The sequence below is a fragment of the Psychrobacillus sp. 05T411 genome, assembly GCF_056396485.1.
In genome coordinates this window covers 1-57671 of record NZ_JBFTLO010000005.1, presented here as the reverse complement: position 1 = coordinate 57671, position 57671 = coordinate 1, and the positions used below count along the sequence as shown (strand labels likewise).

Annotated in this window: 55 protein-coding genes (1 of these 55 running past the window's edge); 28 read left to right on the top strand and 27 right to left on the bottom strand. The window is 37.4% G+C overall.

Features of this window, described 5'->3' with window-relative positions; all coding sequences use genetic code 11:
• The 3 genes from AC1DFT_RS05255 to AC1DFT_RS05245 all read left to right on the top strand — a co-directional run.
• Positions 1–278, top strand: the end of a protein-coding gene (locus tag AC1DFT_RS05255; RefSeq protein ID WP_477918140.1) for a S8 family serine peptidase. The gene continues 4174 nt to the left of window position 1, outside the view; the window shows 278 of its 4452 coding nt (coding positions 4175–4452); its start codon lies off the left edge, out of view; its stop codon occupies positions 276–278.
• Between the two features lie 150 nt (positions 279–428).
• Positions 429–1892: a hypothetical protein gene (locus tag AC1DFT_RS05250; protein ID WP_477918139.1), complete on the top strand. Its 1464-nt coding sequence runs from the start codon at positions 429–431 to the stop codon at positions 1890–1892.
• A 352-nt stretch (positions 1893–2244) separates the two neighbouring features.
• On the top strand, positions 2245–2478 hold the full coding sequence (locus AC1DFT_RS05245) for a hypothetical protein (protein ID WP_477918138.1): 234 nt from the start codon (positions 2245–2247) through the stop codon (positions 2476–2478).
• A gap of 25 nt (positions 2479–2503) precedes the next feature.
• On the opposite strand, the gene qoxD is transcribed toward AC1DFT_RS05245, so the two are convergent.
• From qoxD to AC1DFT_RS05215, 6 genes are all read right to left on the bottom strand, one after another.
• Positions 2504–2785 (bottom strand): cytochrome aa3 quinol oxidase subunit IV, encoded by a 282-nt coding sequence (gene qoxD, locus AC1DFT_RS05240; protein ID WP_477918137.1) that lies wholly within the window; start codon positions 2783–2785, stop codon positions 2504–2506.
• 1 nt (position 2786) lies between these two features.
• On the bottom strand, positions 2787–3383 hold the full coding sequence (gene qoxC / locus AC1DFT_RS05235; protein WP_477918136.1) for a cytochrome aa3 quinol oxidase subunit III: 597 nt from the start codon (positions 3381–3383) through the stop codon (positions 2787–2789).
• Positions 3370–5328 (bottom strand): cytochrome aa3 quinol oxidase subunit I, encoded by a 1959-nt coding sequence (gene qoxB / locus AC1DFT_RS05230; RefSeq protein WP_477918135.1) that lies wholly within the window; start codon positions 5326–5328, stop codon positions 3370–3372. Before qoxB ends, qoxC begins: the two co-directional genes overlap by 14 nt.
• Positions 5329–5384: 56 nt before the next feature.
• Positions 5385–6305 carry a cytochrome aa3 quinol oxidase subunit II gene (gene qoxA / locus AC1DFT_RS05225; protein ID WP_477918301.1) on the bottom strand — a complete coding sequence of 307 codons (921 nt, stop codon included), beginning with the start codon at positions 6303–6305 and terminating at the stop codon, positions 5385–5387.
• Between the two features lie 259 nt (positions 6306–6564).
• Positions 6565–7233 carry a hypothetical protein gene (locus AC1DFT_RS05220; RefSeq protein ID WP_477918134.1) on the bottom strand — a complete coding sequence of 223 codons (669 nt, stop codon included), beginning with the start codon at positions 7231–7233 and terminating at the stop codon, positions 6565–6567.
• 119 nt (positions 7234–7352) lie between these two features.
• Complete coding sequence (locus AC1DFT_RS05215) at positions 7353–7574, bottom strand: small, acid-soluble spore protein tlp (RefSeq protein WP_477918133.1); 222 nt, start codon at positions 7572–7574, stop codon at positions 7353–7355.
• A 159-nt stretch (positions 7575–7733) separates the two neighbouring features.
• Here AC1DFT_RS05215 and AC1DFT_RS05210 point away from each other — a divergent pair, with 159 nt between their 5' ends.
• A complete protein-coding gene (locus AC1DFT_RS05210; protein WP_477918132.1) occupies positions 7734–7994 on the top strand; it encodes a hypothetical protein in 261 nt (86 codons plus the stop codon).
• Positions 7995–8062: 68 nt separating this feature from the next.
• On the opposite strand, the gene AC1DFT_RS05205 is transcribed toward AC1DFT_RS05210, so the two are convergent.
• Complete coding sequence (locus AC1DFT_RS05205; protein WP_477918131.1) at positions 8063–9262, bottom strand: MFS transporter; 1200 nt, start codon at positions 9260–9262, stop codon at positions 8063–8065.
• Positions 9263–9434: 172 nt separating this feature from the next.
• On the opposite strand from AC1DFT_RS05205, the gene AC1DFT_RS05200 reads away from it, so the two are divergent.
• Entirely contained in the window at positions 9435–9719 is a 285-nt protein-coding gene (locus AC1DFT_RS05200; RefSeq protein WP_477918300.1) for a DUF3219 family protein, read from the top strand.
• Positions 9720–9737: 18 nt separating this feature from the next.
• Positions 9738–10733 carry an LLM class flavin-dependent oxidoreductase gene (locus AC1DFT_RS05195; protein ID WP_477918130.1) on the top strand — a complete coding sequence of 332 codons (996 nt, stop codon included), beginning with the start codon at positions 9738–9740 and terminating at the stop codon, positions 10731–10733.
• 5 nt (positions 10734–10738) lie between these two features.
• Here AC1DFT_RS05195 and AC1DFT_RS05190 read toward each other — a convergent pair whose 3' ends face one another.
• The 5 genes from AC1DFT_RS05190 to AC1DFT_RS05170 all read right to left on the bottom strand — a co-directional run bounded on the left by AC1DFT_RS05190 (position 10739) and on the right by AC1DFT_RS05170 (position 15825).
• Positions 10739–11107 (bottom strand): hypothetical protein, encoded by a 369-nt coding sequence (locus AC1DFT_RS05190; protein WP_477918129.1) that lies wholly within the window; start codon positions 11105–11107, stop codon positions 10739–10741.
• Between the two features lie 138 nt (positions 11108–11245).
• A complete protein-coding gene (locus tag AC1DFT_RS05185; protein ID WP_477918128.1) occupies positions 11246–13111 on the bottom strand; it encodes an ABC transporter ATP-binding protein in 1866 nt (621 codons plus the stop codon).
• Positions 13108–14832, bottom strand: a complete 1725-nt coding sequence (locus AC1DFT_RS05180) for an ABC transporter ATP-binding protein (RefSeq protein WP_477918127.1) — start codon at positions 14830–14832, stop codon at positions 13108–13110. The genes AC1DFT_RS05185 and AC1DFT_RS05180 overlap by 4 nt, the downstream gene beginning before the upstream one ends.
• A 1-nt stretch (position 14833) precedes the next feature.
• Positions 14834–15211, bottom strand: a complete 378-nt coding sequence (locus AC1DFT_RS05175) for a MarR family winged helix-turn-helix transcriptional regulator (RefSeq protein WP_477918126.1) — start codon at positions 15209–15211, stop codon at positions 14834–14836.
• 311 nt (positions 15212–15522) lie between these two features.
• On the bottom strand, positions 15523–15825 hold the full coding sequence (locus AC1DFT_RS05170; RefSeq protein ID WP_477918125.1) for a YunC family protein: 303 nt from the start codon (positions 15823–15825) through the stop codon (positions 15523–15525).
• A gap of 123 nt (positions 15826–15948) precedes the next feature.
• Here AC1DFT_RS05170 and cax point away from each other — a divergent pair, with 123 nt between their 5' ends.
• A complete protein-coding gene (cax, locus tag AC1DFT_RS05165) occupies positions 15949–17007 on the top strand; it encodes a calcium/proton exchanger (protein ID WP_477918124.1) in 1059 nt (352 codons plus the stop codon).
• A gap of 82 nt (positions 17008–17089) precedes the next feature.
• A complete protein-coding gene (locus tag AC1DFT_RS05160; RefSeq protein ID WP_477918123.1) occupies positions 17090–18028 on the top strand; it encodes an MBL fold metallo-hydrolase in 939 nt (312 codons plus the stop codon).
• Between the two features lie 132 nt (positions 18029–18160).
• On the opposite strand, the gene AC1DFT_RS05155 is transcribed toward AC1DFT_RS05160, so the two are convergent.
• The gene (locus AC1DFT_RS05155; RefSeq protein ID WP_477918122.1) at positions 18161–18520 is read right to left on the bottom strand and encodes a collagen-like protein; all 360 of its coding nucleotides are present in this window, start codon (positions 18518–18520) and stop codon (positions 18161–18163) included.
• 242 nt (positions 18521–18762) lie between these two features.
• On the opposite strand from AC1DFT_RS05155, the gene AC1DFT_RS05150 reads away from it, so the two are divergent.
• From AC1DFT_RS05150 to AC1DFT_RS05130, 5 genes are all read left to right on the top strand, one after another.
• Positions 18763–19545: a transporter substrate-binding domain-containing protein gene (locus tag AC1DFT_RS05150; protein WP_477918121.1), complete on the top strand. Its 783-nt coding sequence runs from the start codon at positions 18763–18765 to the stop codon at positions 19543–19545.
• A 49-nt stretch (positions 19546–19594) separates the two neighbouring features.
• The gene (locus AC1DFT_RS05145) at positions 19595–20749 is read left to right on the top strand and encodes a saccharopine dehydrogenase family protein (RefSeq protein WP_477918120.1); all 1155 of its coding nucleotides are present in this window, start codon (positions 19595–19597) and stop codon (positions 20747–20749) included.
• 43 nt (positions 20750–20792) lie between these two features.
• Positions 20793–21449: an amino acid ABC transporter permease gene (locus AC1DFT_RS05140; RefSeq protein WP_477918119.1), complete on the top strand. Its 657-nt coding sequence runs from the start codon at positions 20793–20795 to the stop codon at positions 21447–21449.
• 36 nt (positions 21450–21485) lie between these two features.
• Positions 21486–22235 (top strand): amino acid ABC transporter ATP-binding protein, encoded by a 750-nt coding sequence (locus AC1DFT_RS05135; RefSeq protein ID WP_477918118.1) that lies wholly within the window; start codon positions 21486–21488, stop codon positions 22233–22235.
• 204 nt (positions 22236–22439) lie between these two features.
• Positions 22440–24479, top strand: a complete 2040-nt coding sequence (locus AC1DFT_RS05130) for a Na+/H+ antiporter (RefSeq protein WP_477918117.1) — start codon at positions 22440–22442, stop codon at positions 24477–24479.
• A gap of 75 nt (positions 24480–24554) precedes the next feature.
• Here AC1DFT_RS05130 and AC1DFT_RS05125 read toward each other — a convergent pair whose 3' ends face one another.
• Both AC1DFT_RS05125 and AC1DFT_RS05120 read right to left on the bottom strand, forming a co-directional pair.
• Positions 24555–26369, bottom strand: a complete 1815-nt coding sequence (locus tag AC1DFT_RS05125) for a sulfatase family protein (protein ID WP_477918116.1) — start codon at positions 26367–26369, stop codon at positions 24555–24557.
• A 140-nt stretch (positions 26370–26509) separates the two neighbouring features.
• A complete protein-coding gene (locus AC1DFT_RS05120; RefSeq protein WP_477918115.1) occupies positions 26510–28474 on the bottom strand; it encodes a methyl-accepting chemotaxis protein in 1965 nt (654 codons plus the stop codon).
• 233 nt (positions 28475–28707) lie between these two features.
• On the opposite strand from AC1DFT_RS05120, the gene AC1DFT_RS05115 reads away from it, so the two are divergent.
• From AC1DFT_RS05115 to AC1DFT_RS05100, 4 genes are all read left to right on the top strand, one after another.
• Positions 28708–29802, top strand: a complete 1095-nt coding sequence (locus AC1DFT_RS05115; protein WP_477918114.1) for a hypothetical protein — start codon at positions 28708–28710, stop codon at positions 29800–29802.
• 6 nt (positions 29803–29808) lie between these two features.
• Complete coding sequence (locus tag AC1DFT_RS05110) at positions 29809–31026, top strand: amidohydrolase family protein (RefSeq protein WP_477918113.1); 1218 nt, start codon at positions 29809–29811, stop codon at positions 31024–31026.
• Between the two features lie 1160 nt (positions 31027–32186).
• Positions 32187–32981 carry a VLRF1 family aeRF1-type release factor gene (locus tag AC1DFT_RS05105; RefSeq protein ID WP_477918112.1) on the top strand — a complete coding sequence of 265 codons (795 nt, stop codon included), beginning with the start codon at positions 32187–32189 and terminating at the stop codon, positions 32979–32981.
• 127 nt (positions 32982–33108) lie between these two features.
• Complete coding sequence (locus AC1DFT_RS05100; protein ID WP_477918111.1) at positions 33109–33318, top strand: small, acid-soluble spore protein, alpha/beta type; 210 nt, start codon at positions 33109–33111, stop codon at positions 33316–33318.
• A 40-nt stretch (positions 33319–33358) separates the two neighbouring features.
• Here the strand turns inward: AC1DFT_RS05100 and AC1DFT_RS05095 are convergent, their stop codons facing one another.
• The 5 genes from AC1DFT_RS05095 to AC1DFT_RS05075 form a co-directional block, all read right to left on the bottom strand.
• A complete protein-coding gene (locus AC1DFT_RS05095) occupies positions 33359–33649 on the bottom strand; it encodes a YxcD family protein (RefSeq protein ID WP_477918110.1) in 291 nt (96 codons plus the stop codon).
• Positions 33637–34083 carry a hypothetical protein gene (locus AC1DFT_RS05090; protein WP_477918109.1) on the bottom strand — a complete coding sequence of 149 codons (447 nt, stop codon included), beginning with the start codon at positions 34081–34083 and terminating at the stop codon, positions 33637–33639. Before AC1DFT_RS05090 ends, AC1DFT_RS05095 begins: the two co-directional genes overlap by 13 nt.
• A gap of 401 nt (positions 34084–34484) precedes the next feature.
• Positions 34485–34613, bottom strand: a complete 129-nt coding sequence (locus AC1DFT_RS05085; protein WP_477918108.1) for a sporulation histidine kinase inhibitor Sda — start codon at positions 34611–34613, stop codon at positions 34485–34487.
• A gap of 409 nt (positions 34614–35022) precedes the next feature.
• Positions 35023–35265, bottom strand: a complete 243-nt coding sequence (locus AC1DFT_RS05080) for a hypothetical protein (RefSeq protein WP_477918107.1) — start codon at positions 35263–35265, stop codon at positions 35023–35025.
• Positions 35266–35391: 126 nt separating this feature from the next.
• On the bottom strand, positions 35392–35565 hold the full coding sequence (locus AC1DFT_RS05075) for a hypothetical protein (RefSeq protein WP_477918106.1): 174 nt from the start codon (positions 35563–35565) through the stop codon (positions 35392–35394).
• 279 nt (positions 35566–35844) lie between these two features.
• Between AC1DFT_RS05075 and AC1DFT_RS05070 the strand changes: the two genes are divergently transcribed.
• From AC1DFT_RS05070 to AC1DFT_RS05040, 7 genes are all read left to right on the top strand, one after another.
• Positions 35845–36186 (top strand): DUF2294 domain-containing protein, encoded by a 342-nt coding sequence (locus AC1DFT_RS05070; RefSeq protein ID WP_477918299.1) that lies wholly within the window; start codon positions 35845–35847, stop codon positions 36184–36186.
• 176 nt (positions 36187–36362) lie between these two features.
• Positions 36363–37412 (top strand): ABC transporter substrate-binding protein, encoded by a 1050-nt coding sequence (locus AC1DFT_RS05065; RefSeq protein WP_477918105.1) that lies wholly within the window; start codon positions 36363–36365, stop codon positions 37410–37412.
• Between the two features lie 116 nt (positions 37413–37528).
• On the top strand, positions 37529–38458 hold the full coding sequence (locus AC1DFT_RS05060) for a nucleoside hydrolase (protein WP_477918298.1): 930 nt from the start codon (positions 37529–37531) through the stop codon (positions 38456–38458).
• 23 nt (positions 38459–38481) lie between these two features.
• The gene (locus AC1DFT_RS05055) at positions 38482–39303 is read left to right on the top strand and encodes an ABC transporter permease (RefSeq protein ID WP_477918104.1); all 822 of its coding nucleotides are present in this window, start codon (positions 38482–38484) and stop codon (positions 39301–39303) included.
• A 6-nt stretch (positions 39304–39309) separates the two neighbouring features.
• A complete protein-coding gene (locus AC1DFT_RS05050) occupies positions 39310–40098 on the top strand; it encodes an ABC transporter permease (RefSeq protein WP_477918103.1) in 789 nt (262 codons plus the stop codon).
• A gap of 16 nt (positions 40099–40114) precedes the next feature.
• Positions 40115–41179 (top strand): ABC transporter ATP-binding protein, encoded by a 1065-nt coding sequence (locus AC1DFT_RS05045; protein WP_477918297.1) that lies wholly within the window; start codon positions 40115–40117, stop codon positions 41177–41179.
• A 16-nt stretch (positions 41180–41195) separates the two neighbouring features.
• Complete coding sequence (locus tag AC1DFT_RS05040; protein WP_477918102.1) at positions 41196–42908, top strand: adenine deaminase C-terminal domain-containing protein; 1713 nt, start codon at positions 41196–41198, stop codon at positions 42906–42908.
• Positions 42909–42979: 71 nt separating this feature from the next.
• On the opposite strand, the gene hutH is transcribed toward AC1DFT_RS05040, so the two are convergent.
• From hutH to hutU, 3 genes are read right to left on the bottom strand one after another with little or no spacing between them, the layout of a single operon-like run.
• Entirely contained in the window at positions 42980–44494 is a 1515-nt protein-coding gene (gene hutH, locus AC1DFT_RS05035; RefSeq protein WP_477918101.1) for a histidine ammonia-lyase, read from the bottom strand.
• A 32-nt stretch (positions 44495–44526) separates the two neighbouring features.
• On the bottom strand, positions 44527–45786 hold the full coding sequence (hutI, locus tag AC1DFT_RS05030; RefSeq protein ID WP_477918296.1) for an imidazolonepropionase: 1260 nt from the start codon (positions 45784–45786) through the stop codon (positions 44527–44529).
• A 7-nt stretch (positions 45787–45793) separates the two neighbouring features.
• Positions 45794–47461 (bottom strand): urocanate hydratase, encoded by a 1668-nt coding sequence (gene hutU, locus AC1DFT_RS05025; protein WP_477918100.1) that lies wholly within the window; start codon positions 47459–47461, stop codon positions 45794–45796.
• 204 nt (positions 47462–47665) lie between these two features.
• Here hutU and AC1DFT_RS05020 point away from each other — a divergent pair, with 204 nt between their 5' ends.
• The gene (locus AC1DFT_RS05020; protein ID WP_477918099.1) at positions 47666–48553 is read left to right on the top strand and encodes a DUF4349 domain-containing protein; all 888 of its coding nucleotides are present in this window, start codon (positions 47666–47668) and stop codon (positions 48551–48553) included.
• A gap of 60 nt (positions 48554–48613) precedes the next feature.
• On the opposite strand, the gene AC1DFT_RS05015 is transcribed toward AC1DFT_RS05020, so the two are convergent.
• From AC1DFT_RS05015 to AC1DFT_RS05000, 4 genes are all read right to left on the bottom strand, one after another.
• On the bottom strand, positions 48614–49852 hold the full coding sequence (locus tag AC1DFT_RS05015; protein WP_477918098.1) for a right-handed parallel beta-helix repeat-containing protein: 1239 nt from the start codon (positions 49850–49852) through the stop codon (positions 48614–48616).
• Positions 49853–49971: 119 nt separating this feature from the next.
• The gene (locus AC1DFT_RS05010) at positions 49972–50301 is read right to left on the bottom strand and encodes a hypothetical protein (protein ID WP_477918097.1); all 330 of its coding nucleotides are present in this window, start codon (positions 50299–50301) and stop codon (positions 49972–49974) included.
• 169 nt (positions 50302–50470) lie between these two features.
• Positions 50471–51187: a YwaF family protein gene (locus tag AC1DFT_RS05005; RefSeq protein ID WP_477918096.1), complete on the bottom strand. Its 717-nt coding sequence runs from the start codon at positions 51185–51187 to the stop codon at positions 50471–50473.
• 28 nt (positions 51188–51215) lie between these two features.
• On the bottom strand, positions 51216–51551 hold the full coding sequence (locus AC1DFT_RS05000; RefSeq protein ID WP_477918095.1) for a L,D-transpeptidase: 336 nt from the start codon (positions 51549–51551) through the stop codon (positions 51216–51218).
• 874 nt (positions 51552–52425) lie between these two features.
• Here AC1DFT_RS05000 and AC1DFT_RS04995 point away from each other — a divergent pair.
• The 3 genes from AC1DFT_RS04995 to AC1DFT_RS04985 all read left to right on the top strand — a co-directional run bounded on the left by AC1DFT_RS04995 (position 52426) and on the right by AC1DFT_RS04985 (position 57011).
• The gene (locus tag AC1DFT_RS04995) at positions 52426–54321 is read left to right on the top strand and encodes a PrkA family serine protein kinase (RefSeq protein ID WP_477918094.1); all 1896 of its coding nucleotides are present in this window, start codon (positions 52426–52428) and stop codon (positions 54319–54321) included.
• A 109-nt stretch (positions 54322–54430) separates the two neighbouring features.
• Complete coding sequence (gene yhbH, locus AC1DFT_RS04990; protein WP_477918093.1) at positions 54431–55594, top strand: sporulation protein YhbH; 1164 nt, start codon at positions 54431–54433, stop codon at positions 55592–55594.
• Positions 55595–55613: 19 nt separating this feature from the next.
• A complete protein-coding gene (locus AC1DFT_RS04985; RefSeq protein ID WP_477918092.1) occupies positions 55614–57011 on the top strand; it encodes a SpoVR family protein in 1398 nt (465 codons plus the stop codon).
• Positions 57012–57671 lie beyond the last annotated feature (660 nt).

Below are 57671 nucleotides of genomic sequence, written 5' to 3'. Positions count from 1 at the left end.
GTGGTCAAGTTCAAAATGCGACTGAATTACCAATGATGGAACAAGCAGATGGACATTACGTTGGGTATTGGACTGTACCAGCTGAAACCGTAGCGAATGGAGCAGTTCTCGAAGTTAAAGTGGTAGATAGCTTTAATAACGAGACGCGCCAAAAAGCTGCAGGTAAACTGTACATCAATGTAGCTGCACCATCAGAACAACCATCAGTCGAAGAAATTCCGGAAACACCAGAAACATCCGAAAAGTTATCTGTAGAAAAACCTGTAGAATCAAATTAAAGTGAGATGAATTAGATGCTAAAGAGAATATATCTCTTTGGCATCTTTTTTTGTATGGAATGAGCATACAACATAAACTTTATAAAATATGATTAAAACGTACGTTTACCCGCATATGATAGTTAATAATGAATGTAAATGGGGGGTACAATGGGCGATTATATAAATACGCTACAGAACTTTTTGCCGCTTGGGGCTACCATTCTAGAATTGCAACAACCCCAAAAAAGAGCGGCAATACTGCTTGCCGATATTGACGGGGATCAATTGGATGAACTAATTGGCGCATATAGGTACGAAGAACAGAACTATATTGTACTGTTAAAAAAACATGATAATCAGTGGCTACCTTTAAAACATATCGAAGGAAAAGGAACTGGTATTTCCGACTTAAGAGTAGCACCAATTACAGAAAACTGGGTGAATACATTGATTGTCGGTTGGCAGATAGACAACATGCGCGCGCAACTGGACTTATTACAATGGACAAACGGTGGAATTATAAGATTGCCAACAAATAATTTAGTTTACAGTAAATTGGAAGTAGAAGATATGCCTGATCATTACGGAAAAGATGGGCAATACGAACTTGCTATCTGGATACATGATACTGGAGATGCTTATAAAGTAGATGTTTATCGCTTTAGCGAAGGAGAACTAATACAAGCGAAAGATGTTTATCCATATTATTTTAAAAAAGTGGCAGATTACTACGAAAAACTATTGCAAACAAATGACTTTTCCTATTACTGGTATTATTTATCGGATGCACAGCGGAAAGCTGGCAACTTGGAGCAGAATTTGACTTCTATTGATAAAGCTCTATCGTTTCGTTCACCATACCCATCAAAAGAGCAATTATTAGATAAAAAACAGCAAGTCTTAAGTCGTTTAACACATGCTAGAACGAACGGTCAAACGGTTATCGACAAAAAAAGAGGAGATATTACCGGGGATAGTTTTAGAGAAACCGTTTACTTAACTGGCAGTATGACGGAAAGAAGTTCCTATTGGGAAGATATTACGTTAAATATATTAAACAAGAAAGTAGATTTGTATGAAGGATTTTCTTTAAAAGAAACTGTTGGGTATAATCCGCGGTTATTTCTTGGGGATTTCACTGGCAATCAGTTGGATGACATATTAGTTTTGATAGATACCGGTGAAAGTGGAGGCACGATAAAGGCATATTTGTTTTCTTTTTTAGAAGGAGAAATGCGACAGGTTTTTGATTCGGAAGAATATAATGATACAACCGAGTATAAAGTCAATTATCAAAATCAACATAAAGTAACGATTGAAAGCTTTGTTCCGAAAAAGAAGTATACACTAGATTTAATGTATAAAGATAAGGAATATTTAACGGAAATCTATGATGAAAATGATACTTTGAAAGAGCCGATTGAAGGATGGGTAGAACCAATCAGTGGACTTTATCCAACTGATTTTGCAGGTGATGGTATGTATGAACTTGTTGCGTTGCAAGAAATCGCTGGGAGGTACCACGCAGAAGTCTTAGGATATGTGCAAAACATTTTGAAATGGAATGGTAGGGAATTTGTAGCAGAACGACAAAGTGTCATTATCTTTGGAGAAAAGATAGATTCAATGTAAACAAAGAAAAAGAATTGCTACAAAGTCATTCGACAGTGGGGCAGTTCTTTTTCGTACGTAATATTGGGAAAGTGCGTCGTAAGGTGAACACTAGCCTTCGCGCTTGCCGCACCTTGCATGAGCCAACTCGTGTTGCACACGAGCGTGTCTCATACTTCGGCTCACCCGGCGGAAAGCGTTCATCCTGTAACGAAAATCATAGCGAATACTTTAAAACGCATTATCCCTATATTACGAAAGAAAACGCGCGGCTTCCTCACTTATGTCAAGAAAAAATGTGGCAAAAAAACAAAATTTGTTTGACAATATTGTGAACAAGATGAATAATATATATAAAGAGAGGATGAGTGAAATGGAATCAAACATGAAAATGTTCCATGCTACAAAATACGTAGGAGCGACCGTGCTCACTATTGGAATTGCCATTTTCTTATACGGGGTTTTTGTAAGCGAATACAGTACGATGATGGGAATAGGTATTGGAACAGTGATGGGAGCTGTATTTACCTTTTTAATAGGCATGTTTTTAGTAGCTTCTGAAGAAATGATTAATAACTCTAGAAGATGCAAAAAAGAGAGCGCCTAAAAGACGCTCTCTTTAAAACGATTATTTACATATCCCAAACTAGTATTAATAGTGTACCAAAAATGGTGATAAGCGCAATGATTAAACCGTAATATACGTTTGTATAGATAGACTTTTTATCATTGGTCTCACCAGCATGCATGAATACAACTAGTTGAAGACCAGCTTGTATAAATGCAGTAACTAGAAGAATCGTCATCCCTATAGTAAATGACATATCCGTGAAGTAAACCAAAAGTGCCACTGCGGTAAGGATCAACGAAAAGACAAAGCCCATTACTTGTTTAACAGGGAATAATTCTTTCATATTACATCATTCCTTTCAAGTAGATGAAGCTAAAGATGAAGATCCAAATGACATCTAAGAAATGCCAATAAAGCGAAAAGATGAAAGATTTATTGGATGTCTCAGGAGTCAGCCCACGTTTTTTAATTTGGATAAGGATAGCAATTCCCCAAAATAAGCCAAATGTTACGTGCAATCCATGTGTTCCGAGTGTAGTTAACAGAGCGGCAGTAAATGCACTAGTTTGTAGTGTTGCTCCTACATGAATATAGTGAATGAATTCATATATTTCAAAGCCTAAGAATCCAGCACCAAGTAGTAGGGTGATTGAAAAGAAAATCATCATTGCCTTTTTGTTACCTAAACGCATAGCATGAATCCCAAGACCGATAACAAAACTACTTGTCAAAAGTAAAATTGTTTCAACTAATACTGGAGTAATTTCAAAGATTTCGGCACCCGAAGGCCCATTACCAATACGATTCTCTAAAGTGAAATACATAGTGAACAGTGTTGCGAAAAGCATTATTTCAGCGCCTAGGAAGATCCAAAAACCTAAAATTTTCAAGTTATTCTCTTCCGTACTATATTCAAGCGGAAGCGAGTTATCTATCTTCATTTTTTGCACCTCGCAATTTTGCTTCAGTTTCTTTAATTTCTTCAACAGAAATATATCGACCATGATCTTTCTCAAACGAACGGTAAACCAAACAACCTAAAATACCGATTAATGTGACGATAGCAAGTGGCCATATGCTAAATACCATGGCAAATCCAAAGACGAAGAAAATACAACCTAGGATAAATGGCCAACCACTATTATTTGGCATATGAATTTTTTCAATTTTACCTTTAAATAATTCATGCCCATTTTTCTTCGCATCCCAAAATGCTTGAGTTGATGCAACTTGTGGTGTAATAGCAAAGTTATATTCTGGCACTGGCGTATGAGTAGCCCATTCAAGCGAACGTGCATCCCATGGGTCGCTACCAATATCTCTTGAAGCATAACGAATACTATAGTAAATATTGTAGACTAGTAAAGCGAAACTGATTGCCATAATTCCTGCACCGATAAATGCAACCATATTCAACATACTAAAACCAGTGGATTCCGAGTATGTGTACATACGACGTGCTTGACCATCTAATCCAGTAATATACATTGGAATAAAGGCTAAAACGAACCCAACTGACATCAACCATGCCGTCCATTTACCAATTCTCTCATTTAGCATGAAACCAAACATTTTTGGCCAATAGTAAGTAAGACCTGCAATCATAGCGTAAACTACTCCTGGAATAATTACGTTATGGAAGTGAGCAACTAAGAACATCGTATTATGATATTGGTAATCAGCAGCTGACATCGCAAGCATAACTCCAGTAACTCCACCTAATGTAAACAGTGGGATGAAGAGCATGGAATATAACATTGGAGTTGTAAATACGATTTTCCCTTTCCAAAGCGTGAATAGCCAGTTAAATATTTTAACCCCGGTCGGAATAGCTATCGCCATTGTTGTGATAGAGAAAATACTATTTGTGAATGCACCTTGACCCATTGTAAAGAAATGGTGAGTCCATACCAAAAATGAAAATACGGAAATGACTACCATAGAAGCAACCATTGACTTATAACCATAAAGATTACGGCGTGCAAAAGTAGCGATTATTTCACTATAAAGACCGAATGCCGGTAAGATTAAGATATATACTTCAGGATGTCCCCAAACCCAGAACAAGTTAGCCCAAAGCATATCCATACCACCATCACCGGTTGTAAAGAAGTTTGTTCCAAATAATCGATCCATTGTCCCCATTGCAAGAAGTACGGTTAATACAGGGAAAGCAAAAACAACGATTACGTTTGCGATAAATGCAGACCATGTGAACATCGGCATTTTCATTAACTTCATACCAGGTGCTCTCATTTTAAGAATAGTCGTTATAAAGTTAATACCAGATATCATTGTACCTAGACCAGCTATTTGAATAGCAATCATATAATAATTGGTACCAACTGATGGACTGAATTCATTGTTTGCAAGTGGGAAATAAGAAGTCCAACCTGCATCAGGTGATCCACCTATGATAAATGAGATGTTGAATAATCCCATACCCATAAAGAATAACCAAAAACTTAGTGCATTTAAACGAGGAAATGCTACATCACGAGCTCCGATTTGTAACGGAATAAGGTAGTTAAAGAAAAACGTGATGAAAGGCATAGCCATAAATAGGATCATAACAACCCCATGTGTTGAGAAAACTTCATTATAATGTTGCGCATCTAGAAATGTGTTATCAGGCATTGAAAGCTGATAACGCATCATTATTGCATCTACTCCTCCACGGAATAGCATAAGTAAAGCAATTAGTAAATACATAATACCAATTCGTTTATGATCTACTGTAGTGATCCATTCGCGCCAAAGGTATCCCCATTTTTTAAAATAGGTAATACCTAAAACGATTGCAATCATTGTTAGACCAATACCAACCATGGATGCGTATATTAAAAAGCTTGGATGTGGTACTGCAAAACGATCAAAGAAATCCATACTTTTGTAACTCCTTTCGAAAATCTATTGTTTGTTACGATACTTAAACTTTTTTATCAATGATGAGCGTGCTCTGATTCTTCATCAGAATGGTTAGCATCATGATTTTCATGTTCTGAGTGATCTACTTCTTCAGAATCAGTTGAACCATGGTTATGTTCAGGAGCTGGTGAGAATTCTAAATGTGTTCCTGTATAAGTAGAACGACCAAGATGCCCTGGTTCTAATAATTCATCGAACTTTTCTTCTGTAAGAGGTTTAGCTGTTTCGTGAACTTCTTCTACCCATTCGTCGAAATCAGTTTGCGACATCGCTGTAACTTCAAATGTATTTTTAGCAAATCCCGCACCGCTGAAGTTTGCGTTTCTTCCCGCGAATTCACCTGGATTGTCTGCTGCTAAGTGTAAAGTTGTGACCATGTCAGCCATCGCATATTTTTGTCCACCTAGTTGTGGAATCCAAAAACTGGTGATAGGTCCATAAGAATATAGTTTAAATTCAATGGCACGACCTGCAGGGATATACAAGTAATTTACTGTCTCGATATCCTCTTCTGGATAACTAAAATGCCATTTCCAGTTGGATGAAGAAGCATAAACAATTAACGGTTTTGTATCCTCATAACCTGCTGGAGTTGCCTCTACCTCGTAATTACTTTTAACTGAAACGAAAGAAAGGAAAATGACGATAATAACTGGAATACCAATACAGATTGCTTCCACAAGTGCACTTCCTTCAATGTGAGGAGGCTCGTAATCGTCCTTTTGGTTGGAAGCACGATATTTTATTAGCACGAATACTAATATTGCAAGTACGACAATTACAATACCTGACATAAGCATGATGGATAACATAATATCATCCGCTTGCGTTTTTGCTTGAGGGCCTTTCGGATCTAAAACTAATAATGGTTCACAACCAGTTAGCACAGTGGCTATAGTGAAAATCATCGTAAGTAAAGCCCATTTCACTTTCATTTTCATAGTTGTACCCCTTTCAATTATTTGAGTGTAATAAACGTATACGTCTTATCCGTACTCCGTTGCCTCTATCATATTTACAAGCCACGCTAAACACAACCGCAAAAAGTCGGCTTCACAAAACGTTCATTTAGATTTCTATATAAATTCAACATTTGTTAACAAAGTTGTAACGAACGTCAAAAAGTTGTCACGCGTATGGATGAATATGTAAATACAAAAAGAGCTTGGAAACAGTTCCAAGCTCTTTTTGTATTTAAAACATATAAGGGAATTGCATGATGATTGCATGCGAAATCATATCGGACATTTCTAAGGCTTGCGCTTCTATTTGGTCAAATACCTTAATATCCTCTTGATAATTTTTTTGAATCATTAATACCGCTTCTTTTTTTGTTAGATCTAAATGCATATAGAACATCTTTTGTACTTCTGCTTTTGTTAAGTACGGGTTAATACTACTTAGAAAGATTGCGATATCATCTGCATTACGGTACCATTTTTTTTCTTTTTCATCTGCTTTTTTTGAATCGCCTTTAACAGCTGCGGTTACAAGTTCTGCGGCTAGTACTAGATGTTCTCTTATGAGCTCGGCATATCTGTCTGCGAGTCGATCACCATAAAAAGGACGAATACAATTTCCTAAATCGGTCGCGTTTTGCAAAAGTCGTTCTTGCACAGATGGTAGATCGGGTAAATTGAATACAATACTTGTAATGGTCATTCTGGTCCAATTAACATGCTCCAACCAAAGAAGTCGGTTCATGCTTTCAAAGTCAATAGCTGCTTTACTCATATAGTAGCCTTGTGGAAAATTAGATGATTGGCTCAAAATGTATCGAACGGGTGCAGTGTATTGTGAATATGGTGTTTTATTAATAGGATTCTGTGGGGGAGTGGAAAGCTCATTTGAGTAAAAGTGCATGCAAAGGTCACTCCTTTTTTCTTTAGCTTACGTATGTTCTATCATTAGTGTGATTATTTTATTGTATTAAAAAACGAGCCCAATAATCCTAAGATTACTGGGCTCGTTCCTCAATCAGGTTAAATATATCCATTTATACGTGATTTTGCTTCTGCGAGTATTTCAGCACGTAAACCATCAATGCTTTCTTCTCGACGTTCATTTTTCTTTTTAATGGCATTAAGTTCTTCCCCGTCTGCGAACTCCATTGCCATTTCTGCTGCTTCCTTATTGCGTATAGTTTTTTTCAATCTTTCTACGTTCTTAGCTGAATCATTGGGGCCGGGTTCATGTATAGACATTATTTTATCCTCCTTGATTTATATAGTAGCTTTCATCTTTATTGTTCCCTAAAATCTCGATATTATTGAAGGTTTTTAATTCGAAATGAATAATAATGTAGTGGTTTTGCCATAGTAAAGACGTATTGGTTTCTAAGAAAAGTGAAGGAGGAATTTATATTGGAAGATCACACACAGATGAGTTGGAAAGAAGATAATGTCATTGGTCAATTGCATAATTCCGTGGATAATGTCGCATTAGCTGTAGGGCAGGCACTTACGAATCCTTCAGAGCAGTCTATTCAAAACGCACATAATATGATTGAACGTGCGGAGCGTTCGGTCACAATGGCTCTTGAAAGCAGAGGCGAATTAGGACCGATAAATATGCTTCAGGACCAATTGAAACAAGATAAGGAAAAGTTAAATAGAATACAATAACCAAATTCTATTATGGGGCTAGTCCGAAAAGTCATTATTGACTTAGGTACAGCCCCAGTTTTTTATATTCAGGGAGATTGTTCATTTTTAATGTCTAATTTCACCGTTTTCTTACTACCAATTAAATACAACAACAAAATAACAATCATAAAAGCTGCTGAATAACTAAAAGTCATGCCGTATCCAATACTTTTTGCTAAGAAACCAAGTCCTACTGATCCAACTGCCAAGCCAAAATCGATAAAAATAAGAAGCATCGAATTGGCTGTTGCTTTTTTCTCGGGTGGTACCAGGGTTAATGCCCAAGCCTGGATAATTGGATGAATTATGGCAAAAGCAATCCCGAATAATACCCCGGAAACGAGAACCATCCACATACTAGTAGAGAAGCCTAATAAGATCAAACCTATAGCCCCTGATATGGAACCAGGAATAATAAGGATTCTATGACCAAATCGATCGAAAATTTTACCGGAGAAAGCACGAACTAATACCATTGCAATTCCTTGTGCGATAAAAAACTGTGATATCCTTCCACCAACGTGGATCTCTTTTCCAAAAGCACCTATAAAATTAACTGTTCCTGCAATTGCCATATAATTGAACGCTACTAAAATACATGGAAGAAGAACACGCTTATCGAACATGTACTTATAGAAAGGTTCTTTATTTATAGCCTGTGATTTTTCCTCTTCTTTTTTAACGGTATTTTTTGTGAAAAGACTACATACAAATGAAAAAGCCATAAGAACCAGAGTTAAGATCATCATCGATCGGAAAGAATAATTTGCAAGATAAGAAATAGCGATTAGGGGTCCAATTGTCGTCCCAACGCTTGTAGACATAGCGAAAAAAACAATACCCTCACCTAACCGAGATTTAGGAACAATATTACTTGAGATCGTAAAGACTAAAATCGTAAGCATACTAAATCCAATACCTTGTAATGCCCGAATGAATATTAAAAAACCGATGGAGTCGTTCAAAAAAGTGAGACCGATTGTTCCCATAAAATAAATGAGAGAAATAATAAGAAGCAATTTCATATTAACTTTTTGGATAATTACACTGGCAAAGAAGCGCGTAATTAGTGATGCTGTCATTAAGGTAGTCGTCATAATTCCTGCAATCGCAGGATTGTTACTAATAGTTGATACAAAAATAGGGAAACCTGCTGTAATCATATAAAAAGAAGCGAACATTACTAAAGACAATAATATAATGATCAAATATTGGTTTGTCCATAGTTTACCTTTTCCTTTACCCATAGTATATAAAACCTCCTTTCAATACAGTTCTATACTTCCCATATTTTAAAAAAATATTTAGGGTCCTTTATGATAAAAGTAAATAGAAATGAAAATGCATTCCTAAATGGTACACTTAAAAAAAGTATTAGAATTGGGGGGATATAGCATGGACAAAAAATTAGAAGACACGATGATAAAAGAAATTATACTGGACGATACATTCATTAAAGTAAATCATTACGAATCAATAAAAGTAAATGATTTACATCTTATTTCTGTTATTTTTAATGTTACAAGTGAGGATTATCACGATATAGCCGTTTTACTTTATAAAGGTACGTTCGATGTGAAAGTACCTGAGCAAGATTTGGCTTTTAAAGGGAGTATTCATCAATATTCCACTTCGATTACGAATTTATACGAAAAAGGACAAGTCGGAGAGTATAAGCTAAGCTTACTAGAAGTGCAAAACTAAGGAAGGAGACAAGAGGCGATGAAGTTAAGTATATTGGACCAATCCCCGATCTCCTACAATCAAACTGCGAAAGAGGCATTAAATGAGTCGATGGAGTTAGCAAAACTGGGGGAATTGTTAGGTTATGCTCGCTACTGGATTACTKAACATCACGACTTAGCAGGGCTTGCGAGTTCTGCCCCCGAAGTGATGCTAGCATACATTGGAGCGAATACAAATACAATACGTATTGGCTCAGGGGCTGTTTTATTACCTCACTATAAGCCATTCAAAGTAGCGGAAGTTTATAACACACTCGCTACTTTATTTCCTGATCGAGTTGATGTTGGTTTAGGACGTGCACCAGGAGGTTCTGCGGAAGCTACCAATGCTTTGTCGGATAATTTCCTCCAAAATGTATATAAAATGCCTAGTTTGGTAGAAGAGTTTCTTCACTTTTTAAATGGGGATTTTCCTCGTGAGCATGAGTTTTCGAAAGTTTCTGCTTCACCTGTTCCAGAAGTATCACCAGTGCCATGGCTTCTTGGGACTGGTAAAAAGAGTGCTTTACTCGCTGCGGGAAATGGACTTTCCTATGCGTTTGGGCACTTTATGAGTGAGGAGAATGGGACGGCTATAATTCAGCAATATATAGATGCTTTTACACCTAGAAAAAAAGGGCAAAAACCCCAAGTGATTGTAACGGTTTCGGTTATTTGTGTGGAAACGACTGAAAAGGCGAAAGAGCTAGCAAAAAGTACGCTGATTTGGGCATTACAAAGGGCAAAGGGGGAAGGAAAGCAAGGAGTTCCTTCTATTATAGAAGCACAGCAATATATTATAGATGACCAGGAAAAAGAATCGTTAAAAAGTATGGAAAAGAAACTAATAATCGGTAATCCTACTGAAGTAAAAGAGAAGCTAATCGAGCTTCAAACTATCTATAAAGCTGACGAAATTATGTTGAATACGATAACCTATTCCGCGGAAGATCGGTTTAATTCGTATAGACTAATTGCAGCTGAACTATTGTAAAACTGTTAAAGTACTTCCATTTCCTTAAGAACCGTATGGATTTCATTTTCCTCTAGCTTGTCCGTTATTTCGTCTATTAAATGTTGAATGAAAGCTTCTTCGTCGAAGTCTTCTATGTCTATTTCAAATTTATCTAATTCAATTTGCACATCTTCACTAACATCAGTATTTACTTCTACAAGTTCGGTAAAGAAGACCCAAAATCTATTTTCTTCAAATAGTTTTCCGTTAATATGAACGATTGCGGAGGATACTTTAGAAGATGGAACGGAGTAGTTATTTTTAATACGAATGAAAGTTTCATCATTATTTGCTGCAAATATCATTTCTTGATATCCGATATCAAATGCTTTTTTGAAATCTACTTTGTTCAAACCAGTTCCTCCGTTCCAAATATAGTAATCTATATAGATAGTATATAAATGGATGGGGTAGATTATGACGGACCGTAAATAATATTAGAAAAAGAGAGTCAGTAAGAATCTACTGGCTCTCTTTTGTTTATCTAATGTTTAAATTGCCTTTTGAGTTGAAAATTGACTGTTATAAAGGTCAGCGTAGAAGCCGTTTTCTTTGATAAGCTCCTCATGCGAACCTTGTTCAATTACCTTACCTTCATTCATCACCAATATTAAATCGGCATCTCTAATAGTAGAAAGTCGATGGGCGATCACAAAGCTCGTTCTTCCTTCCATTAAGCGATTCATCGCTTGTTGAATAAGTAGTTCAGTACGAGTATCTACACTAGACGTTGCTTCATCCAAAATCATAATAGGTGGATTTGCAAGAACAGCGCGAGCGATTGTTAAAAGTTGTTTTTGCCCTTGCGAAATATTGGAAGCTTCTTCATTTAAAATCGTCTCGTAACCTTCTGGCAAAGTGCGAATAAAATGATCGGCACGCGCTGTTTTAGCCGCTGCGAATATTTCTTCGTCTGTTGCTCCGTCTTTTCCGAATGCGATATTGTCTTTAATGGTCCCGTTAAAAAGCCATGTATCTTGTAGTACCATACCGAATGTTGTGCGAAGGTCCGTTCGTGACATTTTTCTAGTATCATGCCCGTCGATGGTGATTTTCCCATTGTTTAATTCGTAAAATCGCATCAATAAATTAATCAACGTTGTTTTACCAGCTCCAGTTGGTCCTACTATTGCGACCGTTTGACCTGGTAACACATTAATATTCATATCTTCGATTAATAGTTCGTCACCGTAACCAAAATCTACAAGTTCAAATGTAACTGCACCTGTTGCTTTGGATAAACTTTCGGTTGTAACTTCTTTTTCTTCCTCTTCTTCGTCCAGTAATTCAAAAACCCGTTCGGCTGCGGCTATAGTTGATTGAATAATATTAGCGATATTCGCGGTTTGCATAACTGGCTGTGTGAACTGACGAGTATAAGTAATAAAAGCTTGAATATCGCCGATAGAAATGGCGCGTTGTGTAACTAATATTCCACCAACAACGCTTATAACGACATAGCTTAAATTACCGATAAAAGACATCATAGGCATAATAATACCAGATATAAATTGTGCCCTGCGACCAGCATCATATAATTGTTCATTTACTTCATCGAACTCAGCGACCGCTTTTTTCTCATGACCGAATACTTTAACTACTTGGTGTCCTGTATACATTTCTTCAATATGACCATTCAATTGACCAAGTGTTCGTTGTTGATCGGCAAAATGCTTTTGAGATCTTTTTAAAATTGGTTGAATGACAAACATCGACACTGGAAGACTAACAATGGATATTAACGTTAAAATTGGGCTAATCGTTAACATCATTATTATAATCCCTACAATGGTCACTACCGATGTAATAAATTGTGTCAAGCTTTGTTGAAGTGTATTTCCAATCGTATCGATATCATTGGTCACACGGCTTAACGTTTCACCATTTGGTCGACCATCATAATATTTAAGAGGAAGTTTTTCTAGTTTACCGTTTACTTCTTCCCTTAAATCATACACTGTTTTTTGTGCCACACTCGACATAATATATTGCTGAATATAGGTAAACAAGCTGCTAATTAAATACAAAGCTGCTAGTAGGAGAAGAAGTTTCCCAATCGCATCAAAATCAATTGCTGCGCCTGGAACACCAGTCATTTTGGCATATGCACCTTCGAATAGTTCAGTAATTGCGTTCCCCATAATTTTAGGGCCTACTATAGCGAATATAGTACTTAATATAGCGGCGATAAACACAGCGATTAATTGATTGCTGCGAGGTTTTAAGTAGGTTAGAAGGCGTCGTAAAGTACCTTTAAAGTTTTTCGCCTTTTGTCCGCCCATCATCATCATCATATTTCCACCGCCAGGACCCCCTGGATGTCCGCCCCCGGACTGCGATTTTTTTTGCTTACTCATGCGATTTCCTCCTCTCCTAGTTGAGATTCAACAATTTCGCGGTACACATCATTATTTTCTAGAAGCTCTTTATGCGTACCAATTCCTGCAATTTCTCCTTTATCTAATACGATAATTTGATCTGCATCGACTACGGTACTAACCCGTTGTGCAACAATGACAGTAGTTGCTTTTTTCGTCTCATCTTTTAGTGCTTCGCGTAAGTTTGCATCTGTTTTGAAATCAAGTGCCGAAAAGCTATCATCGAAAATATAAATATCCGGTTTTCGAACGAGTGCCCTTGCGATAGAAAGACGTTGCTTTTGTCCTCCAGATACATTCGAACCACCTTGTGAAATAACAGCATCATATCCTTCATCCATTTTACTAATAAAATCTTCTGCTTGAGCAATACGAACAGCATGCTCTATTTCTTCGTCGGTTGCGTCTTCTTTCCCAAAACGAATATTTTCTTTAATCGTCCCGGAAAAGAGAAGTGCTTTTTGGGGGACGAATCCGATTTTTGAACGAACTTCATCTTGAGAAGATTCACGAATATCGATGCCATTTACACGAATCGTTCCACTAGCTACATCATAGAAACGAGGAATCAAATTCACAAGCGTTGACTTACCTGCTCCAGTACCTCCAATAATTGCCGTAATTTCTCCAGACTTAGCTTGAAACGAAATATTAGATAAGGCAGACTCTTCTGCCCCTGGGTAGCTAAAAGATACATGATCAAATTCAAGTGTTCCTTGTTCTTTATTTGCCAATTTCGTTCCTTCGTTTAGGGAAGTAGGTTTCGTGTTCAGTACTTCATTAATACGGTTTGCTGAAACTGCCGCACGAGGTACCATAATGAACATCATGGAAGCCATCACAAGTGCGAACATTATTTGCATAACATACTGGATAAATGCCATTAAATCACCGATCTGCATCGAACCACTATCAATACGCATTCCACCGAACCAAATGATTAATACAACGGTAATGTTCATAACGAGCATCATAACGGGCATTAAAAAGGCCATTACTTTGTTCACTTTAATAGAAACATCGGTCAATTCTTTATTAGCTTTTTGAAGTCGAACTTTTTCTTGTTTTTCCCGATTAAAAGCACGGATAACACGAATACCCGTTAAATTTTCGCGTAATACAAGATTTAACTTGTCTAATCTAGTTTGTACCGTTTTAAAAAGTGGTACACCTTTATACATGATTAATAGTACCGCTCCAACTAAAACAGGCATTGTAAGCACAATGACAAGTGATAGTTTGGCGTCTTTTGATACGGCCATAATAATCCCGCCGACAAACATAATAGGAGCACTCACGACCATTCGCAGCATCATGATGACTACTTGTTGCACTTGCGTTATATCATTTATCGTTCTTGTAATAAGGGATGCTGTGCCAAATTCATCGAAATCTTGCAGGGAAAATTGCTCTACATGCTTGAATACTTTACGCCGAATATCCCTACCGAAGCCCATTGCAGCTTTGGAGGAATAGAAGCTTGCTACTATTGATGCGACAGCTCCAAATGCAGCAACTACTAGCATTAATCCTCCGATTTTCCAAATATAAGCGGTATCTCCCACAACTACACCTTTATCGATAATATCCGCCATAAGTGTTGGTAAATATAGGTCAGCCATCGATTGGATAAAAACTAACCCTAATACGGAGAGAATAATCCATTTATACACCGTTAAGTTTTTCAGGAGTTTAATCATATTAGTTGTTCTCCTTTGTAATAGTTTCATTTTCTAAAAACTCAGCGATATGAAGTAGAGTGGCTTGAAATTCCTCAAATTGTTTTTCGGTTAGTGTGTCCATAACGGATTCGATTGTCCGATGTATACTCCCTTTTTGCTGTCGTATATTTTCAAACAAGTTATTTCCTTTTTGGCTGAGTATTAATTGCATTTCTCGTCGATTGTCGGGAACTGGCTGTCTATGAAGCCATTCGGTTTGTACTAGTCCATCGATTGCTGTGCTTAATGTACTTTTGGGAATTTGTAATACTTCACCTAATTGCTTTTGCGTCATTTCTTTACGCGGGGCAATGGTCATTAGGACAGAATATTGCGGAATAGATAATTCATTTTCCATTGCAGTCTTATGTATAAACCGCATCATATTTCTATTTACACGCCAAAAAGTATGCAAAAATTTTGTTGATCTACTATCAGGGGGATGGTTACAATTCACCATTATCACTCCGTTCTTTTTAGGATAGTTCATTTATGAACAGTTTTGCGTTTTATAAATTTACTCCTTATTTCGGAAGAAGTCAACTAGAAAGGTGAGTGATTAACGTCCCTGGATTAACGTCCCTGTGCAACAAACTATTCTGAATTGTTTGTTGCGCAGGGACAAAAAAAGAGCTAGCCAAAAAAAATGGCTAGCTCTTTAGTTTTCGGTTAAATCATTTTCAAAAGCGCTTCTTTACCAATCATGCCCTTAGTGATTCCACGTTCTTCTGCTTCAAAAGTGATGGATTCCAAAGGTGCATTAAGAAGTTGCTCAATCGTTTTCACGCCTACTGCTCTTCCTGCGAGTACTTTTCGATCTTTTAGTTTCTCGTTTAACAGTGCTACATCTAAAGCGCCGCACATGATATAGCCATTATCATTTGATACAACAAGTAAATTCGTTTTTGGCAACTCGACAGAAATCGATAAAAATGTATGTCCTTCTATATTAATAGGTTCCAAATTGATCATTAGATTTGATCCCTCCTTTTCATCTATCTATAAGTTATGTAAGTGAAAGAAAAAGGGTTTCTTCTTTTCAAATAAAGGGAAAGATAAGCTAGAAATGAATTAAGTTGAAGAGGTGTTTTATCAGTGAATAAATTATTTGCGATTCTTGTCTTTGTAGGTGTTCCATTCGTTCTTATTGGAGCATTTTTAAATTGGTCCTCCATGATTATGTTCTTTCTTTGTTGCGCAAGTATTATTGGGCTTTCCGGATACATTGGAAGGGCAACGGAAAGTTTGGCAATTGTAAGTGGCCCTAGGGTTGGGGGCTTGTTGAATGCAACTTTTGGTAATGCGGTAGAACTTATCATTTCTATCTTCACATTAAAGGCTGGGATGGTCGGAATTGTTTTAGCATCGCTTACTGGATCAGTTCTCGGTAACTTGTTGCTTGTACTTGGCTTATCGTTTTTTGCTGGAGGTATTAAGTTTAAAAGACAAAAGTTCAGTGTTCATAGTGCCAGATACAATTCGGGATTGCTTATTTTTGCTGTTATCGTGGCCTTTGTCATTCCGGAAGTTTTTTCAATGACGATGGATTCTGAGAAAACGTTGAGCTTGAGTATTGGAATTGCCATCATATTAATTGCTTTGTATCTTGCAGGGTTATTTTTCAAGCTAGTTACGCATCGAGGGGTATTCTCATCTTCGGAGGAATCAGAAGCTGAAACAGAAAAAGAAGTACCAGAATGGACGAAAGGGAGATCAATTTTGATTCTTTTGTTGGCGACAGTAGTAGTCGCTTTCGTGTCGGAGCAATTAGTTCATACATTTGAAATGCTCGGGACTAGGTTTGGATGGAGCGAGTTGTTTATAGGTGTCATTATAGTAGCAATTGTTGGAAATGCAGCGGAGCATGTATCCGCTATTACAATGGCTATCAAAAACAAGATGGAAGTATCTGTTGAAATTGCGGTTGGTTCAACGCTACAAGTTGCAATGTTTGTCGCACCGATACTTGTGCTAGTTTCTTTGTTTATGCCTCAGTCGATGGCACTTGTCTTCACTTGGCCAGAGCTTGTCGCAATGATTACTGCTGCACTTTTAGTAATAAATGTTTGCAATGATGGTGAATCGAACTGGTTTGAAGGGCTAACACTGTTTGCTGCTTATTTGATTATGGGAATTGGTTTTTATCTTCTTTAATTTTACAGGATGATAATGGTAAGATAGGAAGTGTATTAACTGAATATTCGATAGATAAAAAAGTGCTTAGGGGGAATATGAATTGCAAAAATCAAAACCAATCCAGTTAAATGAAAGAATTCATCTAATCGATGGGCATGATTTAGGAATAAGAGAGCGGACAGGCATTTATGTCATTCAAGAAGAGGAACTAACAATTGTTGAAACGAGTGCAAGTCCTTCTATTAAATATGTAAAAGAAGGTTTAAATGCCTTAGGTATTTCTTTGGATGAAGTGAAATATATAATTGTTACACATATCCACCTAGATCACGCAGGAGGTGCGGGATTACTAGTTCAGGAATGTCCGAACGCAAAAGTTGTGGTACATCCAAAAGGGGCAAGGCATTTAGCGGATCCCTCTAGACTTATCGCTGGTGCGAAGGCAGTATATGGTGATAAGTTTGCGGGGTTATTTGAACCAATCCTTCCGATAGATGAAGATCGCCTGCTTGTAAAAGGAGAAGGAGATAAATTAAAAATTGGTTCAAACTGTCAATTGGAGTTTTTAGATACACCGGGTCATGCAAATCACCATTTCAGCATTTATGACCCAATTAGCAATGGCATGTTTACGGGGGATACGGTAGGAGTACGCTATGAACAATTAATGCCAGATGGCGTACAGTTATTTCTACCATCTACATCTCCGAATCAGTTTGATCCAGAGGCAATGCTAAGAGCGATGGATCGTATGCAAGAAATGCATCTCGATGCGATTTACTTTGGGCACTATGGGATGACAAACACACCGGATGAAGTATATCGTCAAGTTTCTAGTTGGTTGGAAGTCTATGTAAATGAGGCGAAAAAAGTCTACGCTGAACAAAAAGGGTTTGGAGTACTTGCGGAGCGTTTAGGAAATTTAGTAAGAGAGCATCTAAGAGGACAAGGTATTTCAGATGATCACGAGGTGTATAGCATCCTACAGTTAGATGTAGAAGTGAGTGCCATGGGATTGTTAGACTATTTATCGAAATAAACTGCCTGACTAAAAGAAGACCTGCTACTTATATGCACACAGGAAGTGTGCATATAAGTAGCAGGTCTTTTTATAATTAAAAATTGTTACGGGTGCCAGGCACCAGTAACAATTCTGTAACATTTTTTGTTGTTATGTGCACTGGAAGGATACGATTCTATCTAAGTCTGTTCCCCAGGCAATCCATGTGTAGCCGGTCCATTTGTATCCAGAGGTGGAGTAATAGTCGATGTAGGTTGGATGAAACCAAAATGAAGTTCGGTTAGTAAGTTGTATATACGTATCTCGATTTAGGCACCGACTAAATGCACCTGGTTCCACAGCTAAAAGTCCGGTTTTTAGTTTTGGGACAACGGTTGGTGGAGGGCTATTCGGTGCATTCCCCTGTTGTGCACCAAAAGATTGTCCTTCGTCTTTTGGGAAATGTGGCTGTCCAAAAGGTAGATTTGAATTGTTTGGATTATGGGGAGAAGGAAATGAATGATTCGTCAAAAAATACCTCCTTGTATCTCGTATTCAAACTAGTATATGAAGAACGTGAATTTTGGGAACGGCTATTTCTATTAGGAGTTTATTAATATATTCGATAATAAAAACGAATCTTTCCGAATACACTTTATGAAAGGGGGTAACTTGTCTTATCTGGATATTGGACAAGCATTTAACAGATTCCTTCGCACGCCCATTTATAGGAAATGATGAAGCTATTTTTACAAAACAAAGGAGGACAAGAGTTGAAGAAGTATTTAGTGTTGTTCGTTATAACTTTTTTTGTCATTAGTATTGTGGCAGGTTGTAGTTCTGGAGGGGGAAAAGTGTTAGATCGCATTGAAAAATCCAAAGAGTTGAATGTGGCTTTTGAAGGCACCTACCCTCCATTTAACTACTTAGATGATAATGATGAATTACAAGGTTTTGATGTAGATATTTCGAATGAAATTGCGAAAAGATTAGGGGTTAAGGCTAATTTTATTACTACGAAGTGGGAAGGTTTAATTGGTGGTTTAAAGGCAGATAAATTCGATGTAATTATTGGCCAGATGTCTGTAACAGAGGAACGGAAAAAAAGCGTTGATTTTACGGACCCATATGTTATTACAGGTTCCGTTTTAATAACCCGTACAGAAACAAATGACATAACAAAACTAGAGGATATTAAAGGGAAAAAAGTTGGTGTTGGCGGTGGGACAACTTTTGAAGAAATTGCCAAAACAGTTGATGGTGCAGACGTTAAATTATATAAAGCATTTAGTGATTATTTAGAAGATCTTACGAATGAACGATTAGATGTCATTATTAATGATCAGTTGTTAATGAGTTACAACATTAAAGAAAACAAACTACCTATAAAAGTTGCGAGTGATATTGTTAAAAAAGACGAGATTGCAATGGCGGTTAATAAAGGTAACGAGGATTTTGTGAAGAAGCTAAATACAGCGTTAAGTGACATGAAAGCAGATGGGACATATAAGGAAATTTATAAAAAATGGTTCGGCACTGACCCTATAGAAAACTGATAATATGCGTAGATAATCAAAAAAGAAAAGGATAACAGGAGGAAATAGTTTGCATATCGTTGTATTAGGAACAGGAATGATTGGTACGACAGTAGTTAGTGAAATTGCTAAGTTTAATGAAATTGAAGTAGTTACTGCAGTTGATGTAAGACAACAAAGTATTGATAAATGCTTGGAAATCGCAAATAGTCCTAAAGTAGTTGGACAAGTAGCTTCATTAGAGACGGAAGAAGATATTGCCAAAGTACTTAAAGGGGCAGATGTAGCGGTTGCTTGTCTTCCACATTCGTTAAGCTTCGTTGCAATAAAAGCGGCAATCGCATCCAAATGTCATTTAGTAGATCTTGTCGGATCAAAGTTCAGTGAAAAAATAGCATTGTATAAAGAAGCACAAGATGCAGGTGTACTGATTATACCAGGATGTGGTGTTGCTCCTGGTATAACGAACTTCTTGGCAGCGCAAGGGATTGAAATGTTAGAAGAAGCAGAGGAAGCAGTAATGATTTGCGGGGGAATTCCTCGACATCCTATTCCTCCCCTATGGTATCAAGTCGTCTTCCGTCTTGAGAGCGTGTTGGGTCTTTATACCAAACCGGCAGTTGCGGTTGAAAATGGTGAACTTGTAGAATTACCTCCTTTATCCGGATTAGAAAAAATAACTTTTCCAGATCCAGTAGGTAACTGTGAGGCTGTAATTACGGATGCACATAGTACTGCTTACATTCTAAAAGATAAAGTGAAAAACTTATATGAAAAGACGGTCCGATATCCAGGACACTGGGACAAAATGAATGTTTTAGGGGAACTGGGGTTTCTCGATGACCAACCTACTACAGTAGGTGACATTACGACAACTCCACGAGCATTTGCAGAAAAAATTCTTGCCCCCAAAATGATTGGCGCTTCCGATGAAGATATCACCGTACTTCGGGTGGAAGTAAGTGGTATTAAAGAGGGAGAACCAACAAAACATATTTGGGAAATGGTTGATTTGTACGATCATGAGCGCCACATCACTTCTATGGCTAAGACTACTGCGATTCCGGCAGCGATAACAGCAATGTGGATTGCTACTAAAAAAATTACAGAGACAGGCGTTATTCCTATAGAAAGCATCATTATTAGGGAGCGATTCCAACCATTTGTAGAAGAGTTAAATAGATTAGGAGTAAAAATTGATTATAAAGAAGAAGCTTTAGTGTGAATAGGGTATTGATTATGTAATCTGTCGGAGAGGAGGAGGATATATGGACTTCACCATCATTATTGATTCATTGCCATCCCTACTTAAAGCAACTTTAATGACTATTTCTTTGGCAGGAATCTCCATCATAATCGCGCTTGTAATTGGTTTTTTCACTGCAATTATAAGAATAGTAAAACTAAGAATTTTAAATAGAATTGCTACTTTGTATGTTTCCATTATTCGTGGAACCCCCTTACTAGTACAAATTTTCGTCATTTACTATGGTTTACCTCAAATAGGTATTTCTTTAGATCCGATATCATCAGGAATACTTGCTTTAAGTTTAAATGCAGGGGCGTATCTTTCTGAATCTTTTCGAGCATCAATACTTGCCGTAGATAACGGTCAAATGGAGGCATCTTTATCAATGGGAATGACCTATTCGCAAGCTTTAAGGCGAGTAATTTTACCTCAAAGTCTTCGAATTGCTATTCCTACTTTATCCAACTCATTTATTGTGCTTATTAAAGATACATCGCTAGTATCAGTGATCACCGTAACGGAGTTATTACAAATGTCTAGTTTGATTATCGCTAAAACATTTGAACCACTGACAATCTATTTAATAGCCGCCGCTATATATTGGGTATTGATAACTTTCTTTACAACTATATTAGATAAATTAGAAGTTAGAACCTCCAAATATCTAGTTCGATAAGTACTCTAATCGAAATACGAAAGAAAGGAGTCGCCCGTGAGCATTATTCAGATTAATAATTTAAAAAAGAACTTCGGCCAAAATGAAGTATTAAAAGGAATCGACTTATCCATTGATAAAAGTGAAGTGGTCGTCATAATGGGGCCAAGTGGTTCCGGGAAATCAACTTTATTACGTTGTTTGAATTTTTTAGAGGAGCCATCCGGTGGATTAATTCAAATTGGAGAGTATCAAGTAGATGCCGGCGGGAAAATGGACGGCAAACGAAAAAAAGTAATAAGAGAGTTAAGGAAGATAACAGGTTTTGTCTTTCAATCATTTAATCTATTTCCGCATAAGACAGCTATGGAGAATGTAATGGAAGGGCCAATTATTATTCACGGGACTCAGCTGGATGAGGCCAGACAGATTGCGGAAAACCTTCTTATAAAAGTTGGTCTTGGTGATCGTTGTGATCATTATCCGGCACAATTGTCTGGTGGTCAGCAACAACGAGTAGCCATAGCTAGGTCACTTGCCTTAAATCCAATAGTCATGCTTTATGATGAACCTACTTCTGCACTAGACCCTGAACTTGTAAAAGAAGTGTTACAAGTTATCAAAGATTTAGCTAAAGAGGGAATGACGATGGTTATCGTTACGCACGAGATGAACTTTGCGAAAGAAGTTGCGGATAGGGTTATTTTTATGGATAATGGCGTAATCGTGGAACAAGGTACATCAGAAGAAATTTTTCATAAGCCAAAGGAAGCAAGAACAAGACAATTCTTGTCGATAGTCGAGTAAGCATGATAAAAATGGTTGACGATAAAAGGGGTAATTGTTACAGGTGCCAGGCACCCGTAACAATTACCCCTTTTATTGGAATTTTGAATAAGAAACTCAAAGTTAACACAAGGTTAAGGTACTTGTATGAAAGCCCTCGTATTTGTATTTCGTTAAAAACAGTTTTAAACTTAATGAATAATACATAGAGAAAGGAGATAGGTGATGGAGTTTTTAATGATTATCTTACTTTTGCTTGCCATCATTGGGCTTTCTAATTTTATCAATCATTTTGTGCCATACATACCAGTCCCGCTTATTCAAATCGCACTTGGCGTACTACTCGCGGCATTGCCGTTAGGAATACATATACCGATGGAGCCAGAACTATTTTTCATCCTATTCATTGCTCCATTATTATTTTATGATGGAAAAAACGTTTCCAGACATGAACTTTGGAAGTTAAAGAAGCCTATTTTATTATTAGCGCTCGGACTCGTTTTTTTAACAGTCGTTGTCATTGGCTATTTAATACATTGGCTTATTCCTTCCATTCCACTATCTGCTGCTTTTGCACTCGCCGCGATTTTATCGCCTACAGATGTTGTGGCAGTTGGGGCAATTTCGAGCCGTGTGAAGATGCCAAAAACAATTATGCATGTACTTGAAGGCGAGGGGCTTATGAATGATGCCTCTGGATTAGTTGCGTTTAAGTTTGCAGTTGCAGCAACCGTTACAGGTGTGTTTTCACTTGCTGAAGCAAGTTGGAGTTTTATATTAATTGCACTTGGAGGATTTTTGGGAGGGGCAATACTAGCTTATTTCATTATACGATTGAAAATATTAATCCGTCGTTTAGGTATGGAAGACGTAACGCTACATATGCTTATCCAGTTATTAACTCCGTTTATCATTTTCTATATAATTGAACATTTTCACCTTTCCGGAATTTTATCTGTTGTGGCTGCTGGTATTGTCCATGCGATTTATCGTGATCGGGAGCAGTCCCCGAATGTTCAATTGCAAGTTGTTTCGAAAAGTACATGGACAATTCTTATTTATATTTTGAACGGATTAGTATTTGTGCTATTAGGTTTACAAATTCCGAGTGTTTCTCGAGAAATTTTTGAAAGTCCAATGTTCAATAACTTTGAAGTAATCAAATATATTTTAATCATTACTGCATCACTTTTACTATTACGCTTTTTTTGGATTTTTGCAGGATGGTGGGGAGGATGGTTACTGAAGACGAAAAGTTTACCAAAACCATCCATTCGATATATAAGCATTACGACGATTTCAGGGGTGCGGGGTGCAGTGACACTTGCCGGTGCTTTTACGATTCCGTACTTTTTAGCAAATGGTGATGTGTTTCCTGAGCGTTCCTTAATGATTTTTATAGCGGCAGGAGTTATTTTAGTAACACTAGTTTTAGCAAGTATTTTCCTACCAATCATTGCGAAAACGGAAAAAGGAAGTACGGAAGAGCTAAAAGAAGAAATGGAAAGAACAGCGATGCTTCGTTCGATGGATGCAGCGATTCGAACAATGCGAGAGCTGACGACAGATGAAAATCGAGGAGCGGCTGTTTCGATTATTGCTCATTACAATCAAATTCGAAATCACTATATTAACATAACGGAAGAAGAAAGTGCTCGAAAGAAGGCATTGGAAACCGAAACTCGCTTGAAAGCATTAGAAGTAGAAATAAGTTATATTGAAAAGCTACAAACAAATGAACAGATTGACCGGGAGTCACTGTATTTATTAGAAGAGCATATCCACCGGATGCGCGTTGCGGTGACCAACCGTTTACAATATCGGGGGTTATTCATTTGGACAATTGTCAAACGAGGAATTTTGAATATAGCAAGCTTGTTCAAATCAACGAAATACAACTCCTTGAAAGCTCGCTTTGAAAAAAACAAAAAAGTGGCAAGGATTAAAATGGAAATGGCACAAGAAGCAATTACGTATTTGAAAGAGTCAATGACCCCTGAAAATGAGGGGATTAACGTATTAATCATTGGAGAGTACAATGATATGCTCATGAAATTTAAGTTAGCACGTAAAGGTGCAGACTCAAGTAAGTATATTCGAGAGCAGCGAGAGTTACGAGATAAAGCCTTCCAAGCAGAGCGAGATGAGATTCAAAGCTTATATGAAACAGGGGGAGTTTCCATGGATGTTATGAGGAAAATTCGCCGACAGATTAATATTAGGGAAGCTTATTGGATGGAAGAAAATAGTGTGCAATCCCATTAAAAACGACAAACCGCCATATTTGAATGTATGGCGGTATTTTTATCAATTCTGTTGGTTAACGAATGCATGTTGTTTTTATTTATTTTTACAATTTGGCTGTCCAGGTACTAATCCACTTGAAGGGCGTAGTCTTTTTTGTTTGCACTGTTCCTCCAATAAACTGGTCATGAGTTTTTGAATAAGTTTCGTTTTATCACTTTCATTTGAAGGGTCGGATAAATTCGTTATTTCAAGCGGATCTTTTGTTAAATTGTATAATTCATATTGTTGGGGAACTGGTTGAGATTTGGTTGTAATTTTAGATATAGAAATACTCTGTGTTTCGTCGATAGGAAGTTGGCTCATAATTTCCGTTGTTTGATCTTCTATTCCAGGGTTACTCCAAAACTGTGGATTGTCAAAGTAACGAGAGAATTTCCATATTTCATACGTATTATTATTCCCAGTTGGGAGGCGAGAAATAACCGTTTCGATATGATTCGGTTGTGTCACGGATTGATAAGGCTGACCTGAGAAGCTAACTTGGTTCAAGCCTCTTGTGACATCATCATCCGACATAAAATAAACAGGTTCATGCACTCGCCCGAAGTTATCTTTCTTGAGTATAAAAGGTGTAAGATCACGTCCTACAAGTGGATGTACTTCGGTATGATCTTGTTGAAGTTCATTTGCTATTTTATCCACATCAATATTAGCAAGTCCCAGTAATGTAGGAAGAATATCCACATGGCTTGTTAACATATTCGCAGTTCGACGTTCTGAAAATAACTTTGGACTATGAATGATAAAAGGTACATGAATCGTTTCTTCATAGGCGTTGTACCATTTTTGGAACAATCCTCCGTGTGCTCCTAACAAATCGCCGTGATCCGAAGTGAAAATAACGATTGTATTTTCATAGAACTTAGAATGTCTTAAGGCATGAAAAACTTTGGATATTTCATTATCTACTTGTTTTTGCAAGGAAAAATAAAGTTGTCGGTAAAATAATGTATCCCTTGTTGGCTGAAAGGTTTTTGGATAAGTTTCTTTATAACTCTCTTGAGCAGTTGGTTTGGTAAGTAGCGACTCATCTGCAGTTGGGGCAGGTGGAATGAAGGGAACAGATGGATCTATTTCAAAGTTAAATAAAGGAGAAAACTCCGTTAAGTCCCCATATAGAGCAATATCATGAGGATTTATAAAGGAAGAGACGATTAACCAAGGTTTAGTACCTGCATTTGAATTGGTTTTTTCGAGAGAATGAAGGAGATTTACTACTTCCCTAGCGTATACTTCGTCTCGACCACTCGTACCAATTTGAGCGGAAGAGGCGGAATTCCTTGGATTTGTCCCATGTGGTTCTGGTCCTAGCCAACCAGAAAAACCAAATTCATCAAGGCGATTTGCTTCCAAATATAGTTTTTCTTTTTTAGCATTTGGGACGCCAGTTGCAGGATGAAAACTTGGCATAGCATTTTGTGTACCGGGTATTAGTATATCTTGGTGGGAGGCATGCCATTTCCCTTTCCAAAATGTGTCGTAACCGGCTGTCCGAAAATAGTCCCCGATGGTAGGGACACTGTTGGGATCGAGCCAAAATACATCTGGCTCAGGCGCATTAGCTGCACCTCCAGTCGTTTTCGTCACACCATGTAGAGATGGATATTGCCCTGTATATAATGTTGTTCTACTTGGGGAACAGGCAGTGCTTCCGATATAGTGATTAAGAAATTCCAAGCTGTTATTTCGCAATAATTCTTGCGTCTTCAAATTTTCTTTGCGCCATTTTTTTAATTCATTGTTTTCATAGACGGTCGGAAAGCGTTGTTCGTCTACAAGGATTATTAATATATTCGGTTGTTTATTGTGGGAACTTTTATCTAATGGATTAGAGTCGTCATTTTTCATATTTTATCACCTCCTAAAAAGACGGTTCCTATATTTTACGTTGACATTGAATAATTGTTTGGGAGTTTCTTTGCTTAAATTAAAAGTAATAGGACGATTACCGCGGCATTAGATTTGCGGGTAACCGTCCTATGAGTATTTTAGTATTTAAATCGGGAAATGAGCTCTTTTAAATCCTCCGCCATATTAGAAAGAGATTGAGCAGATGCAGTAATTTCTTCCATGGAAGCTAATTGTTCTTCTGCTGAAGCTGCTACTTCTTCGGAAGTCGCCGCATTACTTTGTGCAATCATCGCTACTTCATTTGTTGTGGCAGTCGTTTCTTGAACAGCTGCGGATACTTGTTCTGCAGTTGCAGAAACTTCCTCCATTTGAGGGGTGATTTCTTTCATACTTTGAATGATTGTTTMAAACTTTTCAATCGTATCGTTCGATAATTGTACACCTGTTTGTACATCATTTTTAACTAGTGCCATAATTTGAACGGAACTGTCTGTATCTTCTTGGATACGTGCCACGATCTCTTGAATTTCTTTTACAGATTGCTGGGATTGTTCTGCCAGTTTTCTTACTTCATCTGCTACTACTGCAAACCCTTTTCCATGTTGGCCAGCTCTTGCCGCTTCAATTGCCGCGTTCAATGCTAGAAGATTCGTTTGCTCTGCAATTCCTGTTATTACTCCTAGTATAGATCGAACTTCTTTTGAGCGTTCCGATAACGAGTTTATTTTGTCATTGGACTCAATCACAGAAGTATGTATAGATTCCATTTGCATAACCGTTTTTGTTACTGCTTGTCCACCTATTTCAGCTTGTGTTGTTGCTTGGTGAGATAGTTCTGAAACTTTGGAAGAATAATCTGCAATTCGAGTTACTCCAACAGAAATCTCAGCTAATGATTGAGCACTTGTATCTACGCCAACCGTTTGTTGCTCTGCACTTTTCGCTACTTCTTGAATAGAAGTTGCAACCATCTCTGTTGCGGCACTGGTTTGGTCAGCACTTGCAGATAACTCTTCTGAAGAAGCGGCAACTAACTCGGCGTTTTCGTTCACACTACGAATCAAATTAATAAGACTAACTTGCATTTCGTGGAATGCTTTTCCTAAAGCGCCAATTTCGTCATTGGATGTTACATTAATGTGCTCTGTTAGATCTCCCTGACTAATAGTAATAGCCTTTTCTTTTAAATAATTGATCGGACGGATAACGGAGCGAACGATGAAGAATACAGCTATTAAACCAATGATAATAGAGAAAATTATAATGATTATCGTCATATTTAGAATTGGAACGGCTGCATCGTCAACATCTTTTTGATAAAAGTTTCCGGCAATTTTCCAACCAGTTAAATCATTCGTTAAGAAGCTCATTACCTTTTGTTCTCCGTCTAATTTATAAGTGTAGCTTCCTGACTCTGTTGAATACATTTCATCGTATATATCAGTTGCTTCACTACCAATTTCAGATGTAGGATGGGAGATAAACTTGTTAGTACCATCTAAAATAAGTGCATAACCGGAATTTCCTATTTGTAATTGTTCAGTTAAATGTTGTATATATGTCAAATCAAGATCAACAGCAACGACACCGGATCCGTCTGCTAAAGATTGAGAGACAGTTACTACCATTTTGTTTGTACTAGCGGAAACATAAGGTTGAGATATAGCTGCTTCTCCTTTTTTCTCCATAGCATCCTTATACCAGCCTCTTTTCCTTGGATCATAGTCAGAGGGCATCGCTACATTAGGACTTTGTATAAATACACCAGTTTCTGTTCCAACATAAACAGCTTCTACCTCTGAATGAAGTGATTTATATTGTGAAAATTGACTTTCGACTCCGAAATTTTCTTCTTTATTCCAATTTAAGCTTTTTGATAATACTCCCATATCATGTACCTTTGTTTGCACTAAGTTATCCACAGAACTATTTAATAGGCCTAAATTTCCTTCGATGCCATGTAGTAATTCATTCTCAACAGAGTCTTTAGCAGTTATAAAAGAGAGTATTCCAATTACAACTGTTGGGATTATTAAAATGAGAAGGAAGGAGGTAAAAAGTTTGAACTTCAAATTTACACCTTTTCTTTGCTTTTTTTTCATATAGTATCTCCTCCAATTTGTTACAAAAGTATATTTGTAATAAATTTATAAAATATTTTGTCCTTTAATAAGATAAATGTCCTAATTTTTATCTTCTAATTTTCTATCGGATGAATGTTCAATATATTTAGAATGTCCTATTATTTTTATTGCTAAAAGAATTCATTAACCGAGACAAACACACATATTTCTAGTCGGACATAAAGTATAAAAAGCGTAAGGAGGTTGTTCGTTTGGAGAAGAATCAAGGAACAAGCTTTAAATTGAAAAGCGCACGTACGAAATGGCATCCAATTGAGGTTATCGGAGTATTGTTAATAGTTGCCTCTTTATTAATCCTATTATTTGCTCCAAATTCACTCTCTGATTTTTTTAATACGATTATTGCAGAAGTAAAACCTATTGTAGTCGATGTTTTTTTAACGAGTGAAATAGGGATTGCCATTATTATTAGTGTAATTTTCGGTCGGATGATTGAACGCTTAGGATTTACAGACGGCTTAATAAGAATTTTCGTTCCGATTATGAAATGGCTTAAAATAAATCCTTCTGTCATTGTACCGAGTGTTTACAACATTCTAGGAGACATTAACGCTGCTGGAAAAATTGCAGGACCTGTTCTTGTGAAGGCGAATGCAACCAAAGCGGAACAAAAAATCGCAGTTGCAACGATGATACAATCCCCACAATCCTTTGCTACTTTAGTATTAGGCCTCATTGCACTTTCCGTATTTAATATTAATGCATTTCCTTTAATTATCCTTTCTATTTTCTTTCCAATAGTGGTCGTTCCATGGATATTATCCATGACTATTTACCGTGATACCAAAAAAGTCGATTTAGAAAATTTACCCCGCTTTACACCGAAAACAAAATTTCTTGAAACTTTCTTTTCTTCTGCAAAAGAGGGTGCTGAACTTCTATTTCTAATCATTATCCCAGCGGTTGCGGCTGTATTTTTTGCTATTGGTGCACTTCGATTTTTCGGAGCTTGGGATGTAATTGAATCGAGTTTATCAAGTGTTTTAACATTTTTAAGTATTGAGCCAGCGACCGGTATTGTATCGATTCTTGCTGCACCTACGCTTGCCGTTGCACAACTCGCTGAACTATCTTCCTCAGTTGACCCACGATTAATAGTCGGTTCTTTCGTTTTGGCAAATTCTGGCCTGCCGTTATCGGTTATTTTCGGACAAATTCCTGCAACTTGGGCAGAAGTTTCTAATTTAAATGAAAGAGAAGCGTTAGTAGCAGCAATTATTGGGCTTATTATTAGAATTGCGACTGCATGTCTACTTGCGTATTTCTTAACGCCATTTTTGGTGTGATAAATAATGAATATGTATATGGTTCGTGCGAAAAAAATCATAACTGTAAGTCAGGATGGAACGATTGAAGATGGCGCAATGATCGTCGAAAATGAAAAAATAGTAGAAGTAGGAACATGGGAAAATCTTCGAAAACAATATTCCTCTATTCAAGTGATTGACTATACAAATTATGTGATAACACCTTCTTTAGTTGATTGCCATACGCATTTACTTGAATTTGCTCCAACTTCACTCTATCCAGTCTCCCCGGAGACACACTTTATAGCGGGTAAAGCCATTCTTTTCCATGCTTTATCATCCGGAATTACGGCACTTGGAGAACAAATATGTGGTCATCCACTTTGCGATTTCGGGATAGAAAGTTTTCGTAAAGCGGTTCAAGGAATGCCGCTAAACGTATCATTTGCAACAACTAGTATATCTATTGGCTTTGATAAAATAGCTCATTTTACTTCGATTACTCAATCAACTGCCGTTCATAAAAAGGATTTAATCGATTCGTTCTTAGTTAAGCAAATTGCGAAAGAAAGTGATTATCCAGGTGAAAATATATTCATCAATGCGACACCAGCAAATTTCCCGATAAATGAAGTACCTAAAGCTGGAGAAATAATTTATACAATAGAGGAAATGCACCAAATTGTGGATATCTATCATGGATTAGGAAAGAGGATAGGTGCACATGTGGCGGGGAAAGATGGAATAAAGATGGCACTAAAGGCGGGTGTTGATGTTTTGCATCATGCTCATGGCATAACAGATGAGTTAATAAAGAGAGCTTCCGTTCAAGATGTGCAAATAGTTGTTACACCAATTGGAGGTACGCATTTAATACCAAATTCACCAGAAGAAATATTAAAACTTGTCAATAAAGGCATTCCAGTTTCCATTTCTACAGATGCTTATTTGCCACCATATCCAGAAGTACCATGGCTGCCATATAAAGACCAATCGTTAAAAGGACCGGATCAGTTAATGTTAATAGCAAATCCGTCCATGCAGCTTTTAAAAGAAAATAATTATAATGAAAATGAAATTTTAGCTTTACTCACTAATAACCCAGCGACTATTTTAGGTAAGGAAAATCAATTTGGTCGTTTAGAAAAAGGGCTAGATGCAAATTTTTTAGTCGCGGAAGGCATTCCCGGGTTGGAAATAACAGAGACAGAGAAAATTAAAACAGTTTTTTACCTAGGCAAAATGGTAATAGATCGAATTTAAAATGAAATAAGGTAGGAAACTTTTTATATGAAGAACAGTATAGGATACTGCGACGTAGTGAAGCAAATAAAGTGTCCGCTGTGATTTTCGCTACAGTCGTACGCTTTCCGCCGGGTGAGCGATGAGCCATCCCCGCCGCCCTTAGGCGTACGTTGGGATGTCTCATTAGCCCACTCATCCGGCAGGAGTCGACGTCTGTAGCGAAAATCAAAAGTAATTACCCAATTATCAATTTTATCCCGTTACAAAACAAAATTTCAACCGGTTTTTCCATTGGATTCATCCAATAAATGGCTTAGGGCAACCAACCGATGACTGGGAGCAACCAGTTCTATATGGAAAGCAACCAAATCAACACGAGAGCAACTAAAATATTTGTGAAAGCAACCAATTCTCAAAATAGCAAGTGTACTAGGAATGAGACGTATTATTGGGATAGCGCATCTTATTTTAACCGCTAGGAATTTCACTGCCGGGAGGACGACTTCTACCGGATCGTGTGGGAATTAGTGGAAATCGTATAACTATCAGTGCAGACCATTTAAAAAAAACAAAATTTCAACCAGTTTTTCCATTGGATTCATCCAATAAATGGCTTAGGGCAACCAGCCGATCACTGAAAGCAACCAGTTCTACTACGAAAGCAACTAAATCAGCACGAGAGCAACCAAATTACTCGTGAAAGCAACCAATTCTCAAAAAGGCTCTTTACTTGATGTGAGACAACTATAATTCCGACCTATTATAGGAATTATATGTCTTAAATCCCGTCGAACACGCCTGGCCGGCATCTACTCGAGTAGTTTGTCGTGTTCAAAGGCGAGATTGTCGCGTTCGCAGTGGATATTGTCTCGTTCAACCATTTATTGTTAATATGGGATCTCAATAATTTAGCAATTTCCATTGATTTTCGCTACAGACGTCGACTCCTGCTGGATGGCTCATCGCCCACCCGGCGGAAAGCGTACGACTGTAGTGAAAATCACAGCGGATGCCATACGTCGCAGTATCCCTATATTACGCAAACTATCCTATAAAAGGGTAGTTTTTTTATTTCTAAAAAATGAAAATGAACCTAAAACATAACACTTCGATTGTGGATTTTCTACTCGTTTGAGGGAAATGCTAAGTGTGTATTAAAAAAGGAGGTTTTAGGATAAATGACGATAAATAAAGAAATTCAAGCTTTAAAAGCGTATAACTGTACAGATCGTTGTGTGTTAAGTGTTTATTTAAATACAAATCCTGCAGACCCAGATACACTTAAAGGTGCTTGGAAAATTCATTTGAAAAGCGGCTTAAAACGAATCGGTGAATATTTAGAGGCATCGAATGATGAGCAAGAAATAAAAGCATTTGAACAAGTTAAGAAAAAAATAATGAACGAAGTAGAAGAAAATGCACACGATTTACGTAAAGGAATTGTTATTTTTGCTACTGCTAATGAGGATTTATGGTCTGTTTACTATGCGCAAGTACCGGTGAAAACAAATTTCTACTGGGAAAACCATGCGATGACAGAACAATTAGAGTATATGTATAAAGCATATCCAGAAGCGGGAATAGTCATGCCAAGCTTTGGAGAAGTCCGTATTTTGGATACTGCGATGGGATTCGTTAGAGATGATTTAACGTTCAAGTTTGACCCAGTTTCGGAAGAGTGGAGAGAAAAGAAAAAACTAGATGCTAAAGGAAGACGTGCGGTTGCAGATGACAGAACCGCCGTATTAGAACCAGGATACAAAGTAAATGCAACTACCTTCTTTAAAGGCATGAATACAACCATCGAACAATTAAAGAAAAAACGAGGTTGGCGAGAGCTCCATGTAGCAGGAGAGGCAGAAATGGCAAAGGCGTTTACGGACAGTGTAAGGGACTTGCCGGCAAGCTGCATCCATAAAAACCTAAATAACAGTAAAACGAACGAAATAATTCATCAAATTTTCGAGAAGTAATAAAAAGAAGGAGCCAGGTAAGTTATATTACTTGGCTCCAACTAAAAAAAGTTTAGCAAAATTCATTTTTATTTTTGCATAAACGAGTCATTTCTGCACAATCTAATTTCACAAGGAGGTGAACAACATGGCTAATCGTAATTCAAATCAACTTCTAGTACCAGGAGTACAACAAGCTCTTGACCAAATGAAATATGAAATTGCACAAGAATTTGGTGTAAACCTTGGTGGAGATTCTACGGCGCGTGCTAACGGTTCCGTTGGCGGAGAAATTACTAAGCGTTTAGTAGCTCAAGCCCAAGCGCAAATGAGTGGACAACAAAATAACCAACAATAACAAATTAGACCGGTGGCGAAATTGCCACCGGTTTTTAGTATTAATGCACTGCGGCAATTATGCCTTCTTCGTCATCTAGGATTAATTCAATCCCTGTGGAGTTAGGATCAAGATTCAAAAATTCTTGGATGGACTGTCGCAGTGCTTCTATTAAGTTTAATGTACTTAGAAATTGCTGTTGTCCATTGACATGCGCCTCTGCAGTAAACCCAGAATCGTCATCATACATAAGCTCTACTTCCACTTGTTCAGGTATTAGGTGTTTTTGGCGAGCAATATATACACAAACAGCATTAATGATATTTTGTTCAGGAATAATTAACTTCTCCATGAGTTAGCATCCTCTTTTTTCTTTTCTTTCAACATGTGGAAGACTTTACGAATAACTACTACGATTAGAATAATTGCAGCAGCATTTATTGCAAAACCTAAAATAGATCCGAGTATTCCCATATTAGCGAACATACTACCGAATAATAAACCAGCAAGTCCACCTACAAACAAACCTTTCATAAGTCCGCCAGAAGTAAATCCGCCTTTCTTATTTGCGTTAGTAGTAGATTTGTTTGTTGCGATTGTAGAATCTTCTTTTTTCTTTTCGATATTTGAATTATTGTTCGTTGTATTGTTATTTGTATTGAAGCTTTTTTTACCCGATTTATATTTTTTCGCTTCCGCTGTAATTGTATTGTCATTAAATACAAAGTTCCCGACAGATGTAAATACGAGCGTTGCTGTTAGCAAAAATACTGCTAATTTTTTCATTTTAAATAACCCCCATTAATAACTATGTATTACTTCCATATAAGTATACAATTTAAGATTATACTATTTATGAAACAAAGAAAAGAAAGTAGTACTTTGTATGTCCTCAATTAAAGTTAGAGTTATACACATCATTGTGGATAACATGTTACTAACTTAATCAGCATAGATGATATTTCAACTTGTTATTGAACTTACATTGTGCGTAACTTTATCCACATATACACATATGAAGAAAAATGTCGAAATATCCTTAAAAAAAGAAAACGTCTGTAATGAATGTTCCAAGAGAAAATAGAATAAAAAAAGACACCTTTAAATTCAACAGAAGTGTAGGTGTCTTGTAGAAAAGATATAATAGGTTATTTTTCTCAAAAGATTGGTTAAATTACTTTAGTAGGTTAGGTATAAACTAACAATGAGCGTCGGCAAATTTCATTTTCCAATAGAATTATAAAATCAGTGGAGAGTTTCAACTCTTTTGCTTGTTTATAAGACTTTAACAATAAGTCATCTGACATTTTACTCATTCTAATAACACCTCCTGATTAATAATTTCTACTAAAGGTTTTGAGAAAAATAAAAGTGGATCGTATATTTCTATAATTCAAATCTAACAAAAAATTCGATTGAGAACAACTGTTCCATTATCCACAGATGAAAGTGGATAACCTGTTATCAATTGTTAATAACTGTCCCGAAGGTTTATATGACAGTCAGAATTTTGTGAATAACTTTATCCACAAAAATAGATAACTCGAATTTTGTCGAAACATTTTTATAGAAATAGGCTAAACTATAGATTCTAAATGAATTTTATCTTGCATAAAATGTATTGGTCGGTACATATATTATCTTTTTTCATAAGTCTATCTTTTTTTATGAAAGTGAATGTTATTATGCGGAACTTATCCACAAGTACTTTAAATTCCTTCTTTGTTATTCTCGATTTTTATCCATTACCTCTTCATCTGTATCCTCTACGTTTTCTTTATCAACGTCCGTATCTTCCGTTTCATTATCATCGTTATCAATATCCACATTTAAATCTACATCTTCTACTGGGTCATTTATATCATTATCACCCGGATTGTCACCGCAAGCTGCTAGTAATCCTACCGAAAGAAAAGTTGCTGCCCCGATTTTCCAACAATTATGTCCTGCATTTAAATTAGTTGTCATAATTACTTCCTCCTATTTGTTATCTTATGCTTCTTATTGTTTACTACCCTGTACTTATAATGTTTTAAACCTTTACTAAAAGTAAAGGCTAAAAAGAAAAACCACCTAAGTGGTGGTTTAGAAAATCTATTCTCCGTCTTTATCTTCTTCTTGAAGATCTTGTTCTATTTCTTCTTCCATATTATCATCTACATCTGATTCATTTTCACCATCACCACATGCTGCTAGTAAACCTACTGAAAGAAATGTTGCTGCTCCGATTTTCCACCATTTACGTTCTGCAATTGAATTCGTTGTCATCTTAAATTCCTCCCATTATAGCTTTTTGTTCTGTCGTTCTATTTGTTATGTACCCCTTATTAACTGAAAAATAAACATAATTCATATACCTTTTGCAAAACAGTATAAAATTTACATTTAGAAATGGAATTATTATTATGATAGTTCGGTTATCCATTATATTAAAGGGATTTATATGGGAATGAAATGTTTTTTTTATCAAAATCCGAATAATATCTTGTTAAAATCATTAATAGTATGTATAATTTTGATTTATAAATGAGATTGGTGGTGATCCTTATCAATTCATTAGACGTCAACGAAACGAAGAAAAAGCTTTCGCATCTTTATAATGATGTATCGAAGGAACTTTTTGGATTTGGTACTTCGCTGTTAAAGGTGACGATAGAGAATAATGTGATCACGTTTCAAGCCAAACATCGACGTGCCCCTAGGTCAGCTGCTTTAGAGGGGGAAGTTCCCAGCTTAAAACTGGAGGTCGATTTTCATATGTCGCTTTTATTCAAAAAGAAATTGAAACAAAAGTTAGAGGGAGAAATGGATTGGCAAATTGAGGCTGTGCTCAGAGACTATGATTCTCCGACACAACTGGCCTTTACCAATATTGTAATAAAGGATTAGCTTTTGGATTTCATACTCGGATTTATCTGAGAGAACGCCAAAAAATATAACCATAAGGATACATTTCTCTTTGTTCACAAAGAATAGATGATCTTAGGTAGACTTTAATGTTCTATTTAAGGTTGTCTTTTTTTATTTTTTTTAGAATTTACTAATTAAAAATGGAGGTTTTACAAATGAAAAAATTATTGAAAAGTATTATGGTAATGTCTGTTTTAATGTTAGTTCTTGCAGCTTGTTCTTCGAAGGAAAATTCTGAAGGGAAAAAGGAAGCGGAACTTATTGTTTCAACTTGGGGATTTTCGGAGGATTTCTTCCGTGAAAATGTTTATGCACCATTTGAAAAAGAGCATAATGTCAAAATCGTTCTTGATACTGGAAACAATGCAGATCGTTTAAATAAAGTTCGTCAAGGAAATACAGATGTGGATGTCATTTTCCTATCTGACTACTATGCACAGCAAGGTGTAGCAGAAGACCTTTTTGAAAAAATTGATAGCAGCAAAGTTCCAAACTTAGACAAAATTTATGATGTCGCAAAAGCTCCACTTGGTGAAGGCTTTGGACCAGCGTATACAATTGCACAATTTGGGATTGCTTACAATGCAGATGAAGTTAAACAACCGATAACAACTTGGAAAGATCTTTGGAATAAAGATTTAGCTAACAAAATTACAATTCCTAGCATTACGTCTACTACAGGACCTATGTTCTTAGACGCTGCTTCTAAGGTTAGTGGAAGTAAAGAATTTAATGAAGATCAAGCATTTGCCGAAATGAAGAAAATTATGCCGAACGTTGTGAAAGAATATGGACAAACTTCTGAATTCGTGAATATGTTCTCTCAAGGCGAAATTGTAGCAGGACCAATTATGGGAATGTACTTCGCAAGTTTACAGGAAGCAGTACCCAACGCAAAATTTGTTACACCGGCTGAAGGTGGATATGCAGTTATGAACACGGTGAATGTTGTGAAAGATAGCGATCAAAAAGAACTTGCACAAAGCTTCATCAACTTTATGCTTAGCAAAGAAGTACAGGAAAAATCTGCGAAAGCGAAAATTGATTCTCCAGTAAATACAGAAGTTGTATTAACAGACGAGGAAGCTACAAATATGACATATGGTGAAGAGCTCGTAAATAGCTTGATCACACTTGATATGAAATTTGTAAATGAGAAATCAAAAACTTGGATTGATCGTTGGAATAGAGAGCTTGTTCAGTAAGAAATGCGTCAGCGCCTATGTCTGCCTCTCGGAGCAGACATAGGTGCTGGAGCTAGACAGTTATTAAGTAGAAAAGTTTATACTTCTTTTCTCTAAAAAAAAAGAGGTGTTAGATGATGAAACAAAAAGTGATTATTGATGTAGATACTGGAGTGGATGATGCAATTGGCATCATCCTTGCTGTAAAGAGTCGACAATTTGATGTGCTTGGCATCACAACGGTAAATGGAAATGTGTCTCTTGAAACAGCTACACGGAATACGTGTAAAATTCTAGACTTGCTAGATGAACAACATATTCCAGTGATTAAAGGGATGAACACTCCACTTATTAGAGAAACTTTTTTTGAGCATGCGGTTCATGGAGAAGACGGATTAGGTGGGGCATTGAGGGATGTTGAACCTAAAAAAATACCAGATGAAGGGTTTGCACCTGATTTTATCATCCACTCAGTTTTAGGATTTCCCGGAGAAGTAACCTTAATTATGACGGGCCCATTAACGAACTTAGCGCTTGCTATTAAGAAATGTCCAGAAATGATGAAGCATGTGAAAGAGGTTATTTTCATGGGCGGTGTCATCCAAGGTCCCGGAAATGTGACACCTACAGCTGAATATAACACGTACGTTGACCCGGAAGCAGCAAGAATCGTATTAAAAGCTGGTTTTGAATCTATTACGCAAGTCGGACTGGATGTAACGAGGAAAGTGCTTTTGAAAGATGAACATATTGATGAACTTGAGAACGCAAAGCTTGCTTCATATATAAAAGAAAGTACGGCTGATTATCGTAAAAGATACTTCGAGCGTAATAACATATCCGGTTGTGCGATGCATGATCCATTAGCAGTAGCGGTGGCGATACAAAAAAGCTTAGTTGTGACAAAAAGTTATTTTGTTGATGTTGAAACGAAAAGTGAGCTCTGCGATGGACAGTTAGTTTGTGATTTTCAGAATAGGCTACAACAGCCTGCCAATTTAAGCGTGTGCGTCGATGTGGATGAACAAGCATTCTTTGATCTGTTTATTCGTATCATTAATTCGTAAAATCAACAATCAGGGGGTTTATTATGTCAAAAAGGTATATATATTTACTCCTTTTACCAGGCATTCTATTTTTAACGCTATTTATGCTCGTTCCCATTTTTATGACAATGGGGACAACTTTTTTTAGAGAAGACGGATTTACGGTAGAAGGCTATTTGCAATTTTTCAAGGATCCTTATTTCATGGGAATCCTGTTTACTACGCTCCGTGTTAGTGTAATTACAACTATTATCAGTATTTTTCTTGGTTTTCCGGTAGCTTATTTTGTCTCGAAGATGGGTCCACGAAAAAAAGCGTTTCTTCTTTTATTAACGATTTTCCCACTATTAACAAGTCCGGTTGTGCGCTCTTTTAGCTGGATGATTATTATTGGTAAAAATGGCGTGGTGAATAATGTGTTAACAGGAATCGGTTTGATAGACGAGCCACTTTCTATCCTGTACACGCCGACAGCTATTATTATAGGGCTTGTCCATTTATTCCTTCCTCTCATCATTATTACACTTGTTGGGGTAATGGAAAATATCGAACCTGATTTGTTAACAGCTGCGGAAAGCCTGGGTGCTTCTAAAATAGGTGTATTTGCAAAAGTGGTCGTACCTCTTTGCGTACCGGGACTTGTTATCGGAAGTATTCTTGTATTCGTCGGAAGCTTTACTGCTTATACAACTCCAGCACTTCTAGGGGGCAAGCAGCGTGTAATTTCGACTTTCCTATATCAAAACGCTATCACGTTGAATGACTGGCAAGTGGCGTCTATTGTCGCGGTCATCATGATTGTAGTGACAGTTTTAGTTATTTCACTCATGAATGTACTAGCAAAAAAATTAAATCCGAGGGGGTAGAAGTGTATGCAGGAGAAAAGTAGAGGATTGGCCCTGTTTACATTCCTAGTATTTTTGTTTTTATTAGGGCCCTTGCTTATCATATCCATCACATCATTTGAAGGCGGCAATATATTAAAGTTTCCACCAGAAGAATTTTCATTTAGATGGTACGAAAATATCTTCAAAGTAAAAATGTTCTTTATTACATTTAAGACTTCTATTTTCGTATCACTTGCGGGAAATTTACTTGCACTTTTACTTGGTATACCAGCAGCTTATGCGCTAAGTAGATACGATTTTAGAGGGAAGAATGTGTTGAATTTAATATTCGTTTCGCCAATTTTAATTCCAGGAATTGTTCTCGGTTTTGCCTTATTACGTTATGTTGTAGTTGCTTACGAGTTTTCAATTTACGCAAGTCTATTCATCGGTCATACAATCATTATGATTCCGTTTGTTGTTCGAGTTATATCATCGAGTTTATCGAACTTTGACTTCTCAATCGAGGAAGCAGCCCAAAGCCTTGGATTAAGTAAGATAGGGGCATTTTTTAAGGTCGTTCTCCCAAATATTAAATCAGGAATTATAGCAGCTGTCATGATCGCATTTCTAGAGTCTTTTAATAATGTTGATATTTCCGTCTTTATGACAGGACCTGGGGTAAGTACGCTACCGATCCAAATGCTTACATATGTTGAAAATTATTTTGATCCGACGATAGCAGCAATTTCCGTTTTACTCATGATTATTACAGCAATTTTCATGTTTGCGGTCGAACGGTTGATGGGTCTGTCTTACTTCACAAAACGATAAAGGAGGGTGATGAGTGATGTCTTTATTCACTTTAGAAAATATAGCAGTTTCTTATAATAAACAACATGTATTAAAAGATTTTAATTTGGAAATTGAAAAAGGGAAGCTAGTCTCTCTTCTTGGGCCAAGTGGCTGTGGGAAAACAACGACACTTCGCTTAATTGCTGGTTTTTTACAATCAGATGAAGGGAAGTTTTTATTCCAAGAGAAAGATTATACGAAAGTGCCGGTAAACAAACGAAATTTCGGCTTCGTATTTCAAAACTATGCTTTGTTTCCGCATTTAACGATATTCGATAATGTTGCTTTCGGGCTTAAATTGAGAAAAGTAGGGAAAGCGGAGATTGAAAAGCGCGTGATGAATGTACTTGATATCGTAAATCTTCAAGGTTTTGAGAAAAGGTACCCTAAAGAGCTATCAGGTGGTCAAAAGCAGCGTGTAGCAATTGCACGTGCACTTGTTATTGAACCAGATCTTCTATTATTTGACGAGCCGCTAAGTAACCTGGATGCGAATTTAAGAGAAAGTATGCGAGTAGAAATCCGTCGTATTCAACAAGAACTTGGAATTACTACTGTGTATGTATCACATGACCAGGAAGAATGTTTTTCTATTTCCGATCAGGTTGCAATTATGAATAAAGGTGTTATCGAACAACTAAGTGATCCAGCTACAATTTACAAGTATCCATCAACAAAATTCGTTGCCGATTTTATAGGATTCAAAAACTTCATCGATTTTGACACAGTAGCAGAAAGAGAAGGTCAAATGGAGCTTAATAAAGGCGACTATACGTTTGTTATTCAAAAGGATGGGAAAATGAAAAACACATCCGGGAAAACTGGCGCAATACGACCAGATAACTTGAAAATTCGTGGAAAAAATCCTGCAGATTCATTACCTCCAAATGGTCTTTTTGGGAAAGTTAACGTGACGACTTTCCTTGGTAGAAGCTATCAATATGTTGTTGAAACAGCTATCGGTAACTTTGTAGTCAATCAGGAAATGGCTCAGCCACTAAGTATGGGCCAGGAAGTGATACTGGAATTCCCTAAAGACGAAATGGTGTTAGTCGACTAAGTGAGGAGATGTTTGCGTGAAAATTGATCTACTTATTACAGATGTACACGTGTATAACAGCGCATTTAAAAAGTTTATTAAAGGTAATGTAGCTATTATAGATATGAAATTTTTATATATTGGCGAGCGAGCACTTGAGACATTCGAAGCTGCACAAATAGTTGAGGGGAAAGGGAGGTATATGATTCCTGGACTCATTGACATTCATTTGCATATTGAGAGTACGATGGTGACACCTTCTACTTTTTCCTATGGATTGATAAAGAATGGTGTAACGACAATTGTTCCAGAACCTCACGAGATGGCTAATGTATTTGGTTTACAAGGTGTTCAGGAAATGATTAAGGCGAGTAAAGATTGTGTTGCAGATATGTTTTATGCAATTCCAAGCTCTGTTCCTGCAACATCTATGGAAACAACAGGTGGTTCTATTGAAATAGAAGATATGGATGAGCTACTGCAAACGGAGAACATTGCATGTCTCGGTGAAATCATGAACTTTTATGATGTCATTTCGAAACCTGAAAGTAAAACAAACCTTATACTTACTCACATTCGTAAGCAATATCCAGATCTTATTATCGAAGGACATGTACCGAAATTACTTGATCTTGAATTGCAGAGAATCATATTTGCTGGTGTAAATTCTGATCATACGCACCAAACTGTTGAAGGGATGGAGCAGAGAATTGCTGCCGGCATGTTCGTTGAAATTCAAGAAAAATCGATGACTCGTGAAGTGGTTGACTACTTGATAAAAATGCAAGTAGATGAGCATTTCTGCTTTATTACCGATGATATTATGACGGACGATTTCAGGACTAGAGGTCAGTTGAATAATATTCTTAAAAAGGCTATTAGCATGGGCATGTCTCCCGAGAAAGCGATTTACGCATGTACATACACACCTGCAAAAAGGATGAAACTGAATGACCGTGGCTCCATTGCGCCAGGAAAAATTGCAGACTTCCTTCTTGTATCTAATGTAGAGAGCTTAACAATAGATTGTGTTTATAAAAACGGAGAGCTTGTTTTTGATGCGGCTCAGAAATATGAACAGCAAGTGACAGGTCGCCAATTTCCTTCCTCTTACTATGAAAGTGTAAAGCTAAAGCAGTTAGAAGCGTCTGACTTTGATGTGAAAGTTAGAGCGGAAGATGGTCTACACATGTTCCGTGTGATGAAGGTTCAGAATGGATCGACTTTTACGGAAGAACTTCACGAGGAGCTAGACGTTCGAAGTGAATTGCTTCTTTGGGAAGAAAGTTCTCAAGCTATGATTGCTACTTTCGAGCGGTATGGAAAGAACGGCAATCGTTCACATGGTCTCATTACAGGGGACATATTAAAAAAAGGGGCAGTCGCTACGACTTATTCACATGATAACCACAATCTTCTCGTTGTGGGTCGAAATAAGCAGGATATGCTCATCGCTGCTAATGAAGTAATCAAAGGTCAAGGTGGCATGTGTTGTGTCCTAGATGGCGAAGTTCTTTCATCGGTGCCGCTTCCTGTAGGAGGTATCTTATCCGAAGCACCGCTTGAAGTAATTGCGGATGAAGTGGAACACTTTACAAAAAATCTTAAATCTTTAGGTTACGATCACTACAACGTTATCATGTCGTTAAGTACGCTATCGCTTCCGGTGAGTCCGGCATTGAAAATTACAGATCAAGGTTTAATCCAAGTGAATGAAGGAAAGATAGTGCCATTTATGGTCGAAGAATAATAGGCAAACAGAACATAGCCGATTCAGCAATTATTGTTGAATCGGCTATTTTATATGAGGCAATTCCGTATTTATGATAAAGTCCGCTTCCCTTTCTCGTTTACAGTTTCATCTTTCAAATAAATATTCAACTTCTCCACATCCACACTGAAGATACGGTCTTCCGTGATAGAGGGAATAAATGCGCGCATACTGTGCCATTTTTCCAATAGGGAAGGAGACATAAGGTCTATCCCGCGATATTCCACCCCTTGCATTGCGCATATTGCTTCAATCGCAAGCACTCTGCGTGCATTTTGAATAATTAGAGAGGCGTGTCTTGCCCCTATTGTCCCCATACTGACGTGATCTTCTTGGTTTGCTGAAGAAGGAATCGAATCGACAGATGCTGGGTGGGCAAGTGTTTTATTTTCAGATACTAGGCTTGCTGCAGCGTACTGTAAAATCATAGCCCCTGATTGGAGCCCAGGTTGCGAGCTTAAAAAAGGCGGAAGTCCTTCGTTTAATTGAGGATTCACTAGTCTTTCGATTCTTCTTTCAGAAACGTTGGCAAGTTCTGCGATTCCGATTTTTAAGAAATCCATTGCAAAGGCAATCGGCTGTCCGTGGAAGTTTCCACCCGAAATAACGAGTTCTCCATTTTCTACTATTAATGGATTATCTGTTGCAGCGTTCATCTCAATTTCTAATTTTTCTTTTACATAGTCTAATACTTGCCAACTAGCACCATGAATTTGGGGAATACAGCGTAAAGAATAAGCATCCTGTACACGTTTTTCTCCTTGCTTAGTCACAAGTTTGCTTCCTTCAAGCCATTTGAGTACACGGCGTGCAACCGCCACCTGCTGTGGGTAGCCACGAGCTTCATGAATTGCAGGATGAAAAGCATCTGTGATGCCATGTAAAGCCTCCATTGTCATCGCAGCAATCCATTCACTTTGATAGGCAATTGTTTCAGATTCTAACCAGTTAACAACCCCTTGAGCCGTCATCGCTTGTGTTCCGTTTATAAGTGCAAGACCTTCTTTTGCTTCCAGTACAATTGGTTGTAAATTATGTTTATTCCATATTTCATTTGCAGGAATATGTTTTTCATCTTGCCAAACGAACCCTTCGCCAATAAGGACTAAAGCTAAATGGGCGAGGGGGGCTAAATCACCCGATGCCCCTAATGATCCTTGCCCGGGGATTACTGGATGAATTCGATTGTTTACCATGTATGCAAGACGTTCCAATACTTCTAGCCGTATACCTGAAAATCCTTTTAGTAATGCATTCAATCGTAATATTACCATTGCACGGGAAACGACTTCATCGAAAGGTTGGCCAATACCACAAGCATGTGAACGAATAAGATGTAGTTGGAGCGCACGAACGTCAGCTTTTTCAATACTTACATCGCTAAATTTTCCAAAGCCAGTGTTGATACCGTAAACGGTTCTGTTTTCTTTAACTATCTTTTCTACTGCTTTTCTGCTATTAACAACAGCATCTATTGCTTCTTTCTCAAGCTTTACTTTCTCGTTTTTATATAAAATAGCCCGCATATTTTCTAGCGTTAGTCCATGACCTTTTAAATTTATCATTATGATTMACGTTCTTTCTTTATTGAATTAACTTAGCCAACAACTTTTATCCCTTTTTTCCAAACAGCTTTTACATGGTTTACCCCGAACAAGTATTGCAGTTCTTGATAATTTTTCACATTCCAAAGAACGACATCGGCTTGTTTTCCAATCTCCAATGAACCAACCTGATCCTCCATCTGGATTGCACATGCTGCATTGTAAGTAGCTGCACATAAGCTTTCAGCAGGAGTGAGTCGCATGGAAATACAAGCTAAATTCATCACAAGTGGCATAGAGGTAGTGGGAGAAGAGCCAGGATTGCAATCTGTAGAAATGGCAACAGGCACTCCTGCATCGATCATTATTCTTCCTTGTGCAGCTGATTCTCTTAAATACAGTGCCGTAGCTGGTAGTAAGCAGGCGATAACACCTTGTTCTGCCATGGCCTTAATACCAGCATTTGAAGCTTTTAATAAATGCTCTGCAGAAATCGCACCGACTTTTGCTGCAAGCTCAGCGCCTTCATATGGTTCAATTTCATCCGCATGTATTTTCGGAATAAGTCCAAAAGATTTACCGGCTTCTAAAATACGCTCGGTCTGTTTAGGTGTAAACACGCCGACTTCGCAAAAAACATCATTGAATTTCGCTAGCTTTTCTTTTGCAACAACCGGTAATATTTCATTTATAATAAGATTTACATATTCCTCTTCGCGACCCTTATATTCAGTAGGAACAGCATGTGCTCCCATAAAGGTCGGAACAATATCAATTGGATGTTCTTCTTGTAATCGTTTCATTACCCGGAGTTGCTTTAATTCCGTTTCCAAATCTAGACCGTAGCCACTTTTTCCTTCAATAGTCGTAACACCATGTGCTAAAAAAGAATCTAGTCTTTTAGAAGTTTGGTAAACAAGCATATCTTCTGTTGCCTCACGAGTCATTTGGGTTGTTGCGTGAATTCCACCACCGGCATTCATGATTTCCATGTACGTAGCACCTTCTAAACGCATTTCGAATTCTCGTTCGCGGCTTCCACCAAAGGCTACATGGGTATGAGGATCCACTAGGCCAGGTGTGATGAGGTGCCCAGTTGCATCGATGATTTCCGTGTCTATTTCTCTCTCTTTATATAATTCTTCCAATTGTTTGGTAGTACCAACTGCTTGAATAATTCCATTTTCGAGCCAAATGCTTCCGTCCTCAATCATCGCTAATTCGTTCATTGCGTCTTTTGTTCGGGGACCAGGAACCTTGTTTGCTAACGTAGCTAGTTGTGAAGCATGCTTAATCCAAACGGCTTTTATCATCACTTCTTCAGTCCTCCCGTTTCATTATCGGAATGTGAATTCCTTTTTCACGAGCGGTTTTTTCGGCAAGCTCGTAACCAGCGTCAAAATGGCGAACAATTCCCATTCCAGGGTCTGTCGTTAATACTCGTTCTAGTCTTGCTTCCGCTGCTTTTGTGCCATCTGCGACAATGACCATTCCTGCATGAATGGAATATCCCATTCCAACTCCGCCCCCGTGGTGAACAGATACCCATGTCGCACCGCCAACTGCATTTATCATGGCATTTAATATCGGCCAATCTGCCACTGCATCTGAACCATCTTTCATCGCTTCCGTTTCTCTGTTTGGGGAAGCGACTGAACCTGAATCGAGATGATCTCGGCCAATGACAATCGGTGCTTTTAATTCACCAGACTCGACCATATCATTAATGATTTTGCCAAATCGTGCGCGTTCGCCGTAGCCTAGCCAACAAATGCGAGAGGGGAGACCTTGAAATTGAATTTTTTCACGAGCCATTCTAATCCAGTTACATAAATGTGTGTTATAGCTAAACTCGCGTAATATCACTTCATCTGTTTTAAAAATATCTTCCGGGTCTCCGGATAGTGCCACCCATCTGAAAGGACCCTTTCCTTCACAAAATTGTGGGCGAATATAGGCTGGGACAAATCCTGGGAAGTCAAATGCACGTGTGAATCCTTCGTCTTTTGCAACTTGACGAATATTATTGCCATAATCGAAAGTGACCGCGCCTTTATCCATCATTTGAACCATCGATTGAACATGTTTTGTCATAGATGCCTTGGCGTGTTTAACGTATTCAGCGGGATTGCTTCCCCTCAATGTAACTGCTTCATCTAGTGACATGCGAGAAGGGATGTAACCGTTTAATGGATCATGGGCAGATGTTTGATCGGTTAACACATCAGGTATAAAGCCTCGTTCGATCATTTCAGGTAAAATATCAGCTGCATTTCCTACAAGACCAATCGAAAGAGCTTTACCTTTTTGCTTTGCTTCTTCTGCTAATTGAATTGCTTCGTCTAATGAATGCGTTTTCAAATCTGTGTATCGTGTTTCGATGCGGCGATCAATACGCGATTCATCGACATCGATGCCGATACATACTCCTCCATTCATCGTAACTGCGAGCGGTTGGGCGCCTCCCATACCGCCAAGACCTGCAGTAAGTGTAATAGTGTGTTTTAATGTTCCGTTAAAATGTTGTTTAGCTAATTCCGCAAATGTTTCATAAGTCCCTTGAACGATTCCTTGTGAACCAATGTAAATCCAACTGCCGGCTGTCATTTGTCCGTACATCATCAGTCCTTTTTTATCCAGTTCGTGGAAGTGCTCCCATGTTGCATAAGCTGGGACTAAGTTAGAGTTTGCGATTAAAACACGTGGTGCCTCTGTGTGCGATTTAAATACGGCAACTGGCTTGCCTGATTGCACAAGCAATGTTTCGTCATTTTCTAGTTCTTTTAACGAGTGAACAATTGCATCAAAAGCTTCCCAATTTCGAGCTGCTTTTCCAATACCGCCGTATACAACTAGTTCATCTGGATGTTCTGCTACTTCAGCATCTAAATTGTTCATCAACATGCGAAGTGCAGCTTCTTGAAGCCAACCTTTTGTGTTCAATTCTGTCCCTCTATACCGGATTACTTTTTCACTTGCTTTCCCCATGTGAAAACCTCCTTTTATTCTTATCTTCATTCTATCGAAATTTTCCGATAATTTAAGTGTTTTTGAGAAAAAAGTAAAAATTTCTCATCTGCTAATCCAATGTTTCATTAGCATAGTAGACTGATAAAACGAAATTTTCTGACCCATTGTAACTCTTTTTGAAAACAACCGTCTGTTTATATATAGACAAGGGGGGAAGTAAAAATGAAAAAAATGCTTTTCTATTTTCTACTACTCGCACTTTTAGGTTTACTACTTGGGGCTTGCAGTGCAAATGAAGAAAAATCAAGTGTTTCTGAGATGGACATGGCAAATGATTCTGCGAGTTACGCAGAAAAGGAGGAAAGTACTTCTACGGAATCTGCGGAAACAAGTGATGAAACTACTTCTGAGATGAATGAAGGGCGTATGATTATTCATAATGCTATCATCCGAACGAATGTAAAAGAACTTGCAAAAGCACAAAGCAATATCGAGCAGAAGGTGAAAGAATATGGCGGTTACATTGTGGAGTCGAATATGTACAAGGAAGATGATCAAACCAGTAGCGGTCATATGACTGTACGAATTCCAGAAAAACATTTCGAAACATTCTTGAACGATGCAGAAGAGGTAGCGTCAAAAGTATTAGAACGTAATGTTACCGGTCAAGACGTAACGGAGCAATATGTAGATTTGTCATCCCGGTTAAAGTCAAAAAGAGTTGTGGAGGAACGCTTACTTACGTTTATGAAAGGAGCGGAGAAGACAGAAGATTTGTTGAAAATCTCTTCTGATTTAGCGACTGTTCAGGAAGAGATGGAGGTGATTGTAGGTAAGATGAAGTACCTGGAAAACCAAGCTTCCTTTTCTACGATAGAACTTACGATGATTGAAAATCGAGTGATTATTCCCGGAATAGAAAATAATGATTTAAACACTTGGGAAAAGACGAAGAAACAGTTTGTTACAAGCACAAATGCGCTACTTGCTACTGGGTCTGCTATTGTAGTCTTTTTCATCGGTAATCTACCAGTCTTTCTAATATTAGGTGTGATCGCTTTTGCAGTGTATTGGATCATTAAAAGAAGGAGACTTGAACAGAAAAAGTAGAAAAGTGTGAAAAGCCAACTTCAGCGGAAGTTGGCTTTTCGTATAAGCAGAAGTCACTCTTTATCTTTGATCAGAAATTGTGGCATTGTTATTTGTTGCACTTAGAAGAGCTAGGTTGTCGTATGGTGGTCCCATTGTTGTACCAGCTAATAGTACAATGTCGAATTCATTTGCAGGGGTTCCCCATGAGTTTCCGAGGAATGTGGTGAATGCTCGGTCAACTAAGAAACCGCCTTTAGTGTTATACACAACATTATTATTTATTGCGCCTGTCACATTTGGATTGATGTATATGCCAGTCCGCAATGAGTAAAATGTATTTCCCTCCACAGTAAAGTTTATACCTCCCTGTGGTACGATTGCCCGGTTTACTACCCAATTGGACATTGGCAAAGCTTGAGGCGGACCATAGATTGTGTTGTTTAGTATACTAGCATTTGTTCCGCCAATTTGAATGAATTCTTTCGCATACGGAATATCGCTTGTCATTGTTAAACCTTCAATTGTTACCTCGGTAGCAGTTATTAATATCGGAATGATGTCTGCCTGAAGCATTAATAATGTTCCCGGTTCCCCTAGTAAAGTTATCCCCATCTTATTCACTACAATTTGAGAAGTGATAGGATACGTACCGCTTAAAATATGAACAGTACCTCCAATGTTTACGGCTGCAATCCCCTCAGGTATAGTGCCAAAGGGATTCGCTAAGCTCCCATCTCCTCCTATAGTACCTGCCAAGACATAAATATTATTAGGATCAACAATTTGGTTAACGAGCGCATCAAGTGTTGCTTGAACACTACTTACAGTAGGATATCCTCCGACTGGTCTGTTAGTTATCAAGTCTGCAGCAATTTGATCTTTTTGTAGTTCCGTAAGTGCATTGTATGCGGTTAGATTAAGACCAAGTCCTGGGTTTTCAATTGCAATACGCATTTCTGTGACTGTTCCTGCAGCATTGACTGCATCTAAAAATACGTTGTCTGCAGTCAATACATATTCTGTTTGTATCTTTTCAATAATAATTGTTTCATTTGTGTTGAGAAGGTCGTCTAGTTCACTTGATTGCATGGTTACGAATTGAACACTGCTAAAAAGGTCACCTTCGTGAATTGTGAAAAGTATAATCCCGTTTAAAAAGATATTCACATCGTTACCATAAGGAACTGTTTCGGTTTCTCCTGGGTTCAGAGTGAATGAAACTGTTCCATCTTGGTTAAATGGAAGTTCTCCCTCTCTTACAAATAGTGTAATTTGTAAAGTTGCTAACGTATTATTCACAAATGTTTTTTCTGCCATTTTTTCTCCTCCTTTCATTCACTAGTAGTGAACTAGTTCATAGTAGAAAGAGGTTGTCTCTTTCTCTTTTCTATACTATGAAGAAAGAAAGATTAGGAATAGGTTAACTAATCTATATCTTATAAAACGTTGCTTCCAGTAAAGACATAGTCTGTTTGTACTTTAGTAACAGTGATGGTGTTATTCGTATTAAGGAGGTTGTCAAGCTCACTCGAACTTGTAGTTACGAATTTAATCGAACTAAAAAGATCGCCTTCAAAAATTGTGAAAACTGTTAATCCGTTTAAAAAGATATTTGTATCGCTACCATAAGTAACATCTAGTGTTTGTCCAGGGTTTAGGGTAAAGGAAACCGTGCCGTCCTGGTTGAATGGAAGTGCTCCCTCCCGTACAAAAAGAGTAATTTGTAAAGTTGCCAACGTATTATTCACAAATGTTTTTTCCGCCATTTTTTCACCTCCTAATCTTCACTATTCCATACTATGAAGAACGAAAGACTATGAATAGGTCATCCAATCTAGTTTTATAGAAATAAGCTAGTTTCTTGAAGGTGTTTTTTTCCGTGTAGATAACTTTACCCATGAAAAAAGACCTCTCTATTTTAGCAAGGTCTTTTAACTATTTCATTTTGGGATATTGGATTTTACGTTTTCTGAAGATCAACCAAGTGATAAGGAAAAGAAGAAATGCAACTACTTCCATAGATAAAATATAAGAAGGATACGGTCCTAACAAATCTAGCAGACTCCCATTAATAGGTTTCGCCCTTAAAAACATATAGTTTCCCTGCACTAGCATGTTAATCGCAAAAATGAAGGGAAGCAATACATTTAAGACAATCAACGTCTGAATAATTCCTTTAAATGTAGGTTGATAACCCTTTACCCATAAAAGATAAAAGGCCGTTAAAATAATACCGATATGCACATAAAAAAATTGAATAAATTTGAAATCAGGAAAATTTACTAATATAGAAGGGGTTAATACAGCTTGAAGAGCTCCTCCCATTCCGGCAAAAAAAACAAAGTCATAGAAACGTTTGCTTCGAGTCCATAAGAGTATGATGGAACAAAGTAAAGTTATATTGCATAAATGAAGAGGTAAGGACTCGCTTAAACTCCATGTTTTCTCTCGAACTAATACGAGATGATAGGCAACTTCCATTGCAAGTAAGGAAACAGAAAAGACACGCTCGAAAAGAAGGGAATTGTTAGATGGACGAGCCAATACCTTTTTCAATAGAAATAAGAGCAATAAACAAAAGAACAGCACAGTAATTGCAACTAGATGTTCAGTTGAAAAAAAGATGAATGTATTCAAAGTACTTTCCTTCATATTCTATTCCTCATTTCGTCTATGAATCTTATTTATGAATATAGACATTGGTACTTGTTGGAACTATTGAAGAAAGTTCAAGGACGTCATTATTATGCATTCGAATGCAGCCATGTGACACTTCTTTTCCGATGGATGATGGGTTGTTAGTTCCGTGAATACCGTAATGCGGCTTGGATAAACCCATCCATAAAGCTCCAAAGGGGCCGCCGGGATCTAGTTCCTTGTTAATGATAATGTAATTCCCGGTTGGGGTAGGTGTCAATATTTTTCCAACAGCAATCGGATATGTCTTTAATAATACGCTAGCATCATATAACTTTAATTGCCGTTTTCGAACGGATACATCAATCCAAAGAGTCATAAAATCATCTCCTTAAAAAGTCTTTCTTTATATATATGGAAGGATGTAAAAAAAATCCGATGTTTGGAAATAAAAAAGTTTTAAGTGTATGTATTGGACAATCTGCTATTGCCATATATTTTATTAATCAACTAAAGGAGTGAATGAATGGCAAAACAGAAATGTAAAAAATGCAATAAAACGGGGGCTGGTATTTGTAAATGTAAATAACATGGATATTTAATTCAATATCCATATGATGCTTATTTCAATCTGAAACTTAATTAATCAAAACAAGCCATTCCCTTCATCTAGGGAATGGCTTGTTAAAATTGTTAATAAAAAACTAGGCACTGTTTTGTATTCTATTTTATGGAGTATTTATTGAAAGTAAAATCCAGTAAATAGTTGAACGAGACAATATCCACTTTGAACGCGACAAACTCGGTCTAGCAGGTGCTAGTACGCGAGTTCAGCGAGCACTAAGAAGCACTTTCTTTATAATGCATGTCAATATTCGTCGTCTCAGGCCAAATTAACTTGCTATTTTAAGAATTGGTCGCTTCCATTCGCAATTTGGTTGCTCTCATGCTGATTTGATTGCTTTCCGAGTAAAACTGGTTGCTTTCAATTATCCTTTGGTTGCGCTAATCCATTTATATGATTGATTACTAAATTATGGATGGACAACTGTCATAACTTGGAACATGCTGCTATTGGAATGACGATGCATTTGTCCTATGAAGGGATAAGTTCACCTTTTTCAATTGGTCGCGGAACGTTGGATCAGCCTGAATAGCGGATATAAATTGAACTATTTCTTAAAAGTATTATGTATCATAAACTCTATTCTTTCATACTATGTATAAAATAGAGCCCTGAATGGAGGGAATAGATGGATATTTTAAGTAAGGTGAAGAGCTACCGCGAAGAAGAAAATCAATTGAAGTGGGAAGGCACGTTCGAAGAATTTTTAGACATGGTGAAAGAAAGACCGGAAATTGCCCAAACTGCTCATTCACGTGTTTATAGCATGATTAAAAGCTCCGGTTTAACAGAAAGAGACGGGCAAAGAATGTATCATTTTTTTGGTAAAGAAATTTTTGGGCTTGAAGCTGCGCTTGAACGACTTGTGGAAGAATATTTCCATCCTGCTGCCAAGAGACTAGATGTTCGTAAGCGAATTCTATTACTGATGGGACCTGTTAGTGGAGGGAAATCCTCTATTGTGACATTGTTAAAACGAGGTCTTGAGCAATATTCAAGGACCGACGAAGGCGCTGTCTATGCGATCAAAGGTTGCCCAATGCATGAAGATCCCCTGCATCTTATTCCGCAACATTTACGAGAAGATTTTACAGAAGAGTATGGAATCCGCATTGAAGGTAGCTTATCTCCGCTTAATACAATGCGATTGGAAAAGGAATATGACGGACATATCGAAAATGTTTTAGTAGAACGTATCTTTTTTTCAGAAGATAAGCGAGTTGGTATTGGAACGTTTACACCATCTGATCCAAAGTCACAAGATATTGCCGATTTAACTGGAAGTATTGATTTCTCTACGATTGCTGAGTTCGGTTCGGAATCTGATCCGAGGGCCTATCGTTTTGATGGGGAACTAAATAAAGCGAACCGTGGAATGATGGAATTTCAGGAAATGCTGAAACTGGATGAAAAGTTTCTGTGGCATTTATTATCTTTAACACAGGAAGGTAATTTCAAAGCAGGAAGATTCGCTTTAATAAGTGCCGATGAGTTAATCGTGGCACATACAAATGAAACGGAGTACCGTTCATTTATTTCCAATAAAAAGAATGAGGCGCTTCACTCTAGGATTATCGTGATGCCGATTCCATATAATTTAAAAGTAAGTCAAGAAGAGCGCATTTATGAAAAAATGATTAAAGAAAGTGATATGACGCATGTCCATATAGCACCGCATGCACTAAGAGCCGCTGCCATTTTCTCGATATTGACAAGATTGGAAGTACCTAAAAAGCAAGGTGTTGATATTGTTAAGAAGATGCGATTATACGACGGAGAAAGTGTAGAAGGCTTTAATGAAATTGATCTGGAAGAATTAAAGAAGGAATCACTAAACGAAGGTATGAACGGGATCGATCCACGTTATGTGATCAATCGAATTTCTTCTGCCATTATTCGTAAAGAAATTCCGTCGATCAATGCATTAGATGTATTGCGTGCATTAAAAGAAGGGCTAGATCAGCATGCATCCATTTCACAGGAAGACAGAGAGAAATACATGAATTACATTGCAATTGCTCGAAAAGAATACGATGAAATTGCGAAAAAAGAAGTACAAAAAGCGTTTGTCTATTCCTATGAAGAGTCGGCTATTACATTAATGAATAATTATCTTGATAACGTAGAAGCATTTTGTAATAAAAACAAAATGAGAGATCCGTTAACGGGAGAAGAGATGAATCCAGATGAAAAGCTGATGCGTTCGATAGAGGAACAAATTGGTATATCTGAAAATGCGAAAAAAGCATTCAGAGAGGAAATATTAATCCGACTATCTGCCTATGCGCGAAAAGGAAAACGATTCGAATATAACTCTCATGAACGTTTACGAGAAGCGATTCAAAAGAAATTATTTGCAGATTTAAAAGACGTCGTAAAAATTACGACATCTTCTCAAACGCCGGATGAAACGCATTTGAAGAAAGTCAATGAAGTCATTGCAAGGCTCGTAGATGAGCACGGATACAATACAACATCGGCAAATGAATTGCTGCGTTATGTTGGTAGTCTGCTCAATAGATAAATGCTAAAAAACAAGACTGATGGTAGTTATTAGTCTTGTTTTTTTATACACATTGGCAATAACTTTGGCTCCCTGGCATAAGATAAAAAATAGGTAGGTGTTGATGGAAGTGAGTGAGAAAGAAGAAAAACAATTTGTTATCTCTCAGGAAAATTGGTCTCTCCATCGAAAAGGGCATCAAGATCAACAACGGCATATGGATAAAGTAAAAGAAGCTATTAAGGATAATTTGCCAGATTTAATAAGTGAAGAAAGTATTATTATGTCAAATGGACGAGATGTGATTAAAATACCAATCCGCTCTTTGGACGAATATAAAATTCGTTACAACTACGACAAAACAAAACATGTTGGTCAAGGAGACGGAGACAGCCAAGTAGGGGATGTAATTGCAAAAGGTTCCGGTGAAGGGGAAGACGGCCAAGGAAAAGGAAAACAAGCAGGAGACCAGGCTGGAAAAGATTATTACGAAGCAGAAGTGACGATTGAAGAACTAGAAACTGCTTTATTCAAAGAAATGGAGCTTCCTAATTTACAGCAAAAAGAACAAATGGATATCGTCACTGACAAAGTAGAATTTAATGATATTCGGAAAAAAGGACTTATGGGGAACATCGATAAGAAACGAACCATTATTACAGCAATTAAACGGAACGCAATGAAAGGAAAAGCGAAAATTACCCCAATCCATAATGATGACTTACGTTTCAAAACATGGGATGAGGTAGTCAAACCAGAATCCAAAGCGGTTGTACTTGCAATGATGGACACGAGTGGTTCAATGGGGGCTTTTGAAAAATACTGTGCAAGAAGTTTCTTTTTCTGGATGGCTAGATTTTTGCGCACGAAATACGAAACAGTAGAAATCGAATTTATAGCTCATCATACCGAAGCTAAAGTCGTGACAGAAGAAGCATTTTTCTCTAAAGGTGAAAGTGGCGGAACTATTTGTTCTTCTGCCTATTTAAAGGCATTAGAACTTATACATCTCAAGTATAATCCTGCTCGTTTTAATATTTATCCGGTTCACTTTTCCGATGGAGAAAATATGACAAGTGACAATGAAAAATGTATAAAACTGGTCAATGAATTAATGGATATTTCTAGCATGTTCGGATACGGTGAGGTAAATGCACATAGTAGGTATTCAACGCTTATGAATACGTATAAGAAAATTGAAAATCCAAAGTTTCGTCATTATGTCCTAAAGGAAAATCGGGACGTTTACCAAGCGCTGAAAAGTTTATTTCGTAAATATGAAGCATCACTTTGAAACGTAAGGGGGTCATTAATTGGATACAAAGCTTCATCATGCAATTGCTGAAATAACAGAAATAGCATCTGGTTTTGGACTAGATTATTTCCCGATGCGCTATGAAATTTGCCCGGCTGATATTATTTATACGTTCGGGGCGTATGGAATGCCAACCCGTTTTACACATTGGAGTTTTGGTAAGCAATTTCACAAAATGAAAATACAGTATGACTTTGGATTAAGTCAAATATACGAGCTCGTTATTAATTCGAATCCTTGTTACGCATTTTTACTCGACACAAATAGCTTGATCCAAAATAAGCTAATCATTGCCCACGTGCTTGCGCATTGTGATTTCTTTAAAAATAATGTTCGCTTTTCCAATACACGACGAGATATGGTAGAAAGTATGACGGCGACTGCCGAGCGAATTGCAGATTATGAAATGACATATGGCAAAGAGGAAGTAGAAAGCTTTTTGGATGCCATACTTGCGATTCAGGAACATATCGATCCTTCCATCATTCGACCAAAACTACCTGATTATAACTTGGATGAGGAAGAAGTAGAGGTTGTCAGAAAAACTCCATATGATGATTTATGGAGTATGGATCAACCAACGAATATTAGGGCCTTAACGATACCAAAAAGAAAAAAGTTTCCTCCTAATCCTGAAAAAGATTTATTGCTATTTATACAAGAATATAGCCGGGAGCTAGAAGATTGGCAACGGGATATTTTAACGATGATGCGAGAAGAAATGCTTTACTTCTGGCCACAACTAGAAACAAAAATCATGAACGAAGGCTGGGCATCCTACTGGCATCAACGAATTTTAAGAGAAATGGATTTAACAACAGATGAGACAATCGAATTTGCAAAACTAAATGCAAATGTTGTGCAACCTTCTCCAACGAGTATTAATCCTTACTATTTAGGGTTGAAAATATTCGAAGATATTGAAAATAGGTATAATAACCCGACAGAAGAAATGAAACAGTTAGGGATAAAACCAAACTCCGGAAGGGAAAAAATATTCGAAGTACGGGAAATTGAATCAGATATTTCGTTTATTCGTAACTATTTAACAAAGGAACTAGTGAAGCAAGAAGATCTGTACTTATTTGAAAAAAAGAAAGGGAATTATGAAATTACCGATAAAGACTATGAAAATGTCCGTGATCAGTTAGTTTCGATGCGAACGAATGGAAGTTTTCCTTATATCGTAGTGGAAGACGGGGACTACGCTAGAAATGGAGAGCTGTATTTAAAGCATGGCTATGAGGGAACTGAGCTAGATCCTCATTATTTAGAAAATGTGCTTCCCTATATTTATCAACTATGGGGAAGAAATGTGCATATGGAAACGGTCGTGGATGATAAGTTGACTGTGTATGCATATGATGGAAAAAAAGTATCTAAGAAAGCTGTTTAATGGAATACATTCAAAAAGGTGAGATCCCAATTTATTGGGATCTCGTTTTTTATGCATCTGGTTGGTTTGGGATATTTTATAGGGATAATGCGACTTAGTGCGTTGACTAGAGTCAGCTGTGATTTTCGCTGCAGTCGGACGCTTTCCGTGGGGTGAGTGATGAGCCTTCACCGCCGCTTGCGCGTACGTTGTGAAGTCTCATCTAACTCAGGCAGAGGAACAAAGGCTAAGAACGCCACATCGTGTGGCAACGCCTTCGTGACCAACATCGTGTTGCCCTCCACTGGAGTCGCCGCCTGCAGCGAAAATCAATGGAAATTGCTTACTAATTTGGTGTATGTAGTTATCAGAAATTTCAATTGATCATGTCCACTAGTCAATATTGATTAGATTGAATTAGAAAATGCAGTCTCATGACAAGTGAAGGATTATTAGGAAATAGTTCGCCTTATTCAATCATTTATTGGAATTTCGCCGTATATTCATCGTCGTCTCACTCCGAGTATACTTGCTATATTAAGAATTGGTTGCCTTCATCCGCAATTTAGTTGCTCTCGTGCTGATTTGGTTGCTTTCCGATTAGAATTGATTGCTCTCCACTTGGTACTGGTTGCCTTCCATCATCAATTGATTGCCCTTATCCATTTCCTGGATGATATT

Coding starts and splice junctions, on each gene's coding strand:
- AC1DFT_RS05250 (WP_477918139.1), top strand. CDS start 429: ATGGGCGATTATATAAATACGCTACAGAACTTTTTGCCGCTTGGGGCT.
- AC1DFT_RS05245 (WP_477918138.1), top strand. CDS start 2,245: ATGGAATCAAACATGAAAATGTTCCATGCTACAAAATACGTAGGAGCG.
- qoxD (WP_477918137.1), bottom strand. CDS start 2,785: ATGAAAGAATTATTCCCTGTTAAACAAGTAATGGGCTTTGTCTTTTCG.
- qoxC (WP_477918136.1), bottom strand. CDS start 3,383: ATGAAGATAGATAACTCGCTTCCGCTTGAATATAGTACGGAAGAGAAT.
- qoxB (WP_477918135.1), bottom strand. CDS start 5,328: ATGGATTTCTTTGATCGTTTTGCAGTACCACATCCAAGCTTTTTAATA.
- qoxA (WP_477918301.1), bottom strand. CDS start 6,305: ATGAAAGTGAAATGGGCTTTACTTACGATGATTTTCACTATAGCCACT.
- AC1DFT_RS05220 (WP_477918134.1), bottom strand. CDS start 7,233: ATGCACTTTTACTCAAATGAGCTTTCCACTCCCCCACAGAATCCTATT.
- AC1DFT_RS05215 (WP_477918133.1), bottom strand. CDS start 7,574: ATGTCTATACATGAACCCGGCCCCAATGATTCAGCTAAGAACGTAGAA.
- AC1DFT_RS05205 (WP_477918131.1), bottom strand. CDS start 9,262: ATGGGTAAAGGAAAAGGTAAACTATGGACAAACCAATATTTGATCATT.
- AC1DFT_RS05200 (WP_477918300.1), top strand. CDS start 9,435: ATGATAAAAGAAATTATACTGGACGATACATTCATTAAAGTAAATCAT.
- AC1DFT_RS05185 (WP_477918128.1), bottom strand. CDS start 13,111: ATGAGTAAGCAAAAAAAATCGCAGTCCGGGGGCGGACATCCAGGGGGT.
- AC1DFT_RS05180 (WP_477918127.1), bottom strand. CDS start 14,832: ATGATTAAACTCCTGAAAAACTTAACGGTGTATAAATGGATTATTCTC.
- AC1DFT_RS05175 (WP_477918126.1), bottom strand. CDS start 15,211: ATGGAAAATGAATTATCTATTCCGCAATATTCTGTCCTAATGACCATT.
- AC1DFT_RS05170 (WP_477918125.1), bottom strand. CDS start 15,825: ATGATCAATTTGGAACCTATTAATATAGAAGGACATACATTTTTATCG.
- AC1DFT_RS05140 (WP_477918119.1), top strand. CDS start 20,793: ATGGACTTCACCATCATTATTGATTCATTGCCATCCCTACTTAAAGCA.
- AC1DFT_RS05130 (WP_477918117.1), top strand. CDS start 22,440: ATGGAGTTTTTAATGATTATCTTACTTTTGCTTGCCATCATTGGGCTT.
- AC1DFT_RS05125 (WP_477918116.1), bottom strand. CDS start 26,369: ATGAAAAATGACGACTCTAATCCATTAGATAAAAGTTCCCACAATAAA.
- AC1DFT_RS05110 (WP_477918113.1), top strand. CDS start 29,809: ATGAATATGTATATGGTTCGTGCGAAAAAAATCATAACTGTAAGTCAG.
- AC1DFT_RS05105 (WP_477918112.1), top strand. CDS start 32,187: ATGACGATAAATAAAGAAATTCAAGCTTTAAAAGCGTATAACTGTACA.
- AC1DFT_RS05100 (WP_477918111.1), top strand. CDS start 33,109: ATGGCTAATCGTAATTCAAATCAACTTCTAGTACCAGGAGTACAACAA.
- AC1DFT_RS05095 (WP_477918110.1), bottom strand. CDS start 33,649: ATGGAGAAGTTAATTATTCCTGAACAAAATATCATTAATGCTGTTTGT.
- AC1DFT_RS05090 (WP_477918109.1), bottom strand. CDS start 34,083: ATGAAAAAATTAGCAGTATTTTTGCTAACAGCAACGCTCGTATTTACA.
- AC1DFT_RS05085 (WP_477918108.1), bottom strand. CDS start 34,613: ATGAGTAAAATGTCAGATGACTTATTGTTAAAGTCTTATAAACAAGCA.
- AC1DFT_RS05080 (WP_477918107.1), bottom strand. CDS start 35,265: ATGACAACTAATTTAAATGCAGGACATAATTGTTGGAAAATCGGGGCA.
- AC1DFT_RS05075 (WP_477918106.1), bottom strand. CDS start 35,565: ATGACAACGAATTCAATTGCAGAACGTAAATGGTGGAAAATCGGAGCA.
- AC1DFT_RS05065 (WP_477918105.1), top strand. CDS start 36,363: ATGAAAAAATTATTGAAAAGTATTATGGTAATGTCTGTTTTAATGTTA.
- AC1DFT_RS05060 (WP_477918298.1), top strand. CDS start 37,529: ATGAAACAAAAAGTGATTATTGATGTAGATACTGGAGTGGATGATGCA.
- AC1DFT_RS05055 (WP_477918104.1), top strand. CDS start 38,482: ATGTCAAAAAGGTATATATATTTACTCCTTTTACCAGGCATTCTATTT.
- AC1DFT_RS05050 (WP_477918103.1), top strand. CDS start 39,310: ATGCAGGAGAAAAGTAGAGGATTGGCCCTGTTTACATTCCTAGTATTT.
- AC1DFT_RS05045 (WP_477918297.1), top strand. CDS start 40,115: ATGTCTTTATTCACTTTAGAAAATATAGCAGTTTCTTATAATAAACAA.
- hutH (WP_477918101.1), bottom strand. CDS start 44,494: ATGATAAATTTAAAAGGTCATGGACTAACGCTAGAAAATATGCGGGCT.
- hutI (WP_477918296.1), bottom strand. CDS start 45,786: ATGATAAAAGCCGTTTGGATTAAGCATGCTTCACAACTAGCTACGTTA.
- hutU (WP_477918100.1), bottom strand. CDS start 47,461: ATGGGGAAAGCAAGTGAAAAAGTAATCCGGTATAGAGGGACAGAATTG.
- AC1DFT_RS05020 (WP_477918099.1), top strand. CDS start 47,666: ATGAAAAAAATGCTTTTCTATTTTCTACTACTCGCACTTTTAGGTTTA.
- AC1DFT_RS05015 (WP_477918098.1), bottom strand. CDS start 49,852: ATGGCAGAAAAAACATTTGTGAATAATACGTTAGCAACTTTACAAATT.
- AC1DFT_RS05010 (WP_477918097.1), bottom strand. CDS start 50,301: ATGGCGGAAAAAACATTTGTGAATAATACGTTGGCAACTTTACAAATT.
- AC1DFT_RS05005 (WP_477918096.1), bottom strand. CDS start 51,187: ATGAAGGAAAGTACTTTGAATACATTCATCTTTTTTTCAACTGAACAT.
- AC1DFT_RS05000 (WP_477918095.1), bottom strand. CDS start 51,551: ATGACTCTTTGGATTGATGTATCCGTTCGAAAACGGCAATTAAAGTTA.
- AC1DFT_RS04995 (WP_477918094.1), top strand. CDS start 52,426: ATGGATATTTTAAGTAAGGTGAAGAGCTACCGCGAAGAAGAAAATCAA.